Raw genomic sequence first — 46,919 nt, 5'->3', positions numbered from 1 at the left:
CCCAATTCGACGCAGTTGGTACAACTCATCAAGCGTTTGAATATAACGAAGCATGGTCTGTGATGGATGAAGAAACTTACCGTCGTGAAATTTGCGAACGGTTAGATTTAGACTTCAGCACTTTGCAGATTGACTCAGACGGCATACCGTTCTAAGTCGTTAAGCATTAGGCTAATAAGCCTCGATAACGAAAGGAACCTAACGGTTCCTTTCTTTTTGTCTGCGATTTAAGTTTTACCCTGCCGCTGGCAGCCAGGGGGAGCCCCCTGGACGGCAGACCAAAGCAACACCAAGGGCGCTGCCCTTGTAAACCCGCTCTTGCCGCCGAGGGCTCAGGTGCGCGGGGTGGTGAAGCAACCCCACACACCCGAGCGGAGGCTTGGGGCACTGCGCACCGTCAAGCAGAATGCGCCTGCGGCGGTCCTGCGGACGCGGAACCCACCTTCGGCGGGGCCCCCGCCATTCAACTTGACCGCGCTTCGTTCAGGTCAGCGTTTCTGCCCACAAGCGTCCAACAAAAAGCAGCCTATTCTAGGTAAGATCCTTAACTAGCGCGTTAGCCGTAAGAAAATGTTTAGCTCTAACCCCTACATTTCTTTTGTAAATTAGCGTACATCCATCTTTCCCCTGCTGCATAGGACGCCCATTAATACCTAATATGTAATTACCTTGCAAAATTAGAGCTACCCGAATTTTCAAAGGGATATCATTAATATCGGAAATACCCATAAGCTTTGAAAATATAGCATCATTAATCAAATGCGCGCCTTTGGGATCTATAGCCCATAAACATTTTTCAGACCATAGTATAAAATCCGGATAGAAACTTGTAGTGCCTTCGCCAATCTCAGGTATTGGAATCCCATAGCCTGTCTTTGAGGGGTTACGACACCAGGTAAGCCCCATACAGTCTAGCGCCTCAGCTATTTCCAGCTCGAAAGCATTAAGCCCATTGTATTCTGTATGTAAAGCGTTATCGAAACTTACAACTTTATATCGTTCTCGCTTATTTTCGTCTTCAAAATATAGATCTGGAGATACGAGATTAAACGGCTTTACGTCATATACCTCATCGTATTCATAAACCAATCGAAACTCATCATTTAACAATCTAACTATATTAGGAATAGTCGTATTCAGCAGCTTCATAGCTTCAGAGCCAAACTGCATTCTCTGCTTCATTTTCTCGTTATTTTTTACGAATGGAGTAAAACAGGTACCATTTTTACGTGCAATTCTACTGTCCTGAGCGCCCAAACGGGAAACAAGGTAATCCCATACGGAGATATCAGCATTATCCTCCCTAAACTCTTCTTTATTTAGAGAAAGATCTTCCTTGTTCGTAGCTAAATCTAGAACTCGGGTGTGTACCCGACCTGGGGCCCGTAAAGCTTCAACGGCAAATTGAGGAACATTCGACAATAGTATTTGATCAAGTGCATCTAAATTCTCACCGAAAGACTCAGCCACTGTCGCGATGGACATTGGGGTCTTAAGCAATGACTCTCGTGAAATTCGCGGGCGCGCACTGGACTGGTTAATCGCTATAATTTCATAACCATCACCCCCCAAATCATTCTGCGTTGACTTCACCAGCGATGCAAAATCTTTATCTGGAACGTTAAAATAAAAATATGCGGAGTTTAAGTCTCCGTCATCAAAAGGCATCGCATTTGGCTGACGTAGAAATCTGCCAATTTTTTGCGATATATCAATGGCGGATTTACCAAGACCATCCATATAAGCTACGTAAGCCCAAGGTTCATCCCATCCCTCACGGAGAGAAAGATTCCAAATTATGTGGGTATAACCTTCGTCGCGTAGTGCCTCCGGAGTTTTCTTAGCCTTATGCGTATCAATCAGCAAATTCCAAGGGCAATTAGGATTTACGCTTGACAGAGCAGCGTTAACATTTGCCAGATGAACTGCTACTCTTCGCGGATCTACATTTAAATTTTGGGTAAGCGCCTCCCACACTTCCAACCCATCTATCGTAGAATTTACAATGCAGCACATCACCGGCCACTCCGCGAGGGAGGATAGCTTCTCGCTAATCTGAAGCCATTTATTATTTGCTTCCTTAAGCGCATCCAAACGATTGGTATTACAATCAACTAAATAAAGCCTAGTTTTTAGTAAACCCGCTTGAACGACAAGTGGCGTCGAAACGACTACGGTTTGTGCGTTTAAAGATACAGACTTTTCTTCTCCGGTATTACCAGGCAAAAGGAATGCCAGATCGTCTGATAACTCAGACGCCGAAGCTAAAACGAAGGCACGTGGGTTCAGTTCCTTTAATCTTGAAAACTGAGCTTTAGTGCCACCATGAGCCTCGTCGTAAACGACATAAAGATGACGTTGACGGCCTTCAGGGCCGTTCCCTGCTAGTGTTTCCCACTGCGTTGATCCTGCCCTGTCTTTGTGTACATTAAGGGCATCACCGTCACGATTAAACAATCCTACTGTCGCTAAAATTATTGTAAGACCTTTTTTGGCTTTACAAATATCAACCCAATCCAGATCCGAAAGATCTGCAAGATTTAATATCTCCACATTCTCTGGAAGCAAAGGCGAATATTTCCCACCTGAACTGAGATTACTTTTAGTCTGGGAGATTACTGCGCCTCTGTTGGTTGTCCACAAAACAATTCCATCACCAAGCTTACCCATGGCTAGCGCCAACATCGGGGTTTTACCGCTGCCGGTGATTGCGCGTAATCGACATAAAAAAGGCAGTACCTGGCCGGTATCAGGATCATAACGGCTTTTATACGGCGCACTTGGATAGGTCGCCAACATCTGGGTAAGTTCCCCTGCGGCACGCACTTGAAAAGGCTTTAGATTATCCATTGAAAGCTTCACGAATTACTCTTCCTCGAGCAAATTAAGGCGCGCCAATATCGAATCAGGTATTTGCTGAAATTTATAAAGCTGATCGTTTATAGGAGAGACATTAGCAACGGCGTAAATATATACAGGCTTTGTGACGTTAGCTGCTGTTGCTTCCAACATGATGTGCGATCGTATTTCGCGAGTCAGGGCCTGATGACCATTTGTTTTACCAGCCTCCCAAACTAACGCAATACCAAAACCAAGGCGAGTCTTGCCGATAAGATATTTATAGCCATCCATTCGGCAATCCATGCGATTTGAGTCATCCTCGACAATTTGCAAAATGATGTCAGCTAAATTTTCTCGATTTGACTCCATAATTACAGACTTACTTACATTTTTTCTGGCCTCATAGTAAGTAAAGCCGTCTTCCATACTTGGACGATCTAGCTGGTCCGCCCAGCGCCCTGAAAATACCCGCTTTAATCTTTCAGAAGTTAACTTTTCAGTATACTTATCTCTATTTATTCTTTTATTTGAAGGATCACCATTCTCTACTAGTACAAACCGTCTTGATCCATTATCTTCGACATTCATCGATAGCACTGCATGACCGGTAGTGCCACTGCCAGCATATGGATCAAATATCACGGCGTTTGGATCGCGCCAGGTGACAAGATTGAATAGCTCGGCCAACATCTCATGATCTTTAGGATTTTCGAACGTGTTTTTTCCTAATATTTTGCCTACCGTTTCGACCGCGCGCTGTCCCATCCTACGGATAACAGATGTCGCTACTTCTGCCTCCATCTCATGAAGATAAGTCTTAGAACGTGGTATTCCTGTATGGTCTTTTTTGAAAACAATCTTATCTGCGTCTATTAGAGCCTGCATATCAGCAGGGTCTGACAACCGCCATCCCGAAGCAGGAACCTTGCAGGGTTTCTTCGTCTTAGGATGAATGACGTCATAGCGGGGACCACCTCCACCAGGCCAATTGAGATTGCCATCATCGTTATACATGCCGTTTTTATCGACTTTCTGATACCGTATTTTTTTTGCAGGGTGGTCCTTTGGAAGCTCTTTGAAAAAAACCCCCATTGCGGCTTCAATTTTCTTTAAATCATCACCGAATTCGCGCTTAGCTTCCGCATAAGCCGTTAGAATTTCGTCAGCCCCCTCTTTGGGTTTCCGCCATTTTCCTTTATAGCGCTCCCATTCTTTAGTTTTACCCAGTTCTTTCATTTTAGCGTCGAGTACATTTTTATCTCGCGCCCAGACGAGCATGTATTCATGCCCTTCAGAAATATAGTTAGCGTCGTTTTTACGCGCTCTCTCCCAAACTATAGTGGCAATACGGTTTTTCTCGCCGTACATTTCTTCAAGCAGCATCCAAAGTCTTGGCAGTTCATGCTCATCAATTGATATTATCAAAACGCCTGTATGCTTTAGCAGCTTTCGTGCCGCCCATAATCTTGGAGCTATATGATTAATCCACTTTGTGTGTCGTGAGGGATCATCTAGAGACACTCCTTTTTCGACGCGGCCCACAGCATTTTTTAACTGTTCAACCTCTGCCTTTGAGAATCGATAGTTATCGTTATAAATAAAAGCATCGCTTCCCGTATTATATGGCGGATCCATATAAATAACGTCGAATCCAGTCTTAGGCCCGCCTCGAAACTCACTGAGTAATGAGCGCATTACAGCCAAGTTGTCACCATCGATAATTCGATGATTCCCGCCCACATTTTCAGGATAACTTCGCCCCCCATCTCTTTTCATCGAAACAGGTGTGACCGTTTCGGCGAGGAAGCGATTGCGACCCTGCCACATCAGCGTAGCGTCATTTGAGCCAAGCTCGGAGCCTTGTGAAAAAACGGCTCGCATTTTTTTATCTTCTCGGAGTTCGTTAACAAGTTTTATTAGTTGATCTCGACTAAGATCCTCTAGAAAATCTTGTTCTGCTTGATCTGTATTCATCAAAGACTCAACTTAAATAATAATATAAAAATCATAAAGTGATAACCGTGTAGTTTATCACCCGCTAAAACGAGCTCGCAATTCTTTCTGAGGGTTTCGAGCTTAATCGAAGCACGTCTTGAAACATCCTTCGGGCTAAGGTTTTTCATCCCGTTGTTTAAGCGCTCAAAACCTGAATCCGAGGCATGTGGGGTAGGGGTGACTCGTCACGGCCTGGGCCAGCAAGCCTACGGCGCAGTAGGCACTTGCTATCATTTTTCGGTGGCCAGCTGCGGCACCAGGTCGAGAACTGATAGCACTTTTCGCCCTGGGCGCGGATCCTCGATCTTCGGATTGATTGTTGCCGCTGACCGAAAACTGACCCAGTAGAGGCTGTTCTGCCGACTCAAAACTGACCCAGGTGTTCAACTGCTTCTGCTCACTTTTTGAGCAGGAGAACACAGGGTGATCAGCATGGAAATGTTGGGGAAAATCCGGCGGATGTACTTCCGCGACAAGCTCTCGCTGCATCAGATAGCCAAGCGTACCGGGCTTTCTAGAAACACCATCCGAAAATGGGTCAGAGCGCCCGAAGCCACTCAGCCGGCGTACCAACGGTGCGCAACCTTCAACAAACTCAGCCCTTTCCACGAGACGCTGGAACAGGCGCTCAAGGCCGATTCGTTCCGGCCAAAACACAACCGCAGGAGCGCCAAAGCGCTTTTCGAGCAGATCAAGGCCGAGGGTTACGACGGCGGCTACAGCCAGCTCACGGCGTTTGTGCGCTCTTGGCGAGGTGAGCAAGGCAAGTCTTTACGCGCTTTTGTACCGCTGACTTTTGCGCTCGGCGAGGCGTTTCAATTTGACTGGAGCGAAGAGAGTCTGCTGATCGGTGGCCTGTTTCGACGCATCCAGGTCTCCCACATGAAGCTGTGCGCCAGTCGCGCATTCTGGTTGGTTGCGTACCCTAGCCAAGGCCACGAGATGCTGTTTGATGCCCATACCCGTTCGTTCGGAGCGTTGGGTGGCGTGCCACGTCGCGGCATCTACGACAACATGAAAACGGCTGTCGACAAGGTCAACAAAGGCAAAGGCCGCACGGTCAACGCCCGGTTTTCCGTGATGTGCGCGCACTATCTGTTCGATCCGGACTTCTGCAACGTGGCCTCTGGCTGGGAGAAAGGCATCGTCGAAAAGAACGTGCAGGACAGCCGGAGACGAATCTGGCTCGATGCTCAAAACTGCATGTTCCATACCTTCGAGGAGCTGAACGTCTGGCTCGGTCAACGCTGTCGTACGCTCTGGGCCGAACTTGTACATCCGCAGTACAACGGTTTGACGGTGGCAGAAGTCCTGGAGCTGGAGCAGGCTGAAATGATGCCGATGCCGACGGCCTTTGATGGCTACGTGGAACGCACCGTCCGTGTCTCTAGCACCTGCCTGATCAGCGTGGCGCGCAATCGTTATTCGGTGCCTTGCGAGCGTGTTGGTCAGTGGGTCAGCAGCCGTTTGTACCCTTCGCGGATCGTGGTCATTGCCGACGAAACGGTGATCGTCAGCCATGAGCGCCTCTTTGATCGAGATCAGGTCAGTTTTGACTGGCAGCACTACATCCCACTCATCGAACGCAAGCCTGGTGCACTGCGCAATGGCGCGCCATTTGCGGATCTGCCAAAACCGTTACGGCTTCTCAAACGGGGACTGAGGCGTCACACCAACGGTGATCGAATCATGATGCAGGTACTGGCTGCTGTGCCAATTGCGGGTCTCGAACCTGTGCTGGTGGCGGTGGAACTGGTACTTGAATCGGGAAGTCTGAGCGCCGATCACATCCTCAATGTCCTTGCCCGCCTGACCTCCACCGCACCACCTCCCTGTGTAGAAACCAGCTTGCAACTCAAGGTCGCGCCTGTTGCCAATACGGCGCGCTACGACCGGCTCCGTACGACCGATGAGGAGAATCGCAATGCGTGACCTGATGACTGAACTCAAAGAACTGCGCCTGCACGGCATGGCCAGTGCTTGGGAAGAACTGGTATCTCAAGGAACAGCGTCGACGGCTTCATCGAAATGGCTGCTGGAACATCTGCTTCAGCAGGAACATGCGGATCGCGCGGTGCGCTCGGTGAATCATCAGATGAACATGGCAAAACTCCCCATGCACCGTGACTTAGCTGGCTTTGACTTCAGCGCTTCCAGCGCTGATGCCCGGCTGGTCAGCGATCTATCCAGCTTAGCGTTCACTGAAACCGCGCAGAATGTCGTGTTCATCGGCGGCCCTGGAACCGGGAAAACACACCTGGCCAGTGCCTTGGCTGTATCCGGCATTACGGCCCACAACAAACGCGTGCGCTTTTTCTCCACGGTGGATCTGGTCAATCTGCTGGAGCGTGAAAAGTACGATGGTAAGGCAGGCCGAATCGCCCAGGGACTGCTACGAACAGACCTGGTGATACTCGATGAGCTGGGGTATTTGCCCTTCAGTCAAAGCGGCGGTGCCCTGTTATTTCACCTGCTGTCCAAGCTGTACGAACACACCAGCGTGGTCATCACCACCAACCTCAGCTTCTCGGAATGGTCGAGTGTATTTGGCGACGCCAAAATGACTACGGCGCTGCTGGATCGGCTGACACACCACTGCCATATCGTTGAAACAGGCAACGAGTCTTACCGCCTGCAACACAGCACATTGGCTGCCCAGACAAAGATCAAAACACGCGAACGAAAGCGAAAGGACGGAAATGATATCGAGGACGATGAGCCATTTTGATCCGCACCATAAATGCCCTGCTGCATGCGGTGGGGCTTGATGCGTCTTTAATCGGAACACTGCTGCTAAGCTTATCCACAATTGCTGGGACAGAAATCAGCAATCCGTCCTGGGTCAATTTTCAATCGGCAGGGTGGGTCAGTTTTCAATCAGCGCCAACACGGATTGATAGCAGAAAGGCCGATCGGCGCCGGCGCTCGATCGGCAAATTGATAGCACTTCAGAAATCGAATTCCAATTCCTGCCGTAGTCCTTTTGCGGCAACCAACTGAATGTATCGGCGCTCTGGCAACCAAAAATCTTCATCCGTCCGCTTACGGCTTCGGTCATTGAATGCCCAGGAATCAGATTCAGCGCGGTACGTTGGATGCTCCTTAAAAATATCAAGCCTATGATCCGGGCCGAGGTCAGCTATTACATAGCTTGCCCCGTCAACAAGAGGTTCCTCGATAAGAAATTCAGGGAAAACGTGGGTAGTGATTAAAGTCATACACACCTCACCAATATCAATCGCGCCGTAAATAGAAGTAGCCGTATCCAATCAAAAGGATCGCAAAGGCTAAGCCGTAGTGCGTGTACAAACTGCCCCACCACTTCACGCCCAGGTCTGCCCACACCGGCCCGATAGAGCCAAGTTGGTTTAGGGTTGGGCTGAAGGCTAAAATGAATGTTGCCAAGGCAATAGGCGAAACGTTGGCTACGGTTAACGGCCAGGAATCAGACGCTTGCGACCAGAACCCGATGCCTAGTAAAGCAATAGTGCAGCCGACACCCATAACCAGCGTTGTAGCAGCGTTTACATCTACACCGATCAATTTTGCTAAGCCGTTTAACGCCAAATAACCAACAAGCGCACACAAAATCACTAGCGCGATAATCGCCTTTGGATCATTCCGTTCATTGTGACTTATCATACAACCTCCTTATTCAATATTTGCTTCCAAGATTGTGCCATCTGGTCTAATAGCCACCATATTGTTTCCATCTAATCGTTTGAACGTCCATTTTTCTTCAAACGATTTACCGGAAACCGGTACGATCATTACCTTATGTGCCCCTGCTGTAACTTTGATCGAACCGCAAGGCTGTTTTTCATTAGGCTGGCATTCAAAGCCATAGGCTTTGGCCCGTTGACCATTATCCAACGTAATGCCCATACCAGGAGGAATGTAACTAGCACTGTTTCTGGAACTGCTGCTACTGCCCGGCAGAACCTTTTTTACCTGTCCTACTGCGTCACTTATATCGCGCAGTTGGAATTCCGCTTTTGCTGGAGTAGCGATGAATGTAGCGCAAATACATATCGCTTTGGCAATAGCCTTCAAATTATTAGCTTCCATACACTTTGACTCCTTCGCTTTAATGTTTTTTACGAGGCAGCGTATTTAAACTCCGAACACGATCACCATCGTCCACACCGAACGTATCTACTACGATTATCCAAGGGCTCTTAGCTATTAAACGAAGCACCCAACCCGAAGGCTTGTAGAACCACCCGCCATAGTTTTGGTGAAAGTGAAACCACCAGCCCTGCGCGTCGATGGTGATGAATGCTTTCCTTTGTTTGCTCATCTCAAAGACTTCCCTTCAATTCTTTTTTTACTCGGTAGACAGTTGCGACCCCGCAACCTGCCAACGTCGCAATTTCATCGGCTGACGCCTCTGGCAACTTTGCTAAAAGGCGCTCTATTGACTCCCATAGCTTGATGTTCTTTTGCTTACCTGGAGGCGTCCAGTCAGGATCCTGAGCCCGCTTATTCGCCAGCCCCTGGCGAATCCGCTCTACTCGTTTCTCCTGGTCGAGACGCGCCATGGTGGACGTAAGGTCAATCAACATATCGTTGATAACGGCCATTATCTGTCCGGTAATACTGCTGTCCGCCTGTAGGTGCGTCGTTGGTAGATCCACCACGATCAACCGAAGCTGCTTGTCGGCCAGGATCTGCTTGAGGCGAGCCCAATCGCTTTGGCTGAGCCTGGACAAGCGATCAATGGACTCGACCAGCAGCACGTCGCCTGGATCGGCGGCGGCTAGCAACTTCATCAGCTGCGGCCTTTGGAGCTTCGTTCCTGAAATGTTCTCGCTATAGATTCCCACGACCTGAAAGCCGCTATTTGATGCGAACTCTAGTAACTGGGCCTTAGCCCGGTCTGCGTCCTGGTCTTTTGTCGATGCCCTTAAATAAATGTGAGCTTTCATTTACACCGGACTTCACGCGATTCACGGAAGGCTTTAACGATGTAATAACCAGTCACAAAAGCGGGGATAGACCAAATGAACGCATGGACACCAAAGACCTGCATTGCTGCAAGTTGATCTGAAAGAGGGTTAGGGTTGGGGGAGGGGTTTGAAACAATGCTTGAGAAACCAGCTATGAAAATAGCGGCAAGGCCGAAGGGATATAGAGCCATAAAAATACCGACCTTTCGCGCTGCCCTGGACATTATGAGAATGCCCGCCGAAATCACCATAAAAAACACGTAGTACATCAACGCATATTTGGTGATGCCGATAATCTCGGCCCCCAGGAAGAAAGTGTCCACGATCCCTTGAAGCGCAAACCATGCGCCGACGCCAAAAATCGCGATGAAAATGATTGCCCCGGTGTAGCTCGGTTTCTTGATCGATGCTTGCATGGCTTGGCTTCCTTATCAGTGCTGGTCCGCTATCAGATAGCAATGATTTGATAACATCTACGATAGTCTATCTTTTAGCTATTGTGAATACACAATTTGATAGCGATAACGCAAAGCTATCAGCGGAATCGTTTGGCTATAGGTAACTGATAGCCATTACAAGGTCATTGCCCAGCCTTCGCCTTCGCAGCCTCTGCCGCCGCCACTGCCTTTATCTTTGCCGCCGCTGCTGCCGCCTTCTTGGCGTCCGCGTCCGCTTCCGCTTGTTTGGTTGCGCCGAGATCGATGATAGAAATCCCGCCGCTTCCGCGTTTCTTGCAATCCATAGCCCCCACCAACCACCCGTCGTAGCCAGCGCCTGCCGGTGGCGGAATCATGGAGAACGAACAAGTCTTGCCATCTGGAGCTGTCGCGGTAGCAATGGCCGTCCAGGTGGAAACGCTGTCCACCAGGACTCTGACCTGGGCTGGGTCTACATTGGCAATCTCAGCCATAAAGCTCCGCGCCGTTGCCTCGGGCTTCGGCTTGTCCAGCTCGCCACTGGCCTTGACCTGCGCACACATCTTCACTGGGTCTATGTCGCCATTGGCCTTGAGCCGATCAAACGCGGCAACGGCTTGTGGCTCGCCCTGGAAGTACCCCGTACATAACTCGAGCATATTCACCACGGGAATGTTCACGGCGTAGGCATCCATCGAGGCGACGGTAAGAAATGCCAATACTGATTTTTTCATGAGCTCAGTTCCTTGCTAATGATTGCAAAACGGCACGATCCGCCGTGCCTCTGGCCGAGAGCTACATTGGTAGAGCGCTCACCGACTGTTTCCCTGTCATCTTTTTCAAATGGGCAATGAGCGCTCTACCGATGTAGCCCCGGACGCCAGACTTCTAGCGTCGGCTTAACGCATGATTCCCAGGACGGGAATAATCTCTTGCGGCACACGCCCTGTCAGGACCAAAAACCGCCTCCAGACGCCGTAGGGCGTCTTCTTGCTGCCATCCTTAAATGCACGAATGCGCCGGTCGTTACCGCCTCCTACCATGCCCAGGAGGACTGCCAGCTTTACATCCGTGTTGTACTCGCTGAAATGATTTTGAAAGTGCCGGAAGTAAGCTTTAACGATTTCAGGGGCAGGGGCTTCCCAGCCCTCGTTTTCCCGCAACAAATGAGTGCGGGGGTAAAGGCTTTCGTCTACCAGATCCTGCACGGGATAACGCGGCGCGTTCAAATTCGCTTCCAGCTGGGAAATAGCTTCTTTGGTTGCCTCTTGAAAGATCAGCTCTTGCTGATCTTCAATGCTTGGTAAATCAATTTTCATTGGTGTTCCTTACAGTTACGTGCCCCGGCAGGTAAGCCCTGTAATGCTTCAGGCCACTAGCTCCCGCCACTCCCTTATCTAGCGGAATGTCCAGGCTGATAAGAGTCTGAGTATTATCTGCGCAGGTTCTGCGGTTAACCGCGACATGGCCTGCTGGTCGGACAATTCCGTAGTACCGGCATTGCTCGCCCTGGATTTCTTGAAACGCAATTCTGTCGCCTGGGCGCGGTGTCGGGTTGTCGTTAAGCATTGCCATTTCAATACCATTTTCCGAAACCTGCTCGACTTGCTGAACGGCTGCCTCAATTTGTGACTGAATAGAAGGCTCAGTCTTAAACATGCCCCAGTTCACCAAAATAGCCACGGCAACAAAGGCAGCAAACAATGTGAATTGGATTTTTCCCAGGTGCTTAGGGTACTTACGGATAGCCCAAAAAAGGCAGTACGCAAGAAGCACAAGAGCCAGGATCACAACCCCCGTTAATATCGGATAGCTGCTCGCAAAACTGGTGGTTGCGCCTAGATCTACAACTGGAATCATTTTTAATCTCCATCCTGGGAATTATCATTTTTGGTAGAGCCTGGGGGCCTAATGGCCCCCGTACTCACCGTGGCGACAGCTCGATACGTCGAACGTCTGAAACACGGATATTGACCAGACTTAGCGTTCCGTTTGCCATCCTTTCCCAGTAGCCCTGCTGGTGTACATGAACCAGCGCGTAGAAAAGGTAATCCGGCAAGAGAATATCGGTGCGGTGTACGTGAATCCCGATGTGTTCGGGGTTGAACTCTCGTCCTGGTTCACCGCATCGACTCGCTGAGCCCCGTCTAACCAGCCAGAAATGAGCCTCTGGAAAGTTAGTTCGGATAGTCGCAACCTCTGAAAGTCTCATCCCGTTCCCCGCGATGGCAACGACTAGCCTTCTCAGAAACGAGTGGCTCTCTGCGTGCCACCACAGAAACATTATAGGATCATTGATCCTATATGTATAGCGATTTAGGATCTTTGATCCTGTTTATTTTGCCTTTTTGCTATCAGATTTGATTCCGCGGCCGCAGTTGCCCCCGAAAAAATGCTATCGCGCAGCCTCGGGGGAAGGGGAGCGCCCAGCGCTTCCCTATCTGAAGAATGACAGCATTTATAGCCAGTCCGGATCTGCCCTGCAGGACTTTATGCTATCAATCTCGTCACTCAAACAGGTCTTTTTGGCCCGCCACTTCGGCCACCTGGAGACACAGCGGGGCCAGCTGCTGCAACAGCAGTTGGGAGCGGCGCAGGTTTTCACGCAATCGGCGTATTTCTTCGCGCTGGTCCGCAACTTGGTCTGTTAATTCGTCCAGTTTGCCGATGCCCGCCAAGAAGGCTTGGCTACCGGTAGCTTTGCCAGTGATACGCTTGGCCGTTTGAATGAGCGTGTAAGGGGTGTCGCGAAGGGTGAGAGTGGTGGTATCGGGATTGGCGGTCTTCATTGGCTCACCTTTTGCTATCATTTTAAGCTAAGATCACTGCGATCGCTTACCATTATGATAGCAAAACACAAACATGAATGCTATCAATTAATGCCCAGGCATTGCACCTGGTGCACCTTAATTGATAGCAATATTCAGGATTTTGTCTACTAATCGACTTTTTAGACATTGTTGTCGCCGCTAACGTACGTTCCCGTTCCGTTGGACTTCAAACCCCTTTAATAGCCTCGTTCTTCATCGAAGTAGTCGCTATCCAGTTTCGGCAACTTGAGCAGCCGCGACGTTACTCCGACTTCGTGATCCATCATCAGATTAACAAGCCGACTGCCATCAACCAGCACCATACCCTCCACTGAACGGGCAAAGTCGATGCCTTGGGCAGTGAAGCCAGATGTGGTAATAAATACACCTCGCTTGGCCTTTTGCCCGGCAAGTGCGCCGTAGAAGGCTTGCAACTCAGGGCGGCCAACCGTGCCTTGCCAGCGCTTGGCTTGGACGTAGACCTTCTCCAGTCCGAGCTTGTCGAGCGAGATCACCCCATCGATTCCGCCATCTCCGCTACCGCCCACGCGCTGCAAGTCATTGCGGCTAGCGCCATAGCCAAGGCTGTGCAGTACATCCAGCACTATGACTTCGAAGCGATTAGGGCTGACTTGCAGAAGGTTGTCCAGTAGGTCGGCTGCAGTCGCTTCGCGTAGCTCACGCAATGCCTGCTCCAGCCGATCATCTGGGCTGACAGTGGCTGAGCCTGCTATCTGAGCAACCTGCTCTTGTCCGTCGAGCGGGATGGCATCAGTTGGACCCTTGAGCTTTACATCCATAAAACCGATAGCGAGCTGTTCTACCTTATTTGCAGTAAGGGGGTCGGGATGCTGTGCAGCATAGGTGATGCCTGCGTCGGTTAGCTTCCAATAGCCTCGCTTAGCGCTGGTGGATAGGCCTGCGCGCTTGAGGCGGTCATGGGCCCAGCCTGCACGGTTCTTGTATGTGGCCTGGCCGCTGGCAATCAGCTCTTGCCGTTGTGTTTCCGACAGGTTTAGCGCCCCAGCAGCTGCTTCATGGGCGTCACGAGCTGTCGCGCCTTCGGGTGTAGCTGCCAGGTAGCGCAGTATCGGCTCAATGAACTGGTCGTATGTAGGTACGGACATTGCAACTCCAAGCGCAAGGTTGATGGCGTGGGCGAATGTTAAAGGTTGTGTATTGTTTTGTATTTGGTGAATCGGCCCCGGTTTCCTGAGCGTGGTCAGAGGCCGTTTTTGGTCGTTCTCTGCCGATCATTGCCCCGAGACTTATTGGTCAAATGCGATGCAAATAGGTGGTTAAGACCATGCATTTACTCACCGCGAACGTCCAGTTGGGGAGCCGACAGAATTCGGAAAATTTTGTACGCTAAGCCCCAGCGATAAAGTTTTACGTCGCAAGAGGCATGCCCTGCATTACATATATGGGAAAGATATGAGGCTACGATGCTGGAGTAGACGCGAATATCGAGAATTGGATATTTCCGAATTTGCAATCATCAAAGCGGAGCAGAAATATGTCATTGGCGTGCTGCCCGGTGGCGTTGAGTGGTTTCTACCGCATAAAACCAGCGTAGAGGGTGTAGAGCTGGGAGCTCCGCAATTTATTCGGGCAAGCCGCTCGGTACTGGTGGCTCCATCCCATGTCCTGGGAGTTTCTGGCCGCTCAAAAAAGCGTATTTTGCACACAACCGTGGGTGACTATCGGTTGTCCCGATTGGTGAAGCTGGAAGTGATTATGGCTGCTGCCCAATCTAATGCGCTTTGTTTGTAGAAAGGTGTGAAAGCCGGAATTCGAATCCTGGGTGCAATGGATCCAAAACCAACGTTAGCGCGTTATTCATCAGTCCAATGTCGAGCGGTACCACCGAAACGTCGAGCCAACTGTTCGATCTCGGTGATTCCGTATTGGGAAAGAGGAGGGGCTTTCACCTTACGTTCCGTAGCTATGTCACAAGCGACATTCCAGGCTAATCCCCGCTCTCGGCGTAATGCCCGCAATCCCTTGATAAGCAACTGACGTTCAGCTTCTGATAGCTCATCAACCACGAATTTCTGATGCATTGCATCGACCCCGAATTGTCCATCATTCGCTTATCTTACGATTTTTCGAATTCTGCGAGCTCCCCAGATAGGGCCAGGACATGAGTTCTTGGAGTGGGCCGAGTCCGTCTACCGGCGAAAGCTGGAAGAAGAGAGGAAAAACCCCAAGGACGATTCAATTAGCGGGAATTGATTTTGAGCGAAGCGCGGTCAAGTTGAATGGCGGGGGCCCCGCCGAAGGTGGGTTCCGCGTCCGTAGGACCGCCGCAGGCGCATTCTGCTTGACGGTGCGCAGTGCCCCCAAGCCTCCGCTCGGGTGTGTGGGGTTGCTTCACCACCCCGCGCACCTGAGCCCTCGGCGGCAAGAGCGGGTTTACAAGGGCAGCGCCCTTGGTTTCGCTTGGGTCTGCCGTCCAGGGGGAGAACGCAGAAATCTGACACAATAAAGCCCACCGAAGTGGGCTTTATGGCGTAGCGAGAATTCGCGCTAAAAATAAATCGCAAAACCTTGCTCAAAAAAGGATTTGTCTGATATACTCGGATTCTGTGCACTCGAAATGCACAGATAGGGTGATTCTATAGTTTTTCTGTCAACGAGGCAAACTATAGGAAAAGATGACGGAAGTGTCAACTGGCAAATGAAGTAGCGGATGAGCGGTTCCTGCTACCGAATGGTTCACGCGGCGCCACCTTTCGGCAACCCAAGAGGATTGACAAATGGTCAAAAATGAATAAATATGAGGTCATATAGATGAAGTCGAAATACCAGCAAAACTACAAACCGCCTTTTGCCAGATTCGTTAAAAAGGCGCACAAACCCTTAGCTGTAGCTATCGAGGATGAGGTCGAAATCATCTGCGATTCACCTGAGGTGGGAATCCCAAAAGTCGGCGATCTGCTTGGCATTTGGGTTCACAAATTCAAATTTAACAAGCAGGAATACCTGATAGCTTATCGCCCGCCCTCCCCAGAGGAAGCGCTGAAAGGTGCAGGTATAGAGCTGCTGGTAATCGACTTTTTCCAGGTTGGTCCCCACGAAAATTTCTATGCGGACCTGAAGAAGTATTTAAAAAGCTGAGGTAACAAATGATGCGTGCTGCAATGACTGCTGAGGAACTGTTCCAGGATCTCAGGCATCTGCCAGCTGCGGAACGGCAAAAGTTTTTTGTGATTTTGTCGACGAAGGCCTTTTCTGAGGATAGCGATTCCACTCATGAAGAGGTCTTCGGCCATCTCGCAGAAGACGAGTTTACGAGCGCAGAAGCGGCCGAATATCTGGAGGTTTCCCCTTCGACTTTTCGTCGTTTTCTGAAAAAACAGCAGCTGCTGCCTAGTTCTACGGTGGGACGTAATCTCCTGTTCGCCGTTCCCACATTGAAAGCTTTCAAGAAAGCCCTCAAGACTGCTAAAGGCTGAAGCGTAGTAGCGCGCACCCGACAGTGCCCTTACGCGTAGCGTTCCACTGCATGAAGAGGTGGCCGCGTTACACTGCTTTCAGCCGCCACCAGTCCACCAGTTAGGCCATGCGTTTAAACAGCAGACCCAACCCCCAGCCAATGCAATACAACATCACAACCATTGGAAGGCAAAGCAGCAGATAGAGCGCGGGCCAAGAAAACCCGTAGAGACTTTCGCGAATGCCCATCAAATGCAGGGCCCAAAGCTGCTGCCCGATAGGCAGTTGCAAAAGCACAAACCGCCCCTTTGAATCGTCGCCTGATAAAGCCAATGCGACACACGCAATGGCTGGTACCAGGTAGATCAAACTGAAACAAAGTCCTAACCGACTAACTCGCATAAATTTCCCTATTTTTAGCTTTTGAGCGGGCCAAAGGGCGCGCTACGTTGAAATCTGGTGATTCCGCAGCACACTACATCGCCACTTTTTACGAGGATTCACGCTCTGACGCCTTCTGTTTGCGGAACAGAGCAACCCGGGAGGGTGAGACGCCCGCAAGCTTTGCCAACACTCCGTTGGAGACAAGGCCGAGTAGATGTTCGTAACGAGCAAGGCGCGATACCCGCTGAAATGGAGGCACGCCCAGGAACGCTTGCCGCTGCTCGACAACCGAGAAAGGGACACCTACAGCGCGGCTGATCTTTGCAGCGGACATGCACCCAAACAAAGATTCGTAGCCGATCCACGGGCCAGGGCAATCCTGAATCGGGGTTTGCTTCGGTGATTCGTGCAACGGCGCCGCTGGCTCAAGCCCGAACGACTCGCGCAACGCTTTGACGGTCGCCACTGGAGCGTCTGCAAGATTCGCCAATTCCTGGTCAGGTACAAGGCCCAGTAAGGCTTTGTACGGCCTGACTGGATGGCTTGCCGGGATCCTCTGCGTTCGTTGAATCGGTCTAGGCTTGGCCGGTATTCCCTGTGACTCCCGATAAGCCGTCACGCTGAACAGAGACACACCGCTCAAACGGGCAACAGATGTATCTGTGTGGATGCCCAGCAAATCTCTGAATGGCTCAATGAGCTGATCCACGGTAAAGGGCGCAATGCCAAACGCCATACGCCGACTCCGAATGCGATTCTTTGTCGTACCAGCGAGCTTCGCCATGGTCTGATCTTTCATCCGGCCCAGCTTGCAGTCGTACCACCTGGGCAAACCAATGAGCTTCCAATCAACAGCCATACGTTCCTTTGAAGCTAATGCCATATCCGTGCTTGAGACAATGCAGCGCCATACACCACTCCCCGGCACTATGAAGAATCCTCACTTTCAGAGTCTTTAAGGCCAGGATCAAGAGCAGCCCCAAAGCGGGCTGTTATCTGATGTAGACCATACTTAACAGCCGGAGCGTGGATTGGCTCGGGGCCAGAATGACAGCATTCTGGTCCTCGATCGCCGGCGCGGCCGGCAGGTTTTGATAGCATTTCCGTTTCTGAATCGGTGCCTGCCGCGCCGGTTTCTGACTCGGAATGACAGCATTTTGAGCCTGGCCACCTGATGCCCGGGTTTGAATCTGATAGCAATTCAGCCCGTGGGGCTGATTTGAGCTCCTGCCCTCGATCTGCGCCCAGGATGGCGACAGTGGATGGCTTAGCGACTTCGTTGAGGACATGCCCGTAGTTCGCGACCGTTTGCCGTGTGACGCCCGCTAGGGCGGCTATGGCAGTCATGGTGAGGGCTTCGCCTCGCTCCTGAAGTCCTCGGCAGGCGGCGCGGATTTTCGATTCGGTATCTTTGTGCCGCAGCTGGTGGGTGCGCTTAGCTGAAAGGCTCTGACGCTCGGGCAGCGGAAGCGACTTGTCGAGTTCCATTGAGCCCCGGCAGCACCGGGTGCTGCCTTCGTATCGCGTCCACGTCCACCGGGCGACGGATCTAACCGTCGCTCGCACTGAGGACAGCATGAGGTTTTGCGTGAAGCCCGCACGGGCGAACCTGTTGTGGTTGTGCGCGAATGCTTCAAGCATCCGCGTAAAGGACGCTAGGTTTCCGCGCTCGCGCTCGCGATTTACAACGCTGTAAGCGTAATAACGCAGCTGCTCGAACAAAATGCAGTGCCTGGAGTGCGGCAGGTCTTCAAGCTTGGGGCCGGTCTTCCAGGGCGTTACGTTCAGCTCAACATAGTCGGCCAGCTCGCCCAGGTCGTAGATATGGTTATGCAGCTCTTGGGTCGACCACCACGGATGCCCTGGAGTCTTGGCAACAGGCCCGCTGTTGTAATCAGGGTCCGCGTCGAGAAGGTTTGCGAAGGCGGTGTAAACCGCCTTCATGAACAGGATTGGCTTGTCTCTACCGTTCTCTGTCGTGCAGACCGTAGGGATCGCGTAGTACAGATGTGAGTGGCCGTTCGCACGGTTGCGAACGATCAAATTCGGCGGGGGAAGCCCGGCGTCGTCCCACTTCAGCGCGTTGGCATGATCGAGGTCGAATATCAGCCACGACACCATCCCTTGCCGGTTGATCTGCATGTAGGGAAAGCGAATCGCGTACTCGCGGGGACGGACAAGCGCAGCGGTTTTGTTGTCGCTGCAACGCGCCAAATAGGGGGCTTCGATCAGGATGCGGTTAAAGGCCGTCCCTTCTTCAAAGAATCGCCCTGGAGGCGTCTGGATGCCACTAGCTGGAATGTTGCGCTGGGTGTTGACGTCAGTGACGTCCGCACCGTGCGATTTTGAGGTTGCTTCCATGTTCCCGCCAATCGGCGGCGAGCTGATTACATTCTGCTTTCCGTGACTTGCACGAAGCCGCAGTGCCAGCCATAATCAGCTCACCTTGTTGAGGAACAGGTTTCTACCGTCGAAAGAGAAAACCTGTTCTGATTTATCCAAAGAGCCCGGTTACCAGCCGGGCTTTTCGGTTTCTGCGTTTTGGTTATGCGACCTGCAAATTCACCACCTTCACTTCGCTGAACCCCACACGCGCTGCATCAGCGCTGACAGACTCAAGGCTCTTGTAGATCTTGTGTCGGTCCTTTCTCGCAACAGTCATGTACTCATGCGATCCATCGGTACGCTCAACCGTAAGCACCCAGGCACCGATTTCCATCGGCGCAGGCGAGACGATTGCCGCCTTTAAGGCACCGTCCTTATACAGCTTTCGCATTGCGGATAGATCCACGGCCATCACGCCCTCAATCAATGTGGTTAGAACCGATTCAAGACTATGCGCCGCTGCATGAAAAAGCAAATTCGTGTAAGCGAAATTGCGCAAAAAGGCACTGGTTTACACCTTTTTGCGCAGGTTTATGTAGATTCGTGAAGGCTTAGCGAAGGCAGCCGGTGCGCTGGCTGTCTTCTCGCTCAAATTCGTCGGGCAGTTGGACCGCTACGTCTCGAAAACCCAGGCGGTGGGCATCCATCAGAGCGGCATTCAGACGTATGTAGATTTTGTCTTCCGGCTTCGCTGCTACGGTCACGGCTACAGACTCACCGTTCAGCCTGTGAACCATGAGCTTCCAGGACCCTTGGTCCTGGCCGTTGGGAACGACGGTCGCGCCGCTAAGCACACCCGCGCTGAATAGCTCTTTCAACATCTTTAAACGCACGTTCTGTCCTTATTCTTCACCGCAACTACGCGGTTGCTATCGGCATCAGGAGCAAACCAAGGGCGCTGCCCTTGTAAACCCGCTCTTGCCGCCGAGGGCTCAGGTGCGCGGGGTGGTGAAGCAACCCCACACACCCGAGCGGAGGCTTGGGGGCATTCCGCGCCGTCAAGGGGCCGAGTCCTCGGCGCTGCGCGCCTGTGGGCCGCACCAACCCCTTGACCGCTCTCCATTTGGGTTATTCCGAGGCTGCTGGTTTGGGCTCGTACTGACGCAGCACAACTCGGCCACTGACCGAAATATTTGGGGTGATTTCCAGATTGAAGCCCTTGCCATCCTGAGTCGGGAACGCTGCGCCGATCTTGGTCCAGGACGTGCGTTTTTCTTCACCAACGACGTATTCGTGCGCGATAAGAGCGTCATAACGGACTTTAGGAGTTTTGGTTTCAGTAGCCATGTGTATGTTCCTTATTAAGAAATAAATGCTTGCGGGGAATTAGTCCCCAATAAAACGTTCGTTTGCAGCTGCGAAGTAAGCGGCTTTGTCCGCAGGATCTAAGAGGCGGGCCGCAACATAATTTAGTAATACGGTCCCTAAATGACCGTTATCCTGGGCTGCAAATTCGCTAAGCCTTTCATCAATAAGATCAAGCAATTTATCCAGCTCAACCGTGTTACCTAATCTGGTCGAGTCGCCTAGCTTGGTCGTATGGCCTAACTGGATCGAGCGGCCTAACCAGATCGGGCCACGTTGCTCCAGCCATTGGCGGTCTATCGTCGGCATGTTTCCTCCTGGTTAATCCATATTTGGTGCCAGATGCCCCGGCCAGCTCACCACTAAGCAGGTGACGCAACTGCTGGGCAAAATTTGCGAGCAGTCCCTTGCAAAACCTTGGCTTATTCGCCGTTTATCTTCTCTGCGCGTTTAGCGCCTTCGTCCAGGTATCGATCTTTGTCACTATCGCTAACGCCAAACTTCGGTGGATCAACACAATAAGTCTTTGTCTTATGCTTCTTGCGGTAAATCATGGGCGGTTGCCAGCATTTCTGATAAACCTTCGGACAATCGCCTTGGGTGAAACCTGTGGTTGCGCACATTGAGTAAGCACCGCGCATATCGTTTTTGTCGTTGTAGTCAAAGTCAAACTCACTACCGGCGACCGCAACGCCTGAAAACAACATGCCAATCAAAAATAAGTGCTTCATTAGTTTTTGGCCTCCAGCTGAGCAACACCGGCAAGAATGCTACTAACGTAGTTTTGAGTTTCTGGATACGGCGGAATACCGCCGTATTTATCTACAGCACCTGGGCCAGCGTTGTAAGCAGCAAGCGCATAATCAACTCGCTTATATTTCGCCAGCATTTGCGCAAAGTATTGGGTGCCTACATTGATATTCATTTCAGGGTCAAACGGGTCAATATTGAATTCCGCGGCTAACTGGGGCATGAGCTGCATCAACCCGCTCGCGCCCTTCGGGCTTATCGCGTTTGGATCATTCCGGGACTCGGCCTTAATGATCTGTTGCACTAGCAACGGGCTCAGATTCCGCTTTTTTGCGTAGGTCTGAATCAGGTCAGCGTATGGCTGACCGTCAACGGCAATAGGCGAGTAGTTGAACGACCCGCTGTCGTCCGGCACGGATAACAGCGCAGGCGGCTCGACCGGTTTCGGCTTGGGCTTAAACGCATCCTGCATAGCCTGTCTTTGATCTTCGGACCACGCTTGCGGCCGGTCATTACCCCAGGCCGAGCGCACGCGCTCGGTCGGGGCTGACTGGACAGCCATGTCTTGGGAGCTCGACAGTGCCCGCGCCTTTCCAGCCTCGGGAAACAGGTACTCGTAGAGTTCCTGTTCATCCGGGGCACTTGGCTCTGCCGCGTTCGCGTGGGCCATAAGGCCCAGGACGAATACAGCGGCAGTGAGTGCCTTATTTAGTCGGGGCTGGAAGTACGGCATAGTTTTTTTGCTCCGGCTCGTTATCGACAGCAATAGGGCGAGTCAAATCGCGATAAACAACATTACGGCTGCTCAGGCTGAAAAACTCACCCGTACCTGAAACATGCGTAGTGCTGCACCCACTAACAACCACGACCGTTGCGAACAACAAGATTAAATGCTTCACGATTTCTTCTCCGAAAAGGAAATCAGCTTGTGGTTACGATCAACCACAATCCAATTGTCGTTGCCGATCAACAGCTGCAAAGCATCCATAACCGGCATTGTCCGGTGAACCTTTGCAATTGCAGGTACACGGCTGTTAACGATTGTGATTGCATCGCTCGGCGCAGGGTATGCAACAACTACGCGGTATCCAGTTGGCTCCAACAAGTAACGGATTGCTTCACCCACTGTATTAACATCCTCGGGGTAAACGGTCCGAACCCATACTGCGAGTGGGTCGAGAGGATATGGTTTCTCGTCCTGGGCGAATGCGATAGCAGGCAGCATCAACGCAACCAAAATGGCTTTAATCAACATATTTCGCATAAAGATCGCTCCAAGGTTCGATAAACATTTCTTGTTCGGTGACAATTTGGAAACTCTGCCCAGGTCGAATGGTTTGCGTCGGCACAATGTTCAGATATTTCTCTGCCAATGGCGCAAATTGACTTCTTGAGTTTTCACCAACATCGCCAGCGTAACTACCTTCATCTTCACCAGTGCCCGAGCGACTGGTTTGCGAGCCAATCAATGCGTAAGCCGCAACGCCCAGGAACTGCGCCACTAAGTGATAGTCGGTTTGGTCTTCAATGGCTCCCACCCCTTCCCTATCCGCAACTGCGGCGGTGGAAAAGTCAATGGAGTTGCCGTTAGGCAATACAGCCTCTTTAACCAAGAATCCGACACGATTAGAAATAGCTTCGTTGACGTTCCGCGTCCTGACCATTTTGATATTGAATTCTGTGCCTTTCGGAATAATTACGAACTGGCGAGTAGTGTCGTAAACATCACGATTGGCGATAGCTTTCAAAGATGTACCTGGGTAATCCGAAATACCTTTTTTCATCAAGGTAGTAAGGATCTCTGTTCCTGGCGGCACTTTGATTTTTCCAGCGGTATCCGCGTCGTATTGGTTCTTCTTCGGGTAGCCAACAACATTTGCCGGGGCTTGAGCGCGCTGTGGGGCCGCAGGGGCCATTTGCGGGCTAAGCATCGGCGGTGCTAAGCCTGGAGCCGACGAAGTGGCCCCAGGTCGCCCAGCAGCCTCCGGCAGTCCAGCAGCACCATTCTGTTGCAGCGACAAACGAAGCTGCTGTGCTTCAGCAATCCGGCGTTTCACTTCGGCCCGGCGCTCATCAAGGCTAGCGTTTTCGTTCAGTGGCCGGTTCAAATGTGCAATCTGATCGTTCATGTTGGCCGGGGCTGCTTGCACGTCGCTACGCGATCCTGGAGAGCCTGGAGTCATGCTCAAAGCGCCCTGCCCTGTTTTTGTGGCCTTAGGCAAACCCCAATCTTTATTGGCGGCTTTCAGCGCTCTCAGCTCCTCGCGGGACTTCCACTGACGAACTTCTTTCGACTCGACTGATTCCTCTGGCTCAACGGCTTGCGCACCCCGACCCGATGCAGCGCTACGGCGCTGCGCAGGGGTCATGCCTTCGCTGATCTTGTCGAAACGCTCATTCGTGCTGCCTGCCTCGCCCTGGGTAGTTGGGCGGGCAGTACGGTTTTGGGCCAGCGCGTCAAACTGAGTTTGCCGGTCAGCGGTAGGTGGCGCAGCCAACGGTGTTGCTTCTGCTTCCTTCGGCGGTGCTTTGCGTTCTTGCATCTTGGAATAAACATTCCAGACGACCATGAACAGAAGGACGAAGAACACAACACCCAGCGCAGCCATTAAATAAGCCTGCATTTTCTTCTTGTGGGTCGAGGGCCGTTCGTCAATGCGAGGTGAGGATTCTTCAGTCATAGCCCCCCCTTAAAACTCGCCAAGAGTTTTATTGTTATTGCGCGAAATGCTCATTTCAGATTCATCCATCTTCAACTTAAAGCTTGGATAGATTCCCGAAACAACATACATGCCATAAGAGTCGTCGTACTTGGTTGGAACAACTGCTGTTTTTCCCCCGACGACAGTTTCAACCGACATTAGGCCGCGATTAGGCTTATCGAGACGGATGTAAGTAAACCGGCCATCGTCGTAAACGTCAGTGACTAAGCCTTCAGCTTCAAAGCCCTTACCTTGATTCCAGGTGTAGCCGGTGTACACGTGATAACGAAAGCGGCGCAGCGCTTCGTATACGGCCTTATCCGATTGGGCCTTGGCTTCAAGTCGCTGCTTGGCGAGTTGCTGTTGCAGAACCTGTACCTGTTGACCGGATGCCGCCGCGCCCCGCGCAATGTTTGAAGACTGACCGTTGAGCGCTTCACGCGCTCCAGGGGTGAAGAACATGCCATCGGCAACGATCTTCACGCATACGTCATTTTGCGCGGATGAACCAACGCGGTTTGCTACAACGTCGTAGGAACTGCCGTCTGTGGTCCACATACGGATGATCCCTGACTTGCCCTGCTCCGTGTCGCTGTTGGGCTTAATCATGACCTGGTTCGCTGCACCTTCAGCATTCCAAAGCTCTGAACTGGAAACTGGAGGAATCAAATTGTCAGCAGGCAATTCAACTCGCGTGCCGAGATACAACGCGCTGTTGATTGTTAAAACTGCATCTGGTTTCCAGTGGATGACACGGCAGCTTGCCGCCTGCACGGATACAGCACCAGCAAAGAGCATTGCGCCGACTGCGGCTTTGGAAATAATGTTGTTCATGGTCATTTAGCCTCTTCACTTTTGTATCCGGCTGGGTCTTCAATAACATCAGCCTGGATAATCTCTAATCCGATTGGGTTCGCTCGCAACCACGCCGTAGATTTCTTTTCCAATGCTTCTTTTGGAAGCAAACGCCATTGGCCGCGCCAAATCATTTTCTTAACGCCATCTTTCATAACAAGTCCGCTTGGACTTTTGGTCGTAGTGGTGAAATAGATGTTTGAACGGAAGACTTCGCCCTTCTGTTTCCCAAATACACCCGGCACGCTGTCGTAGTGGTCAGGGAAACCCCACTTCACTTCTACACGCGGAACGCTATTGGTATTGGCCTGAACATCAACAGCCCTTTGCAAAGCGTTAAAGCCCCCTGGTTGAGTGCTAAGGAACTCTGTGTACATAGGCTCAGACATAAACACGCCTGCAACGCCATAATCCTTCCTGATCGTCTCAGGCTGTACCCCGTAACGGGCGGTCAGGTACTTCTCTAAAACGCCGTCCACCGAAGCCCGGTAAAAAATCGGTTTATCGCCTGGGGTGAATTCATCGACCGTTGCGCTGCCGTCCGGTCCCATCTTGATCCACACCAGTTCTTTTGTGTGCATCGCTTCCTTGAATGCCTGACGGTTGTTCCAGTTTTGGAATACACATACCAGCAGCAGGAATATTGCAAAAATCCACAACTTATTGTTCAGAACGCGCCAAGCGGCTTTTTCAGCAGGGAGCTTACTGTTACTGTCAGCTCGTTTTTGTGCAGCTTCATCCATTACGACAGACATAAAACACCCCGTTATTTAAGAACTTTCTTAACTGCCAGACCGGCCGCCGTACCCAGCCCGCCACTAATGTTCCCAAGACCACCAGCAAGCGCAGAGGCAAATGCAAACGATGACAGAACAAAGAGTGCAGCGATAAATAGCATTGCGGCTGCGTCGGCCAACTTATAAAGTTCATTGACACCGATAGTTACGGCTGTCGGCTCGCCAGCAAAGCCCGCTCCTGCGTACTTAACGCCCAGCGTACCCACAATTGCTTTAACGGCAATGGCGGCTACAACCATTGTGGCTTTTAGTACGATGAGCAAGAAACCGAAGCCGGTGAAGAATTTGAACCATCCGTCAAACAGATTCCTAGTAGCAGGCAACAGCAAGCACGGAATAAAAACAAACCCGACAACTTTACCAACTGCGTAACCAAAGTCTGCCCACATTGCGGCAAGATATGCAACCGCATCCAGAAGAACACCGGCAGCCGTCCACATAGTCATATAACTGAGTAGCTTCAACGAGTCCCACATGCTCAAGTCTTCGACAACCACTGCTGCAAAGGTCTTGTGCATCCATTGAGAAAGAAAAAAGTTATCAGTGTTGCCAACTAATTGTTCTTGGTATCCATCGGATATACCGACTGCGATACCCCAAATGCCCGAGGTGAAACCGTCGTAAGAACCCATAATCATGAAGGTTATGAAAAACATACATAGCGCAATCATATGGGATTCGGTTTGGTTCCCTTGCCAAATAAACTTAATAACCTCTATGACAAACAAGATGAAAGAGAACGCTGCAAAGATCATCCAGGCAAAATTAGATACCGGATTGTCAGAGCCACTCATAATTCCGGTAACGAACGTTTTCAGCTCGCCACTGAATACGTTGCGCATGGAGTCCGACAGGGCCGCTTCTGCCGGTGGCATAAGCAGCAACGGCGACAGGAATACTGCGAACATGCCCAGGGCAAGGGCGATAACCTGGCGCTTCTTATCGCTTAAAAGCCCCACCTTGTAGACGTGCGCCTTTGGCTGAGCGTCGATCAGGGTGTAAAGGTTTGTCGCCGGATCGTAGGTGTACTGTTGAGCGGGTGCGTCCTGAAGCTCCAAAGCTTGCAGGCGACGTTGTTTGCGATGCAGGTGCAGCACCAGGAGGCCGCCGAGTGAAAACAACGTGCCCAAGCCCATTAGAACGGTTATCAGGACGGCTGACATTACTTAGCGCCTCCTTTTCCGAGCGGGCAGCGGTTGACAGTGTTCAACGAGTGAGCGCCGTCCTTGCACTCCATGAACCATGGATCGCCCTGGGTTTGGCGAGCGCCAAGAATGTTTTTCTGAATCCACCAGCCTTCGTTCATGATGCTAATTCGATCTACTTCACCGGCTTTTTTGCTGGCTTTGAAATACGTTCCCTTCGGCGCTTTGTCGTACTCTTTTTGCAGAGAAATCAACTTCCCTTCGGCTTGTGCTTTGCTCAAACCTTTGTAGTTCTTTTCAGCGTACAAAGCGCCACGGTCCGGCACACCGCTTTTGATCTTCACATAAGCGGCATGAACACAATCTTCCTGTTCCCCCACAGTTTTAAAGCCCTTAGCTTTACAAGCTTTGGTAGCCTCTTGCATTTGTTGAAGGTGGGCAACGTCCGACGCCGCGAAGGCGGCACTCGACATTAGAGCCAACACCAGAACAATTACATTTTTCATAGAATTTACTCCTTAGTAATCAGATAGCTTGGAGTTATCAATAACAATCTCAGTGCTGAGTTGTTCCTTGGTTGACTCCAATGTTGCTTGACGCGCTAGATTCTGCCGCGCAAAAAAGTGCGCGGGCAGTTGGTTCGAGTATTGGAGCTGAGCGTTGGCAATAGCGTTAGCTTGTTGATCCGACTCAATAGTCAGTTCGTTTTGCTCTGCCATCAGTTGCAATGTCGCCAAATGATCTTCAGGGCCTAACGATCTACGTTTATCGGCTACTTCTCCTGCACGCTCTACGTTTGTAAGGAGTTCGTCATTCATCGATTCAGAAAACAGGCTCTGCCCCACTGCCATTTGATCCATCGTATTAGCTTGCGCGGCTGCCGTTTCCTGAAGTTCTGCGGACTTGCCATCAAAAGGAATTGCCCTGATTGCGGTTTCCAGGTCGCGGGCATCTGCTACCCGGTTATACATCCTGGAAAGGTCTTTACCTTTGGCAATCCATTCCTTGGACTGGAAATTTGGCGTGTTACCAGGGTACATATCAACGACGTTTGAAAACTTACTCATGATCGCCATGTAGTCGCGTTTACTTATCAAACGCTGCAACCCCTGCATTTGTGAAAGCATGTGGTAGTAACTGGTCATGGTTTGTTCATACGTTGCAATAAGCTGGGCCAGCTGACTCTGCTCAAGGATTGTTTGCTGCATCTGCTCTGTGTACTGCAACAGCTGGTTGGAGTAATCAGCTACCGCCTGGGCAATAGACGCGATATCGACCACGGGAAACCCGCTCGCGGGTGCATATGCTGGCCCCATTGCAGTAACTGCAATGACAATGGCAGCGCACAATTTTTTTAAACGAAACTTCATAGTTGGCTTCATTTTCCTAGTTTCCTTTCTTTGGGAATATGCGCTTAACCATTTCAGAGGTTGCTTCATCAATATCTGAATAACGATCAAGCATTTCACGAACAATGATGGCCTCACTTGGGCGACTGGTAGCCAACACGTATTCTTCCGGCGCGGTAAACACGTTTACCACTTTGGAGATTCCTGCCTCGCGTTGAATTATGTAGAACTGCTGACGGGGCTTCAGGCGTGCGATAGCGGCACACTCCCCGTCTGTAAGGTCCGGGAAAACCCGCTGATAGGATTCTTTGTTCATAGCTTGGTCTGCCATGAACAACCATGTTGAAGCGGATGAACGCAAAGTGTTCCAACCTGGAATGTTGCCAAAGTGGTCAACATCCTGGGTCCAGAATTCCATGCCGCCGTTGTGCTTGAACCATGTCCGTGCTTTTGCAACGGCGAGTTCGACAGCGCCAGGGATACTGAAGAAGTATTGAGCCTCGTCAATCGACATCATTTTAGGAACGCTGCGATAAGCGCGGTCCTCAAATAGTCGCGATACACGAAAGAAAATCTCGTTCGTGACCAACTGGGCAAGCGCGGGCTTGTCCTTTACTCCGGCCAAGTTGTAAACGGCGATACGCTTGGTCAGGTTGCCGATACCGTCTTCAACGTTGTCGAAAAGGTTTTCATACATGCCGCTGGTTTTTCTAACCCAACGCTGAAGCTTCAGCTTTAGGGATTCGCCTACCATGTCGTACAAAGTGGACATGGTTTTCAGGTTCACCGGCATATCGTCCGACTGGACCGACACAATCGCAGCGTCAAGTTCAATCTGTTCGTGCGGCAACAACATCTGAAGTTCTTTACTGTCGTTCAGGCTGAGCATGATGCGAATTTGCGAAAGCGCGTGGTGTACGAAATCACTGTCGTTTTGCCCACGCGAGCTGCAAAACAGGCTGAAACCACGATCTGTTGCAGGATCCTCGATTCGGAAAATCCCACCTTCATCACCAAAAAATTTGGCAACGCCTTCTGTACCTGGATCAACATCAACAGAGTGGTACAGGGACGCCAGCGCAGCGGTCACGCTATGAGGATCCGCCGCCGTTGTAGAACCGAATTTCAGGAAGTGGCCTGCAATGATGTTCTTTGTAAACGACTTGCCCGAACGGCTCGGGCCAACGGCCAGAGTCAGCGCCTTATCACCGATATATGGGCTGTAGTAAAACGGTGTTCCGTCCTCGTTCTCCAAGATGTATACGGCTTCTTCCTGATGGTCGCCCCAAGTCGGAATACCGTTGTGGGCTCTGAAACCCAGCGAGCAAGCACCTACCTGGGAGGATGTGAACTCGACGCTACGGAAACAGCGCTTCGGATAAGCCGGGAGCAACATAGGAAACAGGTCGGCCATTCCAACCGACTCCCACACCACATTGAAATCACTTTGAGTCAGGGCCGTGTGCATCTGGCGGCAAGCCGCTTTGAGCTTCGTTGCATCCTTCTCGAAAACGATGACATGCGAATGGTAGTAGTAGGACCGATCCGGGGAGTTGGCCGCGTCCTCAAGCTCCATCAGCTTTTTCTTCAGAATCGGGCTGTCATTGATCTTCTTTTCAATCTCGCCGGTCACGTCCTCACCCTTCAGCAATTGGGTGATTTTGATCTGGCTGCGTGATAGCTCATCGGACTTGCCCTTGAGCATCATGCCTTTGTCCAGCGACGACATAGGCCGAGCGCGAGCGACTACTAGGTAGTTGCCCTTCTGCATGATTGGGCTTGTTTCACCAGCACCCCACATGCCGTAAGGGGTCTGTCTGGCACCGTAGCCAATCACGGACGCGATACGTGCATAGACGGGCTCAGGCCCCTCTATTTTCAGCATGTCCACGCCGTCAATATTGACCGCGCTAATGTCGCCGTCTGCTAGTAGACGGTCCCAATCATCAGATGGGATTGCTTCGGTCTGTGCGGTGTCCAGGTACTCCGGTCGAAGGTTGACCGCTGCTCTGCACAGCGCCCAAAGCTGTTCAGGAGATTGGACCTTGTTTGTAGGGGAAATGACCTGCAACCGAACGTTCAAATCGTCCAGCGCGCTTTCCAATAGATCGACCTGACGACGCAGCTCGCTCCGCTCTACTAGCCAAGATCCCCAGTGACTGATGCGCGCTTTGAGTGCTGCGCGTGCAGATGGCTCGAAAGGCGCAGAAAAAATCATCTTGAGCGCCGAGGCAGACATGAGCTTATTCAGATTCGCCTCTGTAGGAACATCCAGCATCCAAAACAGGCGACTGGTGCAAAGGGTTCTGCTTTCGTTCAAAAACTGCTCGCGGCGCTCAGAAAGCATGCGGCTACGCGGGTTGGACCTTTCCTTGAGCGCGACCTTGGCCCCCTCGTAGTGCCAGTAATACTGGGTCAACGACGTGGCCGGGTGTTGCGATTGAACAAGGTTGCGCATCACCGTGGTTGCGCTGGCAAGGTCCGCTGCGCTGTAGCCCTGTGGATCGACACCAGAGAGCTCTAACGCACCTATCAGCGTGCCTACGTGGGACAGGATGAAGTTATCCCACAGACCAGCTGGATAAAGCGCCTTGTTGATAGGACTGCCCTGGTTCGCCATGTTTAGATGCCTTTCCACCAAGTGATAAGAAGCGCGATGTTCAGAATCAGGATTGCGCCGATGCACACGCGGAAAAACCAACCCACGGCTTTAGAAGCTTCCTTCGGAACCATCATCCAAAGGCCCACAGCGGCTACGCTTGAAATGAATACGACGAAGGTAACGGCAGGGCCCCCGCCGAAATCGACTACCTGTTGCAGTAGGTCACCGACCAACTGAAACGGGCCGTCGCTATCAGCGCCAATATCAACGTTGTTATCCGCTGCTTTTGCAGTGGCCGCGCCGAACAGCGCCAGGAGTGACAAGTAACGGTTTTTCATCGGGTGGATCCTGTTGAGGTGGGTTGTGCGATGTATTCGCCCCCAGGGCCGGGAACGAGAACGAGCATGGGACGCTTATGGCTTCTGAGCGTGGTAAGGCGGGAATCCGCCCATAGGCTTCTGATCCAAAGGACGTAAGCGTCCGGGTCTACCTTGTGAGCGAGGTAGGCCGGAATGAAGATCACAAGGGCTAGAACGATGCTGACCGGGATCCCGATGAGCTTTGGAAGGTATGACCAGCAAACGAAGGAGCTGAAGGCAACCACAACCACAATCGCAACGAAAACGCGCGTGGGGATGCCGAACTTCATAGAGCGGGATGTAAATACCGCTTTATTTTCTAGGTCCGGGTTTCTATGCTCGCCCATTTATTTACAACTCCCTATAAAGAAATGCACAACGTTATGCGCATATATATACACATATCGAATGCAGAGGCAATGCCTTTGCCTGCCGGGGCGACCAAATGACCAAAGCCATTAAGACCGTCCCGACCAACATCACGCTTCCAGGCAAGGTGCTGGAAAGCATTGAAATTAGATTTGTGGAGCCCCTAAAGGCCGAAGAATTTTTCGGCAGACCATCGCGGTCGATGGTCATAAGGGCTTTGCTTGAAATCGCACTTGAGAACGGCGCTTTGTTTCGTCCCGAAAATGCCCGTGATTACGAGAGTTTCAAGGTAGAAATGCGCCGGATCCTGAAGGATCGCACGGAGGTTTAACTTGATGCCGCTATGGGCATCTATCGAAAAGAATGCGCGAAATTACCCGCTTAAACGGTTCAGGCCAACACTTTTTGCGTCAAAAAGGCGACCTTTTCACAGAGCTCTTAACTTCTAACCACGAACCTCCGTGTTCACAAACGCGAATGTACACATCCGCAACTCTACTGAGCCGCATGTGTGACTCTCATGTAACAAGTCCGTTCCGTTGTGGATCCAAAATTTTACAGCTTTTCGCTGCATGGAGTTCAAAACGCCAGTATTGCGCAATAAAACCCCAAAATTAACGCAAGTAGTGGCATTTGGCCGCTACTTCAATAAGCCGAAAACCCCCACCCTGCCCGCCGACATAGAAGCACCCAGTCAGCAAAAGGAATGGATTCCTGGCCCACGGTCCAACGGTTGACCGCTTTGCGCGATACCCCCAGGAACGCGCCTACTTCACGCGGCGATAGCCCCATGGAATCGATCAGACTGCGTAGCTCGTCACTGGATGGCGGCTGCCAACTCGGCGCGTCGTTCATACACTCGGCGCGCACGCCGTTCGGTTTACTCTCACTCATACGCTCTCCAGGCATGCACACATTGATTGCTGAGCCTGTCAGCGCAATGACCCAGCGCTAAGCGCTGGGCCTCTCATACCGCTACGTCTTGGACTCTACGGGACGATACCCAGTCGCCTCCAGCTTCTGAAGTGTTTCTTCAGCAATGCCCTTCCAGACTCCTGCAGGAAGTAACCCGTTAGATACCTGCTCGTCTGGTGTTGCAATTACCTGCTCGCTGTAGCTCTCCAGCGCGGCCATGACAAACGCCTGGGACAACGCGCCAAAGCGCGAATATTCCATAATATCGGTGACTACGCTTAGGTTCGTTTGTGGCTTGCGGATCGCGTGGGCTGTTGTTGCGGTCATGACGGAATTCTCCGGGTAGCGCCTGGGCATTCGCCCAGGCTGGATGAATGACCCTGACTAATGCCAGGGTGCGGTTATTAGTCCAGGGCTGCGCGAATCAAAGACCATTCCGCATGGCTTCGTGCGTAGTCAATAAGGCTTTCATAACGCAAGCCCAGCATGTCTACCTCGTACCGGCCCCACGTGATCATGAGCCCCGCCAGGGTGGTCATGATCCCTACTGCTTCGGCGCTAAGCTCACCCTCAAAGTAGTTGGTACGGGAAACGCTGTAGGTTTCGGCTCCGTTAGGTGCCATGTAAAACCCGCCATTGGACAGCTCGTAGTAGTCCCATACGCCGCCTGTGTAGGCTTCGCACGACTCGCGCATGGTGGCTTGGGTGTACTGCTCCACCTCGACCGAGAAGCGGCCAAAGTAACGAAACACGCAGCACATGCGCCGATGCTCGGGCACAAGACTGGCGGTGACAACGGGGGTGGTTTTCTTTGTTGCGGTCATGTCGGAATTCTCCGGCTGGAGCTGAGCAATTCGCCCGGCTTACGCAATCATTATAGGATCATTGATCCTAGCTGTACAGCTGTTTTGCTATCAATTTGCCGATCGAGCGCCGGCGCCGATCGGCCTTTCTGCTATCAATCCGAAGATCGAGGATCCGCGCCCAGGGCGAAAACTGCTATCACTTCTCGACCTAGTGCAGCAGCTGGCCACCGAAAAATGATAGCAAGTGCCTACCGCGCCGTTGGCTTGCTGGCTGGCCCCGGCCTGGGCGACCAGTCACCCTCCCCCGTCCCAGCTTGAGGTCATGCCTCGTCGACCAACTGCACCAATAGCTTGCTCAACGCAACCGCCCGCATGGCATAGGCTGAATAGGCCTCTTGGTGGCGTTCTATTAGTTGGTTAAGCACAAGCTCGGACACTGTCGGCGGATCGTTCAGGGTCGCCAACCCAAGCCGTTCCTCGGCCGCTTCATACGCCAACCGTGCGGAGTGCACCGCATCGAGCTGAGCTTTGAACCTCGTACTGTCGATCATAGGCATGCCGGGGTTCCTTTCTGTTCGGGGGAAATGTCGGTATCAGCGGGCTATCCTTCGGCACCCAGCTCGGCTGCGATCTCATCGCTGCGCCGGATGAAATCGGCTTCGCTGATCAGCTCGGCCTGTCGCAGAGCTGAGAGCATCCCGAGGGCCATGCCGTAAAACACTTGGCGGTCGGGCGCGGCGCTGAGCATCATCTTCTGGCGCAGCTTGAGGATGGAGTCTTCCAGGCGCAGCCAGAACACTTCGGCATCAACCTCGGGTCGGGGCTTGTTCATGATCGGGACTCCTTTCAGGGGGAAAGGTTTTTCCAGTTTAGGGCAAGGCAGCGCCCTTGGTGTTCCTTTGATCTGGCCGGGGCCAATGGCCCGCCTGACTGGCGGGCCGGGCTACTTAAAGCCCTGCGATAGCCTCGTTCAAAACCTCCTTCAAGTTGCTTCCGTGCTTCTTCTGGAGCGCTGCAACTAAGGCCGTCGAGTAGACCTGTTTAATCACCCAATGCTCACCTTCTTTGTCGTCATGCAGCTGGTAAAGGGTTTTGGTTTTGGCTGCACGCTGCAATTTTTTGAGGCTTTCAAGCTCGTCAGCAATCGTCGGTAGAACCCACTCGATGTACCCATAATCGGTGTCTGGCTCAACAAAGTCTTCACCCACGAAAGTCAACCCCAAAGGGTAGTCAACGCCCTTCAGGGCTGCGACCAACTTTGCCTGATCGGTAGCGCTGATATCGACGCTGAGACAACCGCCGTTTCCATCATCAAACACACTGCCAATCCTGACCCGATTTAGATGCACGTCACAGGACCAAATCCAGCCATCCAAGCCTTGCATATGCTTCATTTTTTTGATGACGATGCCAGCAGCCTGAGTTTTTTTGCAATTGTCGATGAGCTTCATACTTAATTCCCTAACGAGAGGTAGAGGCCCGGCGAACCGGGCGAAAGGTGTTAAGCGAAGCTCAACGCAAACTGAGACTTGAGGTACTTAGCCAAATCCTCGGCCTGCTCGCGGGTGTCGCAATCCTCAACCCACATATGCAGCCCTTCGGCGTCTTGTGCGTACACACCGAAAAACTCGGCTTCGGAATCATCAGCTTCTGTGACGCTGCCCGGTTGTTCGATGCAGCCGCGAATCCATAGATTGCCCGTCCATGTTTCGGGAAGTGGAAAGAGGGATTCGGCAGGGAGGGTTTTGTCTGTTGCGGTCATGTCGGAATTCTCCGGCTAGAACCGAGCAATTCGCCCGGTTTACGCAATCATTATAGGATCTTTGATCCTATTTGTACAGATAATTGCTATCAAACTGCCGATCGAATGACGGCAAAAGTGGGGTTTTTTGCTATCAATACTCGACCTGGTGCCGCAGCTGGCCATCGAAAAATGATAGCAAGTGCCTACCGGGCCGCTGGCTTGCTGGCTGGCCCCGGCTTGGGCGACCAGTCACCCTCCCCCCTCCCCAGGCTCCAGGCCGTTGAACGAAGCGCGGTCAAGTTGAATGGCGGGGGCCCCGCCGCAGGCGCATTCTGCTTGACGGTGCGCAGTGCCCCAAGCCTCCGCTCGGGTGTGTGGGGTTGCTTCACCACCCCGCGCACCTGAGCCCTCGGCGGCAAGAGCGGGATCACAAGGGCAGCGCCCTTGGTGTTGCTTGGGTCTGCCGTCCAGGGGGCTCCCCCTGGCTGCCAGCGGCGTCACTCAACCCGGCGATGCTTACCCGCTTCTACGTCATACACAAAGATCGGATGCAGCTCGCCGTTGCGCACTTCGACAATATCCGTGACTTTCCGACCGTAACGCGGATCCCGCGAGCAATGAATCATCAGATCGAGAACGCCCAGGATCATCCTGCCGGCAAGGTCGTAACTGATAAGGCCCGCCGACGACATGAGGTACTGCAATCGAGGTACGGTGTCGTCAGGCCCGTTCGTGTGCAGCGAAGCAGCAGACCCTCTATGCCCGGTGTAGATGAACTGAAAAAATGCGTCACACGCAGCAGCATCACGAATTTCACCTACCCAGCCGCGGTCTGGTCGATACCGTAGGAATTTGCGGATACATGACGCCAAGTTGATAACCCGCACGCCCGGTTTTGGCTCCCTGTAAGGAGCCTCAAACGCCACGACATTTGGCAGCATTTCGCGCATACCCAGCTCAAGGGTATCTTCTGCCGTACACAACCGTTCACACTTGTCGATGAACCCGCCACAAGCCCGCAACATCGCAGTTTTCCCACTACCGGTATTGCCGGTGACAAGCATTGTCGCGGCACCACGAACACGCCCTGCGATGTAGTCGGCCATTTCACTTGTCAGCGCACCCAACCCGACCAGCTCGGCCATGGTGAAGGCTTTCGCTGGCTTGCAGCGAAGGCTAAATGTTGCCCCGGCAGGTGTCATTAAAGACAGGGTGCAGCTTATCCGCGCTCCGTTTGGAAAACGGGCATCAAGCTCAGGGTTGTCAGGGCCGACCGGCTGTTTCAGAACAATCCCCAGCTGACGAATGAATTCGACAAGCTTTTGCTCTGAGGCAAAACCGCTATCCACTCGCTCAAGTACGTTGTTTATTTCAACGTACATTTCGTCATATCGGTTAACGCAAATCTCAGTGACCAATGGGTTATTGAAATGAGGCAGAACCGGTTTAAGGAAATGCTCAAGCAATTCCCAGCTTCCAGCTTCTTTGACGGGCACAAGCCCGAAAACGGTATCTTCATAGCTCATAGCGTGTACATGACCTCGACTTGAAATTGCATCAGTTTGCTTTCATGCACAGGGCTAGCTGTAAAGCTCCGGTCTTTGTCCTGGATCAATCGTGTTGTTTCTGGGAGTAGCCGATAGATCGGCCAAATTGGCTGGTCGTATTTCTCCTGATACAGACTGCATAATCCCGCATTCGGAAAGAGATACAGCACCTTGTCGTAATGACCGCCGCGAATGTTTTTCAGATGCGAGAGAAAAATATTGTAAACCCGGGGGCTCGATTTATGGTTCAACTCGACCTCAAGGGCGACGGTTGTGCCGTTCTTCATCGTCAAGATTGCGTCGGGCAATCGCACGGTACGAAGGTGCTTCAAGGTCTTCTCAGGCCGCAGCGTTTCGATATCCGGCATGCGAGTAATGATTGCCGCTTGAACCGAAAAACTGTGAATCATTGACACCCACGAAGGCAGCCTGCGCCGCCGCTTCAGATTGAGCTCAGGCGCAAGCATGAGCGCGTATTCAAATCCGGCTTCACCGAGGCTGTAGATTTTCCTGTCGATCCCAGGCGCACGTTCCACCAACAGAAAACCGGATTCTTCCAGCCGCTTGAAAAAGGCGCGCTGGCCATCCGCATCAACGCCGAGCATTGCTGCAATGGTTGACCTGTCGGAGTAGTCAAACCATGCAAGCCATTTAACTACCGACTCGAGCTTTTCCCGGCTCCGGCTTATCGCTGCTGAGCGGCCCCAGCCGCTCACAGCATTAGTGGTTTTCCCTTCGTCCAAAATCATTCTCCACCGATTACATTGCACAAGGCTCCGGCCGCTAGGCGCGGAGACTTTGTTTTTTTGGTTCGCCCCTGGGCAGACCAGCCACGCACGTCGAAGGGCGGGCGGAGGCTGGTCAAACCAGCGGAGCGAAACAAGCCGTTGCTGGATCATGCCAGCGAGCCCACCGAAGGTAGGGCAACGCGAAGGCATGAGACTGCATCGGCTTCCGAGCGCAGAACGAGCCCTTTCCTGAAAGCATGCAAGGCCAGCCCACCGAAGGTAGGGCGAGGCCAAAGCATGCGCTCAGGAAAGAGGCGAACTAACACCGCGAGGCCTTTAGCCCCGCCTGAGGGGCTAGGCGTTGCAAACGCCGCCAACGGCCAAAAGCCGCTGGCCGCTTGAGGCAAACGACCAAAAGTCGTTGCTTGCCCTGGGCAGCGCGAAAGCGTCTGTCTGCTTCTGCTGACCGAAGGGAAGCAGGCTTGAGGCAAACGACCAAAAGTCGTTGCTTGCTGTGGGCAGCGCGGGAGCGCTCGCCTGCTTCTGTCGACCGAAGGGAGGCAAGGCTTGAGGCAAACGACCAAAAGTCGTTGCTTGCTGTGGGCAGCGCGGGAGCGCTCGCCTGCTTCTGTCGACCGAAGGGAGGCGCCAGGCCCGGCACGGGGTTGGCTGCTTTTCAATAGCACAGCGATGAGCGAAGCGAAGAGAGGTGCGTTAAACAGCGAGAAGGACAGACGCCACCCGAGCCCACGAGGGTGGTGAGGGGAAATGGCCCCCAGGCCAATTTTCCCGGTCTGCCCTGACGCAGCCCGTTCAGGGCGGAGGCAGGGTGCGAAGCATCCGTTAGCGAAAGCGGCGCGGGCGTCCGGTGAAACCGGACCAACCGCCTTGCGCCATGAAGCAGCTGAGGAAGGGACGAAGGACCGCACCGAAGCGTCGCGCAATGGCAGGAAGGCGGTTGGTCCGGTTTCACCGGACGCCCGCGCGGGTGAATTTCGTAGACAAGCCCGTCCAGGGCGCAGGATGCGAAAGAGGGTGGAAGCTCGCGCAGCGAGTTGGAACCCTAAAAGATCGACGGGGCGCTCCCCCGGAGGTCTATGGGTGTCCGCCAGGACGCCCATGTCATCCATCGGATGGCGGCTTTTAAGGCTTGTGATTTGTAGAAAAAACATGTTTTTTCTATGCCCCGTTCTATTGGCTTTTCTATTGCTTAGACTATTGCTAATGCAATAGAAAGGCAATAGGATAATGCGCAGTGATATGCGCATTACGTCATTACTGGTTTTGGGGAGAAATCCACGAAATCTGTAATAACGTAACTTTCCGATTCGGAAAGTCGGTAGAATCTTTCCGGCTCGGAAAGTTGGATCCAAGGCAGGCCGGAAACTTTCCGATTCGGAAAGTCGGTGGATTTCTTTCCGAATCGGAAAGAACGTGCGAAGGGATAAGAACTTTCCGATTCGGAAAGTTTTGAAAGCAAGCAATGGTGCTCGGGTTATAGGAAGTCGCTAGAGGATAGCAAATGGAAATTCTGCGCTTTATTTTGCTCAACACGAACCCAGGCTTAACAACCGTGTTTTGCGTTTTGATCGGCGTACTTCTTTTGCTCGCCGTCACGGGTGCAGTGAAGGAATCGGATGACGCAACGGTTATGGATCTTGCGTTTCTCTACGTGCGCCGCTGCACAATGATATTGCTATGCGCCTGCGGGCCTTTACTGGTTGTCGGTCTGTATATCTATGCGTATGCCGTCTACGGCTACGATGGCGACAGAGCTACCCAGTTTATGCAGCTCTGGTATGGCGAGTTTAGAAAATCCATTGAAGACCTGTGGTGGTGCTTTCTGGTGGTGCTTTCTGCACCGATGTTTTTACGCATGATTATGCTGCGTTGGGTACGCCCTAAAATTAATAGCTGGCTGCGTAAATTCCGGGTCCAGGCTAGCGGTGATGCACTGAGCGATATCCGCATTGATATGGATAGCCTCAAGGCGAAAGACTTCAATCCGCAAGATCACTACCTTGAAGGCCAAATGTTTTTGGGCTTGGATGCCAAGGGCGAAGCTATCTATATGGCTGACGACCTTTTCAAAAAGAATCACGCCAAGGTGATTGGCCCGTCACAAACGGGTAAAGGTGTGATGCTCGGCGTGCTACTGGATCAAGCTATTTGGAAAGGTTGGGGGGCTTGGTTTGTTGACCAAAAACCGGATGATTTTATCTACGACATTATGCGTGAAAGCTGTGAACGTCATGGTCGCCCTGCCCCGCTTATTCTTGACTTGAATGGCGTTGGTCCAGGCTCTTACGGCCCCTTCATTGGCGGCACCCGCCGCGAAAGAAGGGAGCGCGTTGTAAAGACTTTCGGCATGGCTGATAACGGCACAAACGCGGATTTCTTCAAACGTGAAGAACGTAAAGTGCTGGACTATCTCATGCCTCTATGGGACGGCACACTGGGCCAGCTTGCGAAGTTAGTGAAGGGTAATCACCCTGAAATTAACGAACAAATGCAGCTTTGGGTTAAAACAAAAAACGGGAGCATCGAATCGAACGTAAGTGAGTTCATGCAGCTTGATACTATTCGCGCAACTGTAGAAGAAAGCTTCAACGTTGCCGAAGCTCTTAACTCTGGCGCTGTCGTGTATGTAAGGTCAAACATCAACGACACGATTGTTAGAAAGGCGTGTATTGCTTTGCTCGATGAAGTTGTGCAAGTCGCCCTTAAAAAGCGTCTTGAACATCCCACCTATATATCGCTAGACGAAGTTCGCTTTATCGTTTCTCAGAACTTGGCAGACGCTCTGGCGACTGTGCTTTCAAAAAATGTGTTTATGTCGATTGCATATCAAGCACTAACCGACCTGCTGAACCTTCCAGACAAAACGCTTAACGCTGATTCGATCAAGGGCGGTATTGATATCAATACACAAATCACCCTGACCTATCGCGCCAATGATTATGAAACGGCGGAATGGCTGGCAAACATGACGGGCAAGGCTCAAAAAACCGTCACGAAGATGGAAAAAGTTGAGGTCAATAAAGGCGGCGCCGAGGTGTGGGGTGATGAGCGTTCAGTGGGTCAGGTAGAAGAAACAACCGTGACCACCAATCAGCTTCTCGCACTCCCTGCAAGGGTGAGCGCGCTTATTCGACCGAATCATCTAGCCGTGATTATCTATACCTGCTGGATCAACGTTAAGGAGTTTAAGGGCCTTCCACCGCGCAACGCTGCTAAGCCCCCTACCCCGCAAGCGATCATCGCTCCAGCCGCAGTTGCGGCGCTCACACCGACTAGCGAAGTTGTTGAGGATGATCCTTTCGCGTCGTCTGTAGCGGCTACTGATGATCCATTTGCAAGCCTTGAACATCACACAGAGGATGACCCATTCGCTGCGCTCGCAAGCGCTGAAGATGATCCTTTTTCCAGCATTGACACCAACGACATTACCGGGCCTTCTGATGACCCGTTTGCTCAAACAACCGCAGATGAAGACGAACGATTTACACCAGAACCAGTGCCGCAAAAGCCAGCCGGGAAAGCTAAGCTGACCGCTGACCAATTGGCAGCAATTGAGGCGGCAGGACTTGCTATCACAAGCCCACGACCGCCTAAACCAAAACCCGCCGCTCCGGTGGATCTGTCCTCCCTGGACGATATCGAAGGAATCTAATAATGGTTAATGAAGCGCCGTTCCCAAAAGTTATTGGCGTCAGCACTCCTAAAGGTGGTGTAGGCAAATCAACGACCATCACTGGCTTAGGCCTGTGGCTGAGTCTCCAGGGCAAGAAGGTTTTATTTATCGACCTGGACAACATCGCAAGTCTGACTAACAACCTGCAAGGGGCAGAAGTACGTTACGAGCATTTGAGTAACGTTACCCACTTGTTCAAAGACCCTGAAGATGAACAAGCAGCACCGATCACGGTTAGCGTTATCTCGGACAATATTCATTTGATCCAAGGCGATTCGAGCGTTAGCGAGATTAACCGCTCTAACGATTTGACGATTGTGACCGCGTTGAAAGACAACCTTCATATGAAGGTGCCGAACATTGAAAGCTACGACTACATCTTGATTGATACGCCTGCCGGTAATGGCAACACGCTGCTGGCAACTTTGATTTGTGCCGATTTGATCTACTCGCCTATCGACTTGGACCATAACGCAATCGGTTCATTGAAAGAGCTGACGAAGGTTTTGAAACCTGTCAAACGCGGTCTGAATAAAAACCTCCAATGGGGTGGCTTCGTTATCAATCGCGTGAAAACGCTTGTTAGCGTCTTGGGTAAGAAGGTTCCGCACTCACTTGGTGACAGAGCGATCTACGAAAGCCTGGTAAGCGCTTATGGCGACGTTGCCCTACTTGGCGTTATTGGCCTACGCGATCCAATCAAAGCCTCAATCAGTAGCGGCAAGTGGATCAGCGGTAAGGATGACTCTGCACAAGATGCATCCTATGAATTTGAAAACTTTTGCAAGAAACTGATGGAGAAAATCTAATGGCTGGCACTATCGAAGAACTTCTGCGTAGCGGTGACAATGATCCAATCACCGGCGAAGCAATTACACTGATTCACCGTTCGAAAGTGATTCCAACGGAAGGGCAGGACCGCGACGATTGGGACAATCCTGAAACCATTGCGAACATTCAATCCATTCGCAAATCCGCCCAAATCAAAATTGATGACGGTCGATATTTTGGCATCCGTTATCCGCTGTTTGTTGGCACGCCGGATGAACACGGTAACTTCCATATTATCGACGGTGAATGCCGGTGGCGTGCGGTTGAGAACCTTCCTGAAGAACTCCAGATGCTGCCATGCATCGTCCGTACCGGTAGCAAGAAAGAGCAACGCCTAGACCACACGGCTTCTAACGGCGCACGTAAAGGTCTGACCCTGTTTCAGACCGCTATGTCTATTCAACGAGACGAAAAGGAATTCGGGCTTACCACTGACGAAATTATCGCTGTTCACGGTCTGCCAAACCAAACAGCACTGAGCAAGTACAAGGCAATTCACAAGCTCAGTGACCGTGCAAAAGAGTTGGTGCGCTCGGGCACGTTCCAGGACGTTAACTTGGTCTATGAGCTGAAAAAGCTTGATGACGACCAGTTGACCAAGCTCGAAAAACGCATTGGCAAGGGTGAATCAATTCAGCAAGCAATCAAAGCTCTGACGCCGAAGGAACCAAAACCGCCGAAAGAGGGTGCCAAGACCCCTGAAGCGGCTAATGAAAATGGCGGCGGCGATCCAGATGCAAAAAACCAAACCGGCGATAATGCGAATGATTCAAACAATGCAGGACTTTCCGAATCGGAAAGTTTTGTATCGTTGACCGTTGGACTCGATGCAGCTAAAGCACTGGCCGCACTGCTCGACGTATCGCCAGACCTGGACCCTAAAGCCATGCAAGCTGCCCTTATTGCAGCTATCAAGGCTCTGGCACCAGATTCAACGGAAGGCGCTGAGTAATGGCCCTGGTGCGTCTGGCTAACCTCAATGACTATGAGTCGGTAGATGTGCTGGGACGCACCATGTTCAAAATAACGTGGTGCCCCACGCTTTGCCCTGGTAGCCCCACTGAAGACCCCCGCGAAGGACTTGAGCTATTCAATGAATGGCAATGCGCGGTCGCGGCGGGTTTAGATAACCTGCCGGGACCAGCCGAAAAGCTGGCCGTAATTGTCCATTGGTGCTTAACGACAGGATCACCCGATAGGGTGAATCTGGCAAAAGAGTTGGTTAAGGCCAACCGGGACAAGGGTTATGAAGTAGGGCTTGAATTCAACAATAACGATTATGCAGAGCCGGGGCTTGGTTACCGGTACGAATTAGCATTTCTCAAAACACAGATTCGGCTATTAGCCGCTGCCCAGGTAATGCAGCTACAGAATCTCATACAGGTAGTTGAATATGACTGACAAGGATGAACCACGGTTTGATGTGCGAATAAAGGTACATGACCTGTACTTAATTATTCTATGGGATACCAACTATTTCCCAGGGCATGAAGAGAGCAAAAGAATTTGCGGCGTGCGCATTGCCGATAGCTTGTTTTCAATCGAGGCCTTTGCCAGCAATTCAAAACCTGAATATGCCATTGCCCAGGCATTGGCAGAAAAAGTAAGACCGGTACTCAGTGAAAACCTCAAAGCGGTTGAGGGTGACATGAAACAAAGCCTCGCCGTGCTTACTGAAGAACTCACTGATCCGCTTATCAAGGCAATGGATATTGTCACGCCTGCGCAAACGGAATACCCCCTGACCATTAAGGAAGGGAAGGGTACGCCTCTGGTGAACGCTTTCGTCCGCCTCTTTGTTATTGCTGATTTGATTGTCGCCAGTTTGAAAGAGCTTCACTTCAAAGGCGCGATAAGCAAAAAAGATTGGAAGAAGCGCGAAGATCGTTACGTTAAACCTCTTCGCAAACTCATGCACGACATGAACCAGACCATCAAGCTTTATCACGAACAGCGTAAGTCGCTGACTTCTAAGTAACTCACGGTGGCTCCACGGAGCCACTTATTTATTTGCAGGCTATACCGGCATTAATTGCCGATTACGGTATTGGCTTGCCCAAATAAAGGCGAACGCAATGACCACATTGATAATTGTTGAGTCACCGTCGAAAGGCAAGATAATCGAAGAGTATCTTGGCAGCGGTTATCGGGTAGCTGCAAGCGTGGGCCATATTAGAGACTTGCCTGAGACTGGTATGGGTGTCCATGCCCCCGACTTCAAGCCCGAATATGTGTATACCGAGAAAGGTCGGGAAGTTGTAGCTCGATTGAAACGCTTACAACAAGAATGCGAAGACGGTGTAATTCTCGCAACAGACATGGATAGGGAAGGGGAGGCTATTGCCTGGCATCTAAAACAAGTCCTCGGGCTTAAAGACGAACGCCGTATTACTTATAACGAGATTACACCTACGGCATTGAAAAAAGCCCTGGCGAATCCTCGGGCAATTGATTTAAAGCAAGTCGCTGCCCAGGAAGCGCGGCGAATCACAGATAGGCTCATTGGCTACATGGTGAGCCCGGTTATCGCTGAAGCGATGGGCGATAAGAACGCCTCTACTGGTCGCGTTCAGAGCGTAGCCGTGAGACTTGTGGACGATAGGGAAAAAGAGATTGCGGGCCACTCTAGCCTCAATCACTACGGCGCAGAGCTGACCTTTGGCAATTGGAAAGCTGCTTGGGATGCTAAGCCGCTTCTCGACGGGCAAAAACATTGGACCGACAAAGATTTTGCTGAGCTAGTTGCCGCTGTTAGAAGCGTGAAGGTCTTGAGTTGCGACGATACCGAGTCCACCAGTTCGCCGCCTGCGCCTTTTACAACCACCACGCTGCAAGCTGCTGGCAGTAACGCTCTGGGCTTCGGCCCCAAGCAAACGATGGAAATTGCCCAAAAGCTCTACGAGCAGGGCGCAATTTCGTACATGCGAACCGACAGCACCGCGCTTTCAGATGATGCCCTGAATGAAATCTTTGCCTACGGCAAAGAGAATGGCTTACCCATTGTTGAACAGGCTCGGACCTGGAAACAAAAGGATGACTCCCAGGGCGCGCACGAAGCGATCAGACCTTCGCACATATCTGCCACGACAGCGGGTCAGAACGAGAACGAGCGCAAGCTATACAACTTGATCTGGATGAGAACGGTTGGTTGCCAGCTCCAGGATGCGCGCTTTGCTGTGCGAGTTGCCCGCCTTGAAGCAGTGAGCCCATTAGGTGACACCTCTGTCGTTTTTGAAGGTCGTGGTAAAAAGCTGATTTACAAAGGCTGGAAAGAGCTAACCCCCTTTGACAGTTCTGAAGATCCAGAGGACGAAGCGAGCCTTGAAGATCAAGATTCAGACAACCCAGTACCAACGCTGACAGTTGATGATTATTTAGATGCCGACAGCGGCAAGTTAGTTGAAACAAAAACGAAGGCACGCCCGCGCTATACCGAAGCCAGTTTGATTAAAGAAATGGAAAAACTGGGGATTGGGCGTCCAGCAACTTACGGCGCTGTTATTGAAACTATCATCGACAACAGAAGTTATGTTGAGCGCTTTGGTAAAAAGAAACAGCTAAAAATGGCTTTTCGTGGCATTCGTTTAATGAATGTTCTTCGCGACAACTTCCAGTTCCTGAATTACGACTTCACTAAGATCCTGGAAGAACAACTTGAAGGCATTGCCACCGGCAAGGCCAATTACAAGACGTTGTTGGGTGCGGTCCATAAACGCTTGCTTGGTGAACTGGACGCGTTCAAGACGAAGGTTCCGGTAGAGTTCCCATGCCCTAAATGTTCACGCGGGTTGATCCTAAATCCGGCGAAGAACAAAAAGTCTTCGCCCTGGTGGGGGTGCAGTGGCTACAACCCGGATGAAAGCGGCTGCGATTACATGGCTCAAGATGCAGACGGCAAGCCAGGGACACCCAGCGGCCCGGTACTGTCCGAGTTCGCCTGTACAGGCTGCGGCAAACCGCTGATTCATCGAGTTAAGGAAGGGCAGGGGGGATGGTCCTTTTTTGGCTGCTCCGGCCACAAGGACGGGTGCCAGCTGAGTTTCCCGGAAAAGGACGGGGCGCCCGATCTGACCGCACCCAGGAAGCCCAAGGCAAAAGCCGAGGCTGACAGCTAAACTGACTGCGTAAGTCGTTTACCCCTCATAGCAATGACACTTGCCCTCTCTCAAAGAGGGCTTTTTTTTGTTTGCGATTTATGCTTGTCGGCATTGGCACCTACCCCTTTATGCGATAGGATGATCCCGTCAACTTTAAGAGCGCATGGTTGACTGAAACGCTCTCCTACTAAACTTTACAAGGACACATACCATGAATGGTATCGAACTCGACTTCCAAACCGTTGGCCAAACCTTTGATGTTGCAATTGGTGTTCAGTGTGATCACGCTGAATGTAAATCACCATATGCAGTCGCGTACATGGACTACCTTAAAGCTCACGCTTTTGGCCCTGTTCATGTCCACTCGAAGTTTGTCAAAGCCAATCTGCTTAAAACCGAAAAAGTTCAAGCTTTTTCTACTAATCAATACCTCTACATCATTCGTACTATTGACGATGATTCTAAGGTCTTTCGATTTTATGCTCCTACCGGTCTGCTCTTCACCGATGCAGTTAAAATTACCCAGGCGCATTACGAAATGTCTACATTAGATATCCGTGTTTTCTAACACTTATATTTAATGCCTGACACGACGAGATAGCTTTTGCTATCTCGTTTTTTTTTGCCCGCGTAAAAGAAGTTTGGAACTAATGTTCTAAGCAGCACAAAGAGGCCTATTGCCTCTTTTTTTGTTTTTGCAAGTCACTCATCTATAGGCTAAGATTGACCTGTCAGCGATAGAGCACACGGCTGACTGAAATGCTCACCACTAAACGTTAACGGAGTTTCATCATGGAAATTCAAGTATCCCAATTCGACGCAGTTGGTACAACTCATCAAGCGTTTGAATATAACGAAGCATGGTCTGTGATGGATGAAGAAACTTACCGTCGTGAAATTTGCGAACGGTTAGATTTAGACTTCAGCACTTTGCAGATTGACTCAGACGGCATACCGTTCTAAGTCGTTAAGCATTAGGCTAATAAGCCTCGATAACGAAAGGAACCTAACGGTTCCTTTCTTTTTGTCTGCGATTTAAGTTTTACCCTGCCGCTGGCAGCCAGGGGGAGCCCCCTGGACGGCAGACCAAAGCAACACCAAGGGCG

53 protein-coding genes are annotated in these 46,919 nt (G+C 51.6%); 14 read left to right on the top strand and 39 right to left on the bottom strand.

Annotated features, from left to right (window positions below):
- Nucleotides 1–531: 531 nt before the first annotated feature.
- Complete coding sequence (locus tag EAH78_RS31325; RefSeq protein WP_140672138.1) at nt 532–2,862, bottom strand: hypothetical protein; 2,331 nt, start codon at nt 2,860–2,862, stop codon at nt 532–534.
- A gap of 3 nt (nt 2,863–2,865) precedes the next feature.
- Nucleotides 2,866–4,815, bottom strand: a complete 1,950-nt coding sequence (locus tag EAH78_RS31320) for a site-specific DNA-methyltransferase (RefSeq protein WP_140672136.1) — start codon at nt 4,813–4,815, stop codon at nt 2,866–2,868.
- Nucleotides 4,816–5,268: 453 nt separating this feature from the next.
- Here EAH78_RS31320 and istA point away from each other — a divergent pair, with 453 nt between their 5' ends.
- Both istA and istB read left to right on the top strand, forming a co-directional pair.
- A complete protein-coding gene (istA, locus tag EAH78_RS31310; protein ID WP_140672147.1) occupies nt 5,269–6,768 on the top strand; it encodes an IS21 family transposase in 1,500 nt (499 codons plus the stop codon).
- Nucleotides 6,761–7,564, top strand: coding sequence for an IS21-like element ISPsy20 family helper ATPase IstB (gene istB / locus EAH78_RS31305; protein WP_024677664.1), 804 nt, complete (start codon nt 6,761–6,763; stop codon nt 7,562–7,564). Before istA ends, istB begins: the two co-directional genes overlap by 8 nt.
- Before the next feature lie 220 nt (nt 7,565–7,784).
- On the opposite strand, the gene EAH78_RS32230 is transcribed toward istB, so the two are convergent.
- The 10 genes from EAH78_RS32230 to EAH78_RS31250 form a co-directional block, all read right to left on the bottom strand.
- Nucleotides 7,785–8,054 (bottom strand): hypothetical protein, encoded by a 270-nt coding sequence (locus tag EAH78_RS32230; protein ID WP_161599716.1) that lies wholly within the window; start codon nt 8,052–8,054, stop codon nt 7,785–7,787.
- Between the two features lie 16 nt (nt 8,055–8,070).
- On the bottom strand, nt 8,071–8,478 hold the full coding sequence (locus EAH78_RS31295) for a hypothetical protein (protein WP_140672129.1): 408 nt from the start codon (nt 8,476–8,478) through the stop codon (nt 8,071–8,073).
- Nucleotides 8,479–8,487: 9 nt separating this feature from the next.
- The gene (locus tag EAH78_RS31290) at nt 8,488–8,904 is read right to left on the bottom strand and encodes a hypothetical protein (RefSeq protein ID WP_140672127.1); all 417 of its coding nucleotides are present in this window, start codon (nt 8,902–8,904) and stop codon (nt 8,488–8,490) included.
- Nucleotides 8,905–9,137: 233 nt separating this feature from the next.
- A complete protein-coding gene (locus EAH78_RS31285; protein ID WP_140672124.1) occupies nt 9,138–9,764 on the bottom strand; it encodes a recombinase family protein in 627 nt (208 codons plus the stop codon).
- Nucleotides 9,761–10,201, bottom strand: coding sequence for a hypothetical protein (locus tag EAH78_RS31280; RefSeq protein ID WP_140672122.1), 441 nt, complete (start codon nt 10,199–10,201; stop codon nt 9,761–9,763). Before EAH78_RS31280 ends, EAH78_RS31285 begins: the two co-directional genes overlap by 4 nt.
- Nucleotides 10,202–10,365: 164 nt before the next feature.
- Nucleotides 10,366–10,935: a hypothetical protein gene (locus EAH78_RS31275; RefSeq protein ID WP_140672120.1), complete on the bottom strand. Its 570-nt coding sequence runs from the start codon at nt 10,933–10,935 to the stop codon at nt 10,366–10,368.
- 165 nt (nt 10,936–11,100) lie between these two features.
- Nucleotides 11,101–11,520 (bottom strand): hypothetical protein, encoded by a 420-nt coding sequence (locus tag EAH78_RS31270; protein WP_140672118.1) that lies wholly within the window; start codon nt 11,518–11,520, stop codon nt 11,101–11,103.
- Nucleotides 11,510–12,061: a hypothetical protein gene (locus EAH78_RS31265; RefSeq protein WP_140672116.1), complete on the bottom strand. Its 552-nt coding sequence runs from the start codon at nt 12,059–12,061 to the stop codon at nt 11,510–11,512. The genes EAH78_RS31270 and EAH78_RS31265 overlap by 11 nt, the downstream gene beginning before the upstream one ends.
- Nucleotides 12,062–12,708: 647 nt before the next feature.
- Nucleotides 12,709–12,990, bottom strand: a complete 282-nt coding sequence (locus tag EAH78_RS31255; protein ID WP_140672111.1) for a hypothetical protein — start codon at nt 12,988–12,990, stop codon at nt 12,709–12,711.
- Nucleotides 12,991–13,208: 218 nt separating this feature from the next.
- The gene (locus EAH78_RS31250) at nt 13,209–14,138 is read right to left on the bottom strand and encodes a restriction endonuclease (RefSeq protein ID WP_140672109.1); all 930 of its coding nucleotides are present in this window, start codon (nt 14,136–14,138) and stop codon (nt 13,209–13,211) included.
- A gap of 346 nt (nt 14,139–14,484) precedes the next feature.
- On the opposite strand from EAH78_RS31250, the gene EAH78_RS31245 reads away from it, so the two are divergent.
- From EAH78_RS31245 to EAH78_RS31230, 3 genes are all read left to right on the top strand, one after another.
- Nucleotides 14,485–14,784: a hypothetical protein gene (locus tag EAH78_RS31245; protein ID WP_140672107.1), complete on the top strand. Its 300-nt coding sequence runs from the start codon at nt 14,485–14,487 to the stop codon at nt 14,782–14,784.
- Nucleotides 14,785–15,804: 1,020 nt separating this feature from the next.
- Nucleotides 15,805–16,131 (top strand): type II toxin-antitoxin system RelE/ParE family toxin, encoded by a 327-nt coding sequence (locus tag EAH78_RS31235; RefSeq protein WP_140672103.1) that lies wholly within the window; start codon nt 15,805–15,807, stop codon nt 16,129–16,131.
- A gap of 8 nt (nt 16,132–16,139) precedes the next feature.
- Nucleotides 16,140–16,469, top strand: coding sequence for a helix-turn-helix domain-containing protein (locus EAH78_RS31230; RefSeq protein WP_205017980.1), 330 nt, complete (start codon nt 16,140–16,142; stop codon nt 16,467–16,469).
- A 100-nt stretch (nt 16,470–16,569) separates the two neighbouring features.
- On the opposite strand, the gene EAH78_RS31225 is transcribed toward EAH78_RS31230, so the two are convergent.
- From EAH78_RS31225 to EAH78_RS31135, 18 genes are all read right to left on the bottom strand, one after another.
- Nucleotides 16,570–16,818 (bottom strand): hypothetical protein, encoded by a 249-nt coding sequence (locus tag EAH78_RS31225; protein ID WP_140672100.1) that lies wholly within the window; start codon nt 16,816–16,818, stop codon nt 16,570–16,572.
- A 121-nt stretch (nt 16,819–16,939) separates the two neighbouring features.
- Entirely contained in the window at nt 16,940–17,692 is a 753-nt protein-coding gene (locus EAH78_RS31220; RefSeq protein ID WP_240051953.1) for a hypothetical protein, read from the bottom strand.
- 68 nt (nt 17,693–17,760) lie between these two features.
- Entirely contained in the window at nt 17,761–19,194 is a 1,434-nt protein-coding gene (locus tag EAH78_RS31215) for a replication initiation protein (RefSeq protein ID WP_140672098.1), read from the bottom strand.
- A 184-nt stretch (nt 19,195–19,378) separates the two neighbouring features.
- Nucleotides 19,379–19,717, bottom strand: coding sequence for a plasmid replication protein RepB (locus tag EAH78_RS31210; RefSeq protein ID WP_240051952.1), 339 nt, complete (start codon nt 19,715–19,717; stop codon nt 19,379–19,381).
- A 52-nt stretch (nt 19,718–19,769) separates the two neighbouring features.
- Nucleotides 19,770–20,051 carry a hypothetical protein gene (locus EAH78_RS31205; protein ID WP_140672096.1) on the bottom strand — a complete coding sequence of 94 codons (282 nt, stop codon included), beginning with the start codon at nt 20,049–20,051 and terminating at the stop codon, nt 19,770–19,772.
- A gap of 235 nt (nt 20,052–20,286) precedes the next feature.
- Nucleotides 20,287–20,505: a hypothetical protein gene (locus tag EAH78_RS31200; protein ID WP_140672094.1), complete on the bottom strand. Its 219-nt coding sequence runs from the start codon at nt 20,503–20,505 to the stop codon at nt 20,287–20,289.
- Nucleotides 20,506–20,544: 39 nt separating this feature from the next.
- A complete protein-coding gene (locus tag EAH78_RS31195; protein WP_140672092.1) occupies nt 20,545–20,832 on the bottom strand; it encodes a hypothetical protein in 288 nt (95 codons plus the stop codon).
- A 113-nt stretch (nt 20,833–20,945) separates the two neighbouring features.
- Nucleotides 20,946–21,254, bottom strand: a complete 309-nt coding sequence (locus tag EAH78_RS31190; RefSeq protein WP_140672090.1) for a hypothetical protein — start codon at nt 21,252–21,254, stop codon at nt 20,946–20,948.
- Nucleotides 21,254–22,006 (bottom strand): lytic transglycosylase domain-containing protein, encoded by a 753-nt coding sequence (locus EAH78_RS33095; protein ID WP_205017979.1) that lies wholly within the window; start codon nt 22,004–22,006, stop codon nt 21,254–21,256. Before EAH78_RS33095 ends, EAH78_RS31190 begins: the two co-directional genes overlap by 1 nt.
- A gap of 162 nt (nt 22,007–22,168) precedes the next feature.
- A complete protein-coding gene (locus EAH78_RS31175) occupies nt 22,169–22,537 on the bottom strand; it encodes a hypothetical protein (RefSeq protein ID WP_140672086.1) in 369 nt (122 codons plus the stop codon).
- Nucleotides 22,518–23,954, bottom strand: coding sequence for a TrbI/VirB10 family protein (locus EAH78_RS31170; RefSeq protein WP_140672084.1), 1,437 nt, complete (start codon nt 23,952–23,954; stop codon nt 22,518–22,520). The genes EAH78_RS31175 and EAH78_RS31170 overlap by 20 nt, the downstream gene beginning before the upstream one ends.
- Before the next feature lie 9 nt (nt 23,955–23,963).
- Nucleotides 23,964–24,815, bottom strand: coding sequence for a TrbG/VirB9 family P-type conjugative transfer protein (locus EAH78_RS31165; protein WP_140672082.1), 852 nt, complete (start codon nt 24,813–24,815; stop codon nt 23,964–23,966).
- Entirely contained in the window at nt 24,812–25,585 is a 774-nt protein-coding gene (locus EAH78_RS31160; protein WP_140672080.1) for a hypothetical protein, read from the bottom strand. The genes EAH78_RS31165 and EAH78_RS31160 overlap by 4 nt, the downstream gene beginning before the upstream one ends.
- Nucleotides 25,586–25,596: 11 nt before the next feature.
- On the bottom strand, nt 25,597–26,790 hold the full coding sequence (locus EAH78_RS31155; RefSeq protein WP_140672077.1) for a type IV secretion system protein: 1,194 nt from the start codon (nt 26,788–26,790) through the stop codon (nt 25,597–25,599).
- Nucleotides 26,790–27,278 carry a hypothetical protein gene (locus EAH78_RS31150; RefSeq protein ID WP_140672074.1) on the bottom strand — a complete coding sequence of 163 codons (489 nt, stop codon included), beginning with the start codon at nt 27,276–27,278 and terminating at the stop codon, nt 26,790–26,792. The genes EAH78_RS31155 and EAH78_RS31150 overlap by 1 nt, the downstream gene beginning before the upstream one ends.
- A gap of 12 nt (nt 27,279–27,290) precedes the next feature.
- Nucleotides 27,291–28,154, bottom strand: a complete 864-nt coding sequence (locus tag EAH78_RS31145; RefSeq protein WP_140672072.1) for a hypothetical protein — start codon at nt 28,152–28,154, stop codon at nt 27,291–27,293.
- Between the two features lie 4 nt (nt 28,155–28,158).
- Nucleotides 28,159–30,741, bottom strand: coding sequence for a VirB4 family type IV secretion system protein (locus tag EAH78_RS31140; RefSeq protein WP_140672069.1), 2,583 nt, complete (start codon nt 30,739–30,741; stop codon nt 28,159–28,161).
- Between the two features lie 2 nt (nt 30,742–30,743).
- Nucleotides 30,744–31,061, bottom strand: coding sequence for a hypothetical protein (locus tag EAH78_RS31135; RefSeq protein WP_140672067.1), 318 nt, complete (start codon nt 31,059–31,061; stop codon nt 30,744–30,746).
- A gap of 466 nt (nt 31,062–31,527) precedes the next feature.
- Here EAH78_RS31135 and EAH78_RS31130 point away from each other — a divergent pair, with 466 nt between their 5' ends.
- Nucleotides 31,528–31,782: a hypothetical protein gene (locus EAH78_RS31130; RefSeq protein ID WP_140672065.1), complete on the top strand. Its 255-nt coding sequence runs from the start codon at nt 31,528–31,530 to the stop codon at nt 31,780–31,782.
- Nucleotides 31,783–32,096: 314 nt separating this feature from the next.
- Here EAH78_RS31130 and EAH78_RS31125 read toward each other — a convergent pair whose 3' ends face one another.
- The 9 genes from EAH78_RS31125 to EAH78_RS31085 all read right to left on the bottom strand — a co-directional run bounded on the left by EAH78_RS31125 (nt 32,097) and on the right by EAH78_RS31085 (nt 37,206).
- Nucleotides 32,097–32,345: a helix-turn-helix transcriptional regulator gene (locus tag EAH78_RS31125; RefSeq protein ID WP_140672062.1), complete on the bottom strand. Its 249-nt coding sequence runs from the start codon at nt 32,343–32,345 to the stop codon at nt 32,097–32,099.
- 81 nt (nt 32,346–32,426) lie between these two features.
- The gene (locus EAH78_RS31120) at nt 32,427–32,693 is read right to left on the bottom strand and encodes a hypothetical protein (RefSeq protein ID WP_140672060.1); all 267 of its coding nucleotides are present in this window, start codon (nt 32,691–32,693) and stop codon (nt 32,427–32,429) included.
- A 77-nt stretch (nt 32,694–32,770) separates the two neighbouring features.
- A complete protein-coding gene (locus tag EAH78_RS31115; protein ID WP_140672058.1) occupies nt 32,771–33,190 on the bottom strand; it encodes an antirestriction protein in 420 nt (139 codons plus the stop codon).
- A 302-nt stretch (nt 33,191–33,492) separates the two neighbouring features.
- Nucleotides 33,493–33,729, bottom strand: a complete 237-nt coding sequence (locus EAH78_RS31110) for a hypothetical protein (RefSeq protein ID WP_140672056.1) — start codon at nt 33,727–33,729, stop codon at nt 33,493–33,495.
- A gap of 44 nt (nt 33,730–33,773) precedes the next feature.
- The gene (locus EAH78_RS31105; protein ID WP_140672054.1) at nt 33,774–34,004 is read right to left on the bottom strand and encodes a hypothetical protein; all 231 of its coding nucleotides are present in this window, start codon (nt 34,002–34,004) and stop codon (nt 33,774–33,776) included.
- A gap of 115 nt (nt 34,005–34,119) precedes the next feature.
- Nucleotides 34,120–34,623, bottom strand: a complete 504-nt coding sequence (locus tag EAH78_RS31100) for a hypothetical protein (protein ID WP_140672052.1) — start codon at nt 34,621–34,623, stop codon at nt 34,120–34,122.
- A gap of 50 nt (nt 34,624–34,673) precedes the next feature.
- Nucleotides 34,674–34,934: a hypothetical protein gene (locus tag EAH78_RS31095; protein WP_140672050.1), complete on the bottom strand. Its 261-nt coding sequence runs from the start codon at nt 34,932–34,934 to the stop codon at nt 34,674–34,676.
- Between the two features lie 479 nt (nt 34,935–35,413).
- Entirely contained in the window at nt 35,414–36,442 is a 1,029-nt protein-coding gene (locus tag EAH78_RS31090) for an ATPase, T2SS/T4P/T4SS family (protein WP_140672048.1), read from the bottom strand.
- Entirely contained in the window at nt 36,439–37,206 is a 768-nt protein-coding gene (locus tag EAH78_RS31085; protein ID WP_140672046.1) for a hypothetical protein, read from the bottom strand. Before EAH78_RS31085 ends, EAH78_RS31090 begins: the two co-directional genes overlap by 4 nt.
- A gap of 1,507 nt (nt 37,207–38,713) precedes the next feature.
- Here EAH78_RS31085 and EAH78_RS31080 point away from each other — a divergent pair.
- The 8 genes from EAH78_RS31080 (at nt 38,714) to EAH78_RS32225 (ending at nt 46,776) form a co-directional block, all read left to right on the top strand.
- Nucleotides 38,714–40,864: a TraM recognition domain-containing protein gene (locus tag EAH78_RS31080; RefSeq protein WP_140672044.1), complete on the top strand. Its 2,151-nt coding sequence runs from the start codon at nt 38,714–38,716 to the stop codon at nt 40,862–40,864.
- A gap of 2 nt (nt 40,865–40,866) precedes the next feature.
- Nucleotides 40,867–41,694 (top strand): ParA family protein, encoded by an 828-nt coding sequence (locus EAH78_RS31075; protein WP_140672042.1) that lies wholly within the window; start codon nt 40,867–40,869, stop codon nt 41,692–41,694.
- Nucleotides 41,694–42,668, top strand: coding sequence for a ParB/RepB/Spo0J family partition protein (locus EAH78_RS31070; RefSeq protein ID WP_140672040.1), 975 nt, complete (start codon nt 41,694–41,696; stop codon nt 42,666–42,668). The genes EAH78_RS31075 and EAH78_RS31070 overlap by 1 nt, the downstream gene beginning before the upstream one ends.
- Nucleotides 42,668–43,117, top strand: a complete 450-nt coding sequence (locus tag EAH78_RS31065; RefSeq protein WP_140672038.1) for a hypothetical protein — start codon at nt 42,668–42,670, stop codon at nt 43,115–43,117. Before EAH78_RS31070 ends, EAH78_RS31065 begins: the two co-directional genes overlap by 1 nt.
- The gene (locus EAH78_RS31060) at nt 43,110–43,694 is read left to right on the top strand and encodes an AcaB family transcriptional regulator (protein WP_140672035.1); all 585 of its coding nucleotides are present in this window, start codon (nt 43,110–43,112) and stop codon (nt 43,692–43,694) included. The genes EAH78_RS31065 and EAH78_RS31060 overlap by 8 nt, the downstream gene beginning before the upstream one ends.
- A 97-nt stretch (nt 43,695–43,791) precedes the next feature.
- Nucleotides 43,792–45,831, top strand: a complete 2,040-nt coding sequence (gene topA / locus EAH78_RS31055; RefSeq protein WP_140672033.1) for a type I DNA topoisomerase — start codon at nt 43,792–43,794, stop codon at nt 45,829–45,831.
- 193 nt (nt 45,832–46,024) lie between these two features.
- A complete protein-coding gene (locus EAH78_RS31050; RefSeq protein ID WP_140672031.1) occupies nt 46,025–46,381 on the top strand; it encodes a hypothetical protein in 357 nt (118 codons plus the stop codon).
- A gap of 224 nt (nt 46,382–46,605) precedes the next feature.
- Entirely contained in the window at nt 46,606–46,776 is a 171-nt protein-coding gene (locus EAH78_RS32225; RefSeq protein ID WP_161599715.1) for a hypothetical protein, read from the top strand.
- Nucleotides 46,777–46,919: the final 143 nt, after the last annotated feature.

Source organism: Pseudomonas arsenicoxydans, from assembly GCF_006438915.1.
Taxonomy (GTDB): Bacteria; Pseudomonadota; Gammaproteobacteria; order Pseudomonadales; family Pseudomonadaceae; genus Aquipseudomonas; species Aquipseudomonas arsenicoxydans_A.
This window is presented reverse-complemented; position numbering and strand designations above follow the sequence as displayed.

Coding starts and splice junctions, on each gene's coding strand:
- EAH78_RS31320 (WP_140672136.1), bottom strand. CDS start 4,815: ATGAATACAGATCAAGCAGAACAAGATTTTCTAGAGGATCTTAGTCGA.
- istA (WP_140672147.1), top strand. CDS start 5,269: ATGGAAATGTTGGGGAAAATCCGGCGGATGTACTTCCGCGACAAGCTC.
- istB (WP_024677664.1), top strand. CDS start 6,761: ATGCGTGACCTGATGACTGAACTCAAAGAACTGCGCCTGCACGGCATG.
- EAH78_RS32230 (WP_161599716.1), bottom strand. CDS start 8,054: ATGACTTTAATCACTACCCACGTTTTCCCTGAATTTCTTATCGAGGAA.
- EAH78_RS31295 (WP_140672129.1), bottom strand. CDS start 8,478: ATGATAAGTCACAATGAACGGAATGATCCAAAGGCGATTATCGCGCTA.
- EAH78_RS31290 (WP_140672127.1), bottom strand. CDS start 8,904: ATGGAAGCTAATAATTTGAAGGCTATTGCCAAAGCGATATGTATTTGC.
- EAH78_RS31285 (WP_140672124.1), bottom strand. CDS start 9,764: ATGAAAGCTCACATTTATTTAAGGGCATCGACAAAAGACCAGGACGCA.
- EAH78_RS31280 (WP_140672122.1), bottom strand. CDS start 10,201: ATGCAAGCATCGATCAAGAAACCGAGCTACACCGGGGCAATCATTTTC.
- EAH78_RS31275 (WP_140672120.1), bottom strand. CDS start 10,935: ATGAAAAAATCAGTATTGGCATTTCTTACCGTCGCCTCGATGGATGCC.
- EAH78_RS31270 (WP_140672118.1), bottom strand. CDS start 11,520: ATGAAAATTGATTTACCAAGCATTGAAGATCAGCAAGAGCTGATCTTT.
- EAH78_RS31265 (WP_140672116.1), bottom strand. CDS start 12,061: ATGATTCCAGTTGTAGATCTAGGCGCAACCACCAGTTTTGCGAGCAGC.
- EAH78_RS31255 (WP_140672111.1), bottom strand. CDS start 12,990: ATGAAGACCGCCAATCCCGATACCACCACTCTCACCCTTCGCGACACC.
- EAH78_RS31250 (WP_140672109.1), bottom strand. CDS start 14,138: ATGTCCGTACCTACATACGACCAGTTCATTGAGCCGATACTGCGCTAC.
- EAH78_RS31235 (WP_140672103.1), top strand. CDS start 15,805: ATGAAGTCGAAATACCAGCAAAACTACAAACCGCCTTTTGCCAGATTC.
- EAH78_RS31230 (WP_205017980.1), top strand. CDS start 16,140: ATGATGCGTGCTGCAATGACTGCTGAGGAACTGTTCCAGGATCTCAGG.
- EAH78_RS31220 (WP_240051953.1), bottom strand. CDS start 17,692: ATGGCTGTTGATTGGAAGCTCATTGGTTTGCCCAGGTGGTACGACTGC.
- EAH78_RS31215 (WP_140672098.1), bottom strand. CDS start 19,194: ATGGAAGCAACCTCAAAATCGCACGGTGCGGACGTCACTGACGTCAAC.
- EAH78_RS31200 (WP_140672094.1), bottom strand. CDS start 20,505: ATGGCTACTGAAACCAAAACTCCTAAAGTCCGTTATGACGCTCTTATC.
- EAH78_RS31195 (WP_140672092.1), bottom strand. CDS start 20,832: ATGCCGACGATAGACCGCCAATGGCTGGAGCAACGTGGCCCGATCTGG.
- EAH78_RS31190 (WP_140672090.1), bottom strand. CDS start 21,254: ATGAAGCACTTATTTTTGATTGGCATGTTGTTTTCAGGCGTTGCGGTC.
- EAH78_RS33095 (WP_205017979.1), bottom strand. CDS start 22,006: ATGCCGTACTTCCAGCCCCGACTAAATAAGGCACTCACTGCCGCTGTA.
- EAH78_RS31175 (WP_140672086.1), bottom strand. CDS start 22,537: ATGCGAAATATGTTGATTAAAGCCATTTTGGTTGCGTTGATGCTGCCT.
- EAH78_RS31170 (WP_140672084.1), bottom strand. CDS start 23,954: ATGACTGAAGAATCCTCACCTCGCATTGACGAACGGCCCTCGACCCAC.
- EAH78_RS31165 (WP_140672082.1), bottom strand. CDS start 24,815: ATGACCATGAACAACATTATTTCCAAAGCCGCAGTCGGCGCAATGCTC.
- EAH78_RS31160 (WP_140672080.1), bottom strand. CDS start 25,585: ATGTCTGTCGTAATGGATGAAGCTGCACAAAAACGAGCTGACAGTAAC.
- EAH78_RS31155 (WP_140672077.1), bottom strand. CDS start 26,790: ATGTCAGCCGTCCTGATAACCGTTCTAATGGGCTTGGGCACGTTGTTT.
- EAH78_RS31150 (WP_140672074.1), bottom strand. CDS start 27,278: ATGAAAAATGTAATTGTTCTGGTGTTGGCTCTAATGTCGAGTGCCGCC.
- EAH78_RS31145 (WP_140672072.1), bottom strand. CDS start 28,154: ATGAAGCCAACTATGAAGTTTCGTTTAAAAAAATTGTGCGCTGCCATT.
- EAH78_RS31140 (WP_140672069.1), bottom strand. CDS start 30,741: ATGGCGAACCAGGGCAGTCCTATCAACAAGGCGCTTTATCCAGCTGGT.
- EAH78_RS31135 (WP_140672067.1), bottom strand. CDS start 31,061: ATGAAAAACCGTTACTTGTCACTCCTGGCGCTGTTCGGCGCGGCCACT.
- EAH78_RS31130 (WP_140672065.1), top strand. CDS start 31,528: ATGACCAAAGCCATTAAGACCGTCCCGACCAACATCACGCTTCCAGGC.
- EAH78_RS31125 (WP_140672062.1), bottom strand. CDS start 32,345: ATGAGTGAGAGTAAACCGAACGGCGTGCGCGCCGAGTGTATGAACGAC.
- EAH78_RS31120 (WP_140672060.1), bottom strand. CDS start 32,693: ATGACCGCAACAACAGCCCACGCGATCCGCAAGCCACAAACGAACCTA.
- EAH78_RS31115 (WP_140672058.1), bottom strand. CDS start 33,190: ATGACCGCAACAAAGAAAACCACCCCCGTTGTCACCGCCAGTCTTGTG.
- EAH78_RS31110 (WP_140672056.1), bottom strand. CDS start 33,729: ATGCCTATGATCGACAGTACGAGGTTCAAAGCTCAGCTCGATGCGGTG.
- EAH78_RS31105 (WP_140672054.1), bottom strand. CDS start 34,004: ATGAACAAGCCCCGACCCGAGGTTGATGCCGAAGTGTTCTGGCTGCGC.
- EAH78_RS31100 (WP_140672052.1), bottom strand. CDS start 34,623: ATGAAGCTCATCGACAATTGCAAAAAAACTCAGGCTGCTGGCATCGTC.
- EAH78_RS31095 (WP_140672050.1), bottom strand. CDS start 34,934: ATGACCGCAACAGACAAAACCCTCCCTGCCGAATCCCTCTTTCCACTT.
- EAH78_RS31090 (WP_140672048.1), bottom strand. CDS start 36,442: ATGAGCTATGAAGATACCGTTTTCGGGCTTGTGCCCGTCAAAGAAGCT.
- EAH78_RS31080 (WP_140672044.1), top strand. CDS start 38,714: ATGGAAATTCTGCGCTTTATTTTGCTCAACACGAACCCAGGCTTAACA.
- EAH78_RS31075 (WP_140672042.1), top strand. CDS start 40,867: ATGGTTAATGAAGCGCCGTTCCCAAAAGTTATTGGCGTCAGCACTCCT.
- EAH78_RS31070 (WP_140672040.1), top strand. CDS start 41,694: ATGGCTGGCACTATCGAAGAACTTCTGCGTAGCGGTGACAATGATCCA.
- EAH78_RS31065 (WP_140672038.1), top strand. CDS start 42,668: ATGGCCCTGGTGCGTCTGGCTAACCTCAATGACTATGAGTCGGTAGAT.
- EAH78_RS31060 (WP_140672035.1), top strand. CDS start 43,110: ATGACTGACAAGGATGAACCACGGTTTGATGTGCGAATAAAGGTACAT.
- topA (WP_140672033.1), top strand. CDS start 43,792: ATGACCACATTGATAATTGTTGAGTCACCGTCGAAAGGCAAGATAATC.
- EAH78_RS31050 (WP_140672031.1), top strand. CDS start 46,025: ATGAATGGTATCGAACTCGACTTCCAAACCGTTGGCCAAACCTTTGAT.
- EAH78_RS32225 (WP_161599715.1), top strand. CDS start 46,606: ATGGAAATTCAAGTATCCCAATTCGACGCAGTTGGTACAACTCATCAA.